We start from the raw sequence: 41656 nt of genomic DNA, 5'->3' as shown, positions 1-41656 counted from the left end.
TTAATTTAGGTTAGTCTACATTGTTCCGGGCTTTTTCTATGGGTTACTTTTTCCTTACAAATAACAGATAGACACCGATGCCGATGATGATAATCGGCCAGAATTCCCATGCCGTTCCTACACTTCCCTCAATGAAGCCCAACCAACGCACCACCTTATCATAGAAAAGGAGAATGATAGAAAGTGTCAAGAATAGCACTCCTTGAAATAACCCTGCCCTTGTCTTCTGGTATCTGAGAAGAAAACCGAGGGCGATGATGAGAATGAATGTCCCCATATGATCCGGCCATATATCGAGTTTATTGACAACGTGAAAATGTAAACCGAATCCAACCAGGATCGTACCCGGGAGGATGGCTTCATAATCCCTGGCTCCATATCCCTGACCGAGAAAGGCAAGTCCGACGATGATCAGCAGGGTCGGCCACGTAAAGAACTCCTGAAATAATACAATATTTGCTTGCTGTAAATAAAAATAAGCTCCAAAACCAATTAAGATGATTCCAGGGAATATTCGCTGCTGTTTCATACTTTTCCTCCTGATAATAGTGAAATGAAGGATTGAATCCTATTTTTTAAGGGAAAAAGACACATAATATTAAAGATGAATCCCTATATGACGACAAATAGTGAGAAACCTTTCCATCACTTGATTCTTTAGGCTTGTTTTGGTACCCTACATTAGTAGGTAATGTCGAAATATATGTAATTTCTCAAGAAATGAAAATGCTTACAAGCATTTTTCTTTCTCTTTCTTAAATGTAATGATGAAATGAATGTTTAGCAAGTCCCGTAAGAAGCAGTCGTTTCTACCCTTTTAATGTATCATACTTAGGTTTCAATTTCTGTTCACATTTCAAGGTCAGGCTCTTATTCGGACATGTTATAATAAAAGTAATGATTTTACTTGGGGGTGTAGTGCATAGCATGTATACAATAGTCGTTGGTTTAAATTACAAAACGGCCCCTGTAGAGATTCGCGAACGTTTATCTTTCAATGAAACTGATCTTCCTTCAGCTATGAAAACATTAAAGGAAAAGAAAAGCATCCTTGAAAATGTGATTGTTTCTACATGTAATCGAACGGAAGTTTATGCGGTAGTAGATCAGCTTCATACAGGTCGTTATTATATTAAAGATTTCTTATCTCAATGGTTTGATATAGACAAAGAGGAGTTCACGCCTTATCTGTTCATTTATGAACAAGAAGGAGCCGTCGAACACCTTTTTAAGGTTGCCTGTGGATTGAACTCCATGGTCCTTGGGGAAACCCAGATCCTTGGCCAGATTCGTTCAAGCTTCCTGAATGCCCAGGAGTCGGGAGCGACCGGTACAGTATTTAACCACCTGTTTAAGCAGGCGGTGACCGTTGCCAAAAAGGGTCATTCAGAAACAGAGATTGGCTCGAATGCTGTATCAGTCAGCTACGCGGCCGTTGAGTTGGCTAAAAAAGTCTTCGGCAGCCTGGAGAAAAAGCATGTCCTCATTCTTGGAGCGGGTAAAATGGGTGAACTTGCGATCCAAAACCTCCATGGCAGCGGAGCCACGAAGGTGACCGTGATCAATCGCACCTATGAGAAGGCTCAAACACTGGCTGAGCGTTTCAGCGGAAATGCGAAAACGATGCAGGAGCTTCAATGTGCCCTTGTAGAGGCTGATATTATGATCAGTTCTACAGGTGCAAAGGATTTTGTCATCACAAAAGAAATGATGTCCCATGTGGAAAGCATGAGAAAAGGCCGTCCGCTCTTCATGGTGGACATTGCCGTACCGAGGGATTTAGATCCGGCCATCGGACAGCTCGAAAGTGTATTCCTTTATGATATCGATGACTTAGAAGGAATCGTCCAGGCGAACCTTGCTGAGCGTAAGAAAGCAGCTGAGCAGATCGAAATCATGATCGAAGCTGAAATAGTGGCGTTCAAAGAATGGTTGAACATGCTCGGGGTGGTGCCGGTCATTTCCGCACTCAGACAAAAAGCATTATCCATTCAGGCAGATACGATGGAGAGCATCGAGCGGAAAATGCCTGACTTGACCGACCGCGAACGCAAGGTGTTGAATAAACATACGAAGAGCATCATCAATCAGCTGTTAAAAGATCCGATCCTGCAGGCAAAGGAATTGGCAGGAATGCCGGACGCAGAAGATAAATTGGATTTATTCATCAACATTTTTAACATTGAACAACAAGTGCTAGAGCAGAAACAAGTGAAAGCAGCCAACGAAAAGACTGAGAGCGATCTTAAGCTTACACCACAACCCTCTTTTCAACCATAAGTGAGGTTATTGTCGATGTTTGAACAAACGATGACTAGGCTGCATGAACTTATGATTGTTCTGTATGCTATTAGTATTCTCTTTTATTTTATAGATTTCTTAAACAAAAACCGGAAGGCAAACCTGTTTGCCTTCTGGTTACTTGCGATTGTTTGGGTCCTTCAAACAATCTTTTTATTTCTATACATGATGAATACAGGCAGGTTCCCGGTCCTCACCATCTTTGAGGGACTTTATTTTTATGCCTGGGTCCTGATCACCCTGTCCCTGGTCATCAATCGACTGTTAAGAGTGGACTTCACCGTGTTCTTTACAAATGTACTCGGTTTCATCATCATGGCGATCCACACCTTCGCGCCTGTCCAGGTGGAGTCCCAGGCGATGGCAGAACAAATGGTATCCGAGTTATTGTTAATCCACATTACGATGGCGATCCTGTCCTACGGGGCCTTCAGTTTATCCTTTGTGTTTTCCCTTTTGTATCTCCTGCAGTTTAAATTATTGAAGGAGAAGAAATGGGGGCAGAGGTTATGGAGGATCAGTGATCTGTCCAAGCTTGAGAAGATATCCTATATCTCGAATTCCATCGGTGTGGCGATGCTCTTGCTGAGCCTGATACTGGGGCTGCAATGGGCGTATATCAAACTGCCGGAATTTCTGTGGTACGACCCGAAAATAGTAGGATCATTCATTCTATTAATTTTATATAGCAGCTATCTTTACCTTCGCATCAAAAAGAATGTCTTTGGTAAATCATTAGCTTATCTGAATGTTGCAGCCTTCTTGATTATATTGATCAACTTTTTCTTAGGAAGTCGGTTGTCTTCATTTCATTTCTGGTATTCATAAGTTTTCAGGAGGTCATTATGAGAAAAATTATTGTAGGATCTAGACGAAGTAAATTAGCCCTTACCCAAACCAATTGGGTGATCGATCAGCTGAAGGCCCTTGACCCTTCGTATGATTTCGAAGTGAAGGAAATTGTGACGAAAGGGGATCAGATCCTTGATGTCACCCTGTCCAAAGTGGGCGGTAAAGGCTTATTCGTAAAAGAAATCGAGCAGGCGATGCTGGATAAAGAAATCGACATGGCGGTTCACAGCATGAAGGACATGCCGGCGGTTTTACCAGAAGGATTGACCATTGGAAGCATACCAGTACGTGAGGATCACCGTGACGCGTTTATCAGTAAGAACCATGTGGCCCTTAAAGATCTGCCGGGGGGAGCGATCGTCGGTACGAGCAGTCTGCGGAGAGGGGCTCAAATCCTTTCCGTCCGTCCCGACCTTGAAATCAAGTGGATCCGCGGTAACATCGATACGCGCCTTGCCAAGCTTCAGAATGAGGATTATGATGCCATCATCCTGGCAGCCGCAGGGTTGTCGCGTATGGGATGGACGTCGGATGTCGTGACGGAATTCCTGGATCCCGACCTGTGCCTGCCTGCTGTAGGTCAAGGGGCCTTATCAATCGAGTGCAGGGACGATGACCATGAGGTCCTTGAACTTCTTGAGAAATTCGCATGCGAAGAAACGACGAGCACGGTTACAGCAGAAAGAGCATTCCTTCATAAAATGGAAGGGGGCTGCCAGGTGCCGATCGCAGGCTTTGCCGAGCTTATGGACAACGGGGACATTGCCTTGACGGGGCTTGTCGCTTCACCAAACGGAGAAACGATCTACAAGGAATACATGACAGGTCCGGATCCAAAAGAAGTGGGAGAAAAAGTCGCTGAAAGTTTAACGAAACAAGGGGCAAAAGCCTTGATCGATCAGGTGAAAGAGGAGCTCGATCAATAATGAAGGGGAAGAGGCCTTTAGAACATGTAAAGGTTTTGATCACTCGTGGCAATGAGGGATCCAGTGAAACAGGTTCCCTCATTGAAAACGAGGGAGGGGTACCCATTCTGGTGCCGCTCCTTCATTTTCAATCCCATGAAGACCCATGGGAGAAGACGCTCCACACCGCCATACATACGTACGAATGGATTATTTTCACCAGCAAGAATGGGGTCAAGTTCTTTCTGCAGGCATTGAAGAGACAGGGGATCCCATTGACCTTATATACAGGGAAATTCGCTGCCGTGGGAAGTAAAACAGAGCAGTACTGCCGAAAATACGGAATACCGGTTTCCTTTGTGCCCGAAAATTTCACCGGCGATGACTTTGCCGCTGAGTTCATTTCAAAAGTGAAGCCTTCCGGGCACGTCCTGATTCCAAAAGGCAATCTTGCAAGGAACGTCATTGCCTCAGAACTGGCTTCCGCCGGAGTGACATGTCAGGAATGGATCGTATATGAAACGGTCCTTCCTGCAAGCAGCACCCTGCAGTTAAAGCGCATCATTGAAAAAGAACAAGTGGACATCATTACGTTCACGAGTTCCTCGACGGTGCATCATTTTATGAAGGTGATGGAGGAGTATGCGCTTCATGATCATATCCGGGACATCCCGATCGCGTGCATCGGCCCGATCACAAAAAATACCGCTGAACAATACGGATTGCATGTAAAAATCTGTCCGAGCGTTTATACTGTAAATGAAATGGTGAATGAGATGAAAGATTTCATCTCTTCCCGCTAGTCATATAACATTAGGAGGCTTTTACTATGAAAGACCTGCAATTTAATCGTCACCGCCGCTTGCGTCAAACGGAAACGATGCGTTCGCTGGTTAGGGAGACTCATCTGCGAAAAGAAGATTTAATTTACCCTTTGTTTGTCGTGGAAGGGGAAAACATCAAGAACGTCGTCCCGTCCATGCCGGGTGTTTATCATATTTCACTGGATAATTTAAAGGCGGAAATGGATGAAGTGGTTTCTCTCGGAATCAAATCAATCATCCTTTTCGGTGTCCCTGCTGAAAAAGACGAACTGGGGAAACAGGCCTACCATGATCACGGGATCGTCCAGGAGGCGACACGCTTCGTCAAGAAACATTATCCTGACCTTGTTGTCGTAGCGGATACGTGTCTTTGCCAATATACAAGTCACGGCCATTGTGGAATCGTCAAAGACGGTAAAGTACTGAATGACCAGACGCTGGATCTGTTGGCGAAAACAGCTGTGAGCCAGGCTGAAGCTGGTGCAGACATCATCGCCCCTTCCAATATGATGGATGGATTTGTCGCAGCCATCCGCCACGGTCTTGATGAGGCAGGCTACCACGATGTGCCGATCATGTCCTATGCGGTTAAGTATTCATCAAGCTTCTACGGTCCGTTCCGTGATGCCGCCCACTCCACACCGCAATTCGGAGATCGCAGAACGTATCAAATGGACCCGGCAAACCGCTTGGAAGCATTGAGAGAAGCACAATCTGATATGGAAGAGGGTGCCGATTTCCTTATCGTGAAGCCAGCCCTATCGTATCTCGACATCATGCGTGAAGTGAAAGACCGTTTTAATGCACCGGTTGTCGCTTATAACGTAAGTGGCGAATACAGCATGGTGAAAGCAGCGGCCCAAAACGGCTGGGTGAATGAACAGGAAATCGTCATGGAGAAGCTGACCAGCATGAAACGTGCCGGGGCAGACCTCATCATTACGTATTTCGCAAAAGATGTAGCGAATTGGTTATCCTAATTGGTGGAAAGTTCCTGTAAGGATGACTGAAAAGATCACTAAAGGAGGAAACCATATTGCGATCATATGAGAAATCGAAGCAAGCGTTCAAAGAAGCAGTAAACCTGATGCCCGGCGGGGTGAACAGTCCCGTCCGGGCATTCAAATCCGTCAAAATGGATCCGATCTTCATGGAAAGAGGGAAAGGATCGAAAATTTACGATATTGATGGAAATGAATACATTGATTATGTCCTGTCATGGGGACCTCTCATTCTTGGTCACAGCAATGACCGCGTCGTGGAGAGCATTAAAAAAGTAGCCGAAAACGGGACGAGCTTCGGTGCCCCGACAGAAATCGAAAACAAATTGGCCAAGCTTGTGATTGAGCGGGTGCCAAGCATTGAAGTCGTCCGCATGGTGTCTTCGGGTACGGAAGCGACGATGAGCGCGCTCCGTTTGGCCCGTGGATATACGGGACGAAATAAAATCATCAAGTTCGAAGGCTGTTACCACGGACATGGGGATTCTTTATTGATCAAAGCCGGTTCCGGTGTCGCGACCCTTGGTTTACCTGATAGTCCGGGGGTTCCTGAAGGGGTCGCCAAGAACACGATCACCGTTCCTTATAATGATCTTGAAAGCATCCGCTATGCGTTCGAGCAGTTCGGTGATGACATCGCAGGTGTTATCGTCGAGCCTGTTGCCGGAAATATGGGTGTCGTACCTCCGCAACCCGGCTTCCTGGAAGGCCTGCGTGAGGTAACGGAAAACCATGGTGCACTTCTGATCTTCGATGAAGTCATGACCGGCTTCCGTGTCGGCTATGGCTGTGCTCAGGGATATTACAATGTCACACCTGACTTAACCTGCTTAGGGAAAGTGATCGGTGGGGGACTTCCTGTCGGTGCATACGGCGGTAAAGCGGAAATCATGGAAAGAATCGCTCCAAGCGGCCCAATCTATCAAGCAGGGACTCTTTCTGGAAATCCTTTGGCGATGACGGCCGGGTACGAGACACTCAGTCAGCTGACTCCGGAAACCTATACTGAGTTTTCCCGGAAAGCAGATCTATTGGAGGAAGGCTTGAAGAAAGCCGCTGAAAAGCACAATATTCCTCATACAATCAATCGTGCAGGCTCCATGATCGGGATTTTCTTCACCAATGAAGAGGTAACGAACTACGAAGGTGCCAAGTCTTCGGACCTGGAGATGTTTGCTGAATATTACCGTGAAATGGCCAATGAAGGGGTATTCCTGCCACCTTCTCAATTCGAAGGGCTTTTCTTATCAACAGCCCATACGGATGATGATATCGAAAAGACCCTTCAGGCAGCCGAAAAAGCGTTTGAAAAGATTAGTAAGAAGTAATGGGGCAGCCGATCCTTTTGGGGGATCGGCTGTTTTTTATTTGTTTTCCTATCATATTCCTCCTTTTCGTTTCATAAAGTGATAATGGCATTGTTTACTATTTCTTTGTTTAGAACTGGAAGGAGGAATTTCTTTGTCACAAGAACAACAATCGTGTCTACGATTTTCTTTGGAAGAATCAATTTGGTTCAAAAAAGGACAGGAAGTTGAAGAATTGCTATCTATCTCCTTAGATCCTCATATAACGATTCAAGAGCAAGAGCAGTACGTACTTATTAGAGGGAGCCTTGATTTGTCAGGTGAATATTTACCGACATCACCGAGAGAAGAAGAGGAAGATGAGTTTGAAGCAAGCGGGAAGTTTGTGCAAACTGTGGAAAAGCGGGAAAGAGGAGAATATGAATTTGTCCATCGTTTCCCGGTGGATGTGACCATCCCAAAAAATCGAATCGCTAATTTAGGCGATATTGACGTGTATGTCGAGTCCTTCGATTATGTCGTGCCTGAAAATGCCTGTTTGAAACTGAATGCCGATTTGACGATCACGGGCATCTATGGTGAACAGCAGGCCCATACTCCCCTTGAGGCCGAATATGAGAGAGAACAGGAATTCGAGCCCCTTTACCGGTCAAGTGCCGCCCTGGAACTGGAAGAAGAAGTGGAAACAGAAGAAGAGGAAGAAAGAGAAGAAGTGTATGGGTACGATCAAGATGAGGAAGACGATCTGACGGCTTATGTTGAAGAGGACGATGCAGAAGAAGACTACAGTGACGATGAGTATCAGCCGTTTCATCTCGAAGGAAGGACGCCTCCAGGAGAACAGGAGGATGAGATTCCCGTACAGATCCAATATGATGCAAATCCGGCTCTTTCTTATCAGGAAGCGGACTACCGGAAAGAGAATGTATTCGAGCTTCCACAGCATGAGCTGAGTGAGTCGTCGGAGGAGCAGCACGCTGAACCGAAGGCGGCCTACACGCCTCCGCCTGCCCCTAAGTACAAAGCGCATGAGATGGAAGAAGAAGAGTCTTCCTCCTCATCCTCTGCCGTTGAAGCAGAGATGGAAGAGAGTGGGGAAGAAAAGGAAGAAAAGAAAAAGACGAAGGGCAAAAAGAAGTACGAATCCATTTCCTTGACGGATTTCTTTGCCCGTAAAGAAGAGGAAAAGGGTGCGACTCTCCGGGTATGCATCGTCCAGGAAGGAGAGAACCTGGATTATATTGCCGAGAAATATGATCTCACCATCCCGCAGCTTTTAAGGGTGAATCAGCTTGAAGCCAATCAGGATGTGTATGCAGGGCAGGTTCTTTATATCCCGAACAGCGAGTTTGTTTTCAAGGGGTAAAGGAAAATAGCAGGGTTACTCCCATCAGAGGGCCAATGAAGAGAGTCATTGTACTATAGAAGAAACGACGGGGCTGACACCAAATTCATTGGAGTTGGTCCGTTTTTTTTAGAAAAGTAATCTTAGAAGGTGAGAGGAATGGTACAAACGCTGGAGGGATTGAAGCCTGTCTTGCAGCCTTATGGGGTCGAACCCCATTTTGTTGAAAACTACGGAAAGATTTCAAAGGTATTCTCCAATAAGGGGACTCTTGCCGTGAAACAGCTTCCAGCACAAAACGGAGTGGACTTCGTCCGGAATGTGCAATTGCTGTTTCAAAGGGGCTATAACCGGATCGTCCCGATATATCCTACCCTTGATGGGCGCTATGCGGTGTGGAATCAAGGGGATTTATACTATGTCATGCCCTGGCTCCTGAATCAGGAGAGGGAAGACCAATTCGAAAAGCATCAAAAGATGTTCAGGGAACTGGCAAGGCTCCATACTCTTTCTTCCCAGGAAGTGAAAATTGATAAAGAAGAAAGGGAATCCCATTACGAGCAATTGACGTCAAGATGGGACAAAGAGCAGCAATTCCTTGATGAGTATGTGGAAACGTGTGAAAAGACGACGTACATGTCCCCTTTTCAATTTCATTTCTGCATGTACTATAAGGACGCCTCTCAAGCGTTGAAATTCTCCCGTAAAATGCTGGATGAGTGGTACGAGGAGACGAAGGAGCTCGAAAAGGTAAGGACCGTGATCACTCATGGAAAGGTGTCGACGGAGCACTTTTTATTCGATGAAAGGGGTTTGGGGTATTTCCACAATTTCGAGAATTCCAGGATGGCGTCCCCGTTTCATGATCTTCTGCCATTCTTGTCGAGAACACTCAAAACCTATCCTAAATATTATGAGGAATGCATCGAGTGGCTCACCACCTATTTCCAGCACTTTACCGTGCGGAATGAAGAACGGCTCCTGTTCATGAGCTACCTTGCTTATCCAAGCTCCGTCATTGCCGTTGTGGAGAAATATTTTCATACCCCGAAGGATAAGCGGAATGAACGGAAGTCCCTAAAGAAGCTGCAGCGGCACTACTGGTTACTTAAAAATACCGAATACGTCGTCATGCGCCTGGATGAAATGGAGAAAAAGAAGCAGGAGCAGGCAGAGGAAGCGGAATAAAAAAAGAACTGACGAATCCACCATTCGTCAGTTCTTTAAATCCAATCGAAGTAAATGGCAAGGCCGATACCGATGAACAGGGTCAGCAGAAGGACATCAAAAGTGGTTGGAAGCAGGATGGTGCGGACCCCTTGAAAAATGGTAAATGGTATGATGAATTGCTTACATATTAACCGGGCATTGCCCATCCATTTCTGCAGGGTGTACTGGTTGATTTTTTTCATAATCGTCCACTCACTTTCCTGGGTATATTCATTACTTTATCTTATGAATACAGGGTGGAATGGTGCCTATATATAGGCGAAATGAATATTTTTAAACGAAATGGCCAATAATGATTGACGAAACTTAATCTTATCCTATACTATAATGAGTAAATAAATAATCACGAAAAGCAATGAACAGGAAGAGTACATTGATCCTTACTTTCAGAGAGGAAAATCGTTTGCTGAGAGATTTTCTACGTTAAGACAATGGAAGGTCGCCTGGAGAGCTGTTTCTATGAAATGAGAGTAGTAGAAGCCGGTTAAAAGCCGTTATATCCGTCGAGCGTTCAGGAGGCCTATTTCTCCTGAGAAAAAAGGTGGTACCGCGAATGGAATCCTTCGTCCTTTTCACAGGACGGGGGATTTTTTTATTTTTTTAGAAAAGTGTGCTTAATACGATGTAGGAGGAAATCACATGGAAACACAAGATCAACAATTATCAATGCCGACGAAATATGATCCGAATGCCATTGAACAGGGCAGATACAAATGGTGGCTCGAAGGAAAGTACTTCGAAGCGACGAATGACAAGGAGAAGGAGCCGTACACCATCGTCATCCCTCCTCCGAACGTAACAGGGAAACTTCATCTCGGTCACGCCTGGGATACAGCATTACAGGACATCCTGACAAGAATGAAACGCATGCAGGGCTACGATGTCCTCTGGCTCCCCGGGATGGACCATGCTGGAATCGCGACACAGGCAAAAGTGGATGAAAAACTGCGCAATCAGGGAATTTCACGCTATGACCTCGGCCGTGAGAAATTCGTGGAAGAAACGTGGAAATGGAAAGAAGAATATGCCGAGCATATCCGTCAGCAATGGGCGAAAGTCGGACTTGGACTCGATTACAGCCGCGAACGCTTCACCCTTGATGAAGGGTTGTCGGATGCAGTTCAGAAAGTATTCATCGATCTTTACAACAAAGGTTTGATCTACCGCGGGGAATATATCATCAACTGGGATCCTGCGACAAAGACGGCACTATCCGATATCGAGGTTATCCATAAAGATGTACAGGGTGCATTCTATCATATGAGATATCCATTGGCAGACGGAAGCGGCCACATCGAAATCGCGACAACGCGTCCGGAAACGATGCTGGGTGATACGGCGGTTGCGGTACATCCTGAAGACGACCGTTACAAGCACCTGATCGGGAAAAAGGTTACCCTTCCAATTGTAGGACGTGAAATCCCGATTGTCGGTGACGATTATGTAGATATGGAATTCGGTTCCGGAGCCGTGAAAATCACACCGGCCCATGACCCTAATGACTTTGAAATCGGGAATCGTCATAATCTTGAACGCATCCTGGTGATGAATGAAGATGGCACGATGAACGAGAGAGCCGACAAGTATAACGGCATGGATCGTTTTGACTGCCGTAAGCAAATCGTGAAGGATCTTCAGGAATCCGGTGTATTGTTCAAGATTGAAGAGTATATGCATTCGGTTGGGCATTCGGAGCGAAGCGGGGCAGTGGTTGAACCTTACCTTTCCACTCAGTGGTTCGTTAAGATGGATACATTAGCAGAAGAAGCGGTTAAACTTCAGGAAGGTGAAAACAAAATTAACTTTGTTCCTGATCGTTTCGAAACGTCTTACCTTCGCTGGATGGAAAACACGCGTGACTGGTGTATTTCCCGTCAGCTATGGTGGGGTCACAGAATACCGGCTTGGTACCATAACGAAACGGGTGAAATGTATGTAGGGAAAGAAGCGCCAGAAGACATTGAAAACTGGACGCAAGAAGAAGACGTGTTGGACACTTGGTTCAGTTCAGCGCTGTGGCCGTTCTCAACAATGGGCTGGCCGGACTTGAATGCAGAAGACTTTAAGCGTTACTATCCAACCAACACACTTGTAACAGGATATGATATTATCGGATTCTGGGTATCACGTATGATCTTCCAAGGACTCGAATTTACGGGAGAACGCCCATTCAAAGATGTGTTGATTCACGGTTTGGTTCGTGACGCTGAAGGACGTAAGATGAGTAAGTCATTAGGAAACGGTGTAGACCCGATGGATGTCATCGAAAAATACGGTTCCGATTCCCTTCGTTACTTCCTGACGACTGGAAGCTCACCGGGACAGGATCTTCGCTTCTCATTTGAAAAGGTTGAGTCTGTTTGGAACTTTGCCAATAAAATCTGGAATGCCTCCCGTTTTGCCCTGATGAACATGGATGGCATGACATACGACGAAATCGATTTATCAGGTGAGAAATCCGTTGCGGATAAATGGATCCTGACACGCTTGAATGAAACGATCGAAACGGTGACACGTCTGGCGGATCGTTATGAATTCGGTGAAGTGGGACGCATGCTATACAACTTCATCTGGGATGACTTCTGTGACTGGTACATTGAAATGGCGAAGCTGCCTTTATACGGTGAAGACGAAGCGGCGAAGAAGACGACCCGTTCGATCCTGGCTTATGTACTCGACAACACAATGAGACTTCTACACCCATTCATGCCGTTTATTACCGAGGAAATATGGCAGAACTTGCCGCATCAAGGCGAATCCATCACGGTTGCGGCATGGCCGACGGTTGATGATAAGCTGACTGATAAAGGTGCAGCAGAAGAAATGAAGCTTCTCGTTGACATCATCCGCGCCGTACGAAATGTTCGTGCAGAAGTGAATACGCCAATGAGCAAGCAGATCAACCTGATGCTGAAAGCGAAAGATGCACATACGCTTTCGATCATCGAGAAGAATCAATCGTATATCGAAAAATTCTGTAATCCTGAGAAGCTTGAGATGGGCACAGACTTAGAAGCACCGGAAAAAGCGATGACGGCAGTCGTGACGGGCGTGGATCTGTACCTTCCATTAGAAGGGCTGATCAACATCGAGGAAGAAATCGCGCGACTTCAAAAAGAGCTGGAGAAATGGACGAAGGAAGTTTCCCGTGTTCAAGGCAAGCTGAACAATGAAAAGTTTGTTAGTAAAGCCCCTCAGAAAGTAGTCGATGAGGAAAAAGAGAAAGAAAAAGATTATCTGGAGAAACAAGCGACTGTTAAAGCGAGAATCGAAGAGCTTAAATCGGTTTAATGTTACTCCGTAAATAAAGGACAGGAAGAGGGCTTTGGAATCAGGTCTGATCGAGAGGGAGGTCATCCTCCCGGTCAGAGCCGATTGGGGCCCTTTTTCTAATGAAACCTAAGCGGGAGTGAAAAAAATGAACTATGAAAAATCCGTCGAATGGATACACTCAAGGCTGAGACTTGGAATCAAGCCAGGTCTGATGCGGATGGACCGCCTGTTGGAGGAGCTCGGGAATCCGCATCAAAAGCTCCAAACGGTCCACATCGGTGGGACGAATGGAAAAGGCTCCACCGTTACCTATTTGAGACATGTGTTACAGGAATCAGGTTATAAAGTCGGAACCTTCACCTCTCCTTACTTTGAACGCTTTAATGAACGAATCAGCATCGACGGAGCGCCGTTGTGCGATGAGGAGCTGGTCCTGCTTGTAGAAAAGATCAAGCCCATTGCAGAAAAAATGGAACATTCGGAATGGGGGGCACCCTCTGAATTCGAAGTCATTACGGCCATGAGCTTTTATTATTTTGCCGAACTGAATCCCGTCGACCTCGTTCTCTATGAGGTGGGGCTTGGGGGAAGGCTTGATTCGACGAATGTCATCACCCCCATGGTATCAGTCATCACGAGTATCGGAATGGATCATATGCAGTTTCTCGGGAACAGAATCGAGGATATCGCTTTTGAAAAAGCGGGGATCATCAAGAAAAGCGTACCTGTCGTATCCGGTGTGCATCAGCAGGATGCAGTCAAGGTCATTGAAGAAAAGGCCGTCGATATGGGGAGTGAATTATTTCAACTTGGACAGGATTTCTCAGCCAAGCGTCTCGACATATTGGAAAAAGGGGAGAGGTTCGAGTATCGATCTCCTTTTCAGCATGAATCGTTCGAGCTTTCCATGATCGGAACCCATCAGATCAATAATGCAGCCATCGCCATTAAGGTCCTTGAGCTTCTTACACTGGAGGAGAAGTTTATAACAAATACAACACATCTGAAGGCTGGATTGAAGAAGGCAACCTGGCCAGGCAGAATGGAAGCTTTATCAGATAACGTTTACATTGATGGTGCCCATAATCCGGAAGGTGTCGCTGCCCTGGTAAAAACGATTCAGGAGCGCTTCCATCATAAAAGAGTAACCGTCCTTTTCTCGGCCCTTCATGATAAAGAGTTGAGACCGATGATTTCACACCTGGAGGAAGCCGTGGATTACATCGGTTTTACGACCTTTGACTTTCCAAGGGTGGCATCCGTAGAAGAGCTTTACGATGCATCTTCACACCCTGATAAGGTAAAAGTTCATGATTGGAAGAAGTACCTCAAGGAGAAAATCAAGGTGACACAAGAGGATGAAATCCTGCTCATCACGGGCTCTCTCTATTTTTTATCGGAAGTAAAACCGTATTTTCTTCCTTTACTGGAAAATTACAGAAAAAAGTAAGTGACTTTGTTTGGATGCTTTGATAAAATATTCTTAAACTTGTGACTATTTAACTAGTATAGTATGATCAGACTATAGTAAATCGAATGTAAACCTATGGGGGATAGATATGACGTTATCAGTAAAGAAAAAGCTGTACATATTGCTGTCATGGCTGGCCGTCGTACCGGCGGGTATGTATTTTACATATCAATATTATCCCCCTGAAAATATTAAAGGAAATGAGTTAGAGTTGTTCACATTGGTGGCCTTTGCTACTTTTATCCCGCTCATGCCCATCGTGATCAACGGGGCGACCATTTTCTTCATTCAATGGGTCACCCTTGTAGGGTTCATCAAGTACGGATTATTTGTGGAAATCGTATTGATGCAATTCTCCATCATCCCATTGCTGATCCGGCTTCGACTGACGAAAACCGATTGGCACAGGCTTCCCTTGAATTCAGTGATGTTCTTCATTGTTTCATTCATAAGCGGTTTAATCTATTTCTTGCTTGGCGGGGAAATCGCCGAAAGGGAGCTCAGTCAGCTGATTTTCCCGATCCTATGCTATCAGGTCGTATCGATCATGATCAATCAAATCCTGCTTCTTGCCTATCACCGCTATGTCGCCAACAATGATGTCCGTTTTTACAGTAAGGATTTCGTGTGGGATTTTACCGCGAACATGATCATGTTCCCCCTTTCTCTATCACTCTATTATTTAACGCTTGAACTGGGGGCCTTTGCCTCATTACTGATCGGGGTTCCTTTTGTCAGTCTGTCGATCATCTTAAAGCTCTATAATTCTTCCGAAAAGATCAATGAATACCTCCAAAAAGCAGGGGAAATCGGTCATCAATTAACGGAAAGCCTCAAAGTCAATGAAGTCCTCGATATTTTCATCGAAAAGATCATCGAGACCCTGCCTGTCGAATATGCGTATATACTCGATTGCCATGAGGAAGAGCTGGTTCTTCTGAGGCGTGTTGAAAATGGGGAAATGAAATCGAATAATCTTCGCCCGCTCAAGAAAAACCAGGGAATCAGCGGTGTGGTGTGGGAAACGGGACAGTCAGTCCTGTACACTTCCCGGTCTGAATGGACAGATGTCGCGGAAGGCTATATGCCTGAAGGTGTGGAAAGTGTGTTATGCGTGCCCATCGTCAGGAGCCAGAAGGTCAGGGGCATTCTGCTGCTCGCTTCCTCCAAAAAGAAGGCCTATGAGAAATTCCAATTAATGATCGTCGATATCCTATGCTCCTATTTCGGGGTGGCGATCGCCAATGCAAGGCACCATGAACGGACGAAGAAGAATAGTGAACGGTGTGCCCTGACCGGCCTCTACAATTACCGATACTTCGAAGATCTCCTGTCGATGGAATACAATCATCTTGAGCTTGGGAAAAGGAAGAACCTGTCATTGATCATGCTCGACCTGGATCACTTTAAGGTCATCAACGACAACTACGGTCATCAGAGCGGTAACGAGATCCTCATCGAGCTTGCAGACCGCCTTCGAATGCTGATCGACTCTAAAGGGACCGTCGCAAGATACGGCGGCGAGGAATTCGTGATCCTCCTTCCCGACACTGAACGGAACGAGGCCCTCCAAATCGCCGAGTATGTGAGGAGCACGATTGCCGATCAGCCATTCACCCTCCATGACAGTCTGGACGAGTCCAACAAACAGATGATGGTCCGGATCACGGCGAGCATCGGGGTATCGACCGCCCCGGAAGATGCAGATGATACCCTGGCACTGATCCGCCATGCCGACCGGGCCCTTTATACGGGAGCCAAGCAGGCCGGGAGGAACCGGGTGGCACAGTATGTGAAATGAACTATGTAAACACCTTCCTTTATGTGAAGGTGTTTTTTTAAATTGATGATATGATACCTATGATTTTCATCCTATTTTTTACTAGCTTTAGCAGATAATAGCTTTTCATTTCCCACTGTATATACTAAAATAGTAGTAGTCGAATATTGTTATTTTTCATCGAAACAACCATGAATTGGAGGGATGAGTGTGAGTGATGTAGTATCTGCTGTCGTGGCCTTTCTATTGTTGCTGCCTATACTCATATTGGTTCCTATGAAACTGTCATATAAGCAGAAAGTCCTGATTTCTACTGGAGCTCTTTTGCTTACTCTCTTGTGTGTACTGGCCGGCCGCGTTATTCCCCTCTATCAGGTCTTGATCATTTTCGTTTTATTACTCCTTCTAAGTACCTACTTCCTGGAGACGAGGGTAAGACCTTTATTCCTTCAATCCACGAATACATCTGACATTTATTTCACATCCGAAATCAAGGAAACGAGCCAACAAGAATTTGAGGAAAGCCCCGCTTTGGATACCGTTCCCACTACTAAAGGGAAAAGGGTTCCGGAGAAAGAAGGGTACATAGAGGAGATCCCATTAAAATCCATATCATCCGTACATATCCTGGAAGAAGAAATAGAAGACAACGTATATAAAGACGAAGACTTCCCATCCCACTCCCCGTTTTCGGTGGATGAAGAAAGGGACCGGCTTGATGAGCAATTAGAAGACTGGAATCCTCTTTCACCACAAACGGATTCCTTACGGTATGATACGATTCCTTCTTCGTCCCTTTCACAGGAAGAAGAGGAAGAGTACAATCGCTTATTTTTTGAAACAAAGAGGTAAATGAAATCAGTCTAAAAGGGGCCTCAAGTGATGAGCAAAACGTTTCCAATTACGAAACTATCTGTTTTTTTTGTGTTATGCAGCCTTTATTTGTTCAGTTTTGCTCATCTTGGAGCTTATGCATATGATCGTTTCATTTCGCCGAATGAGGCTTTTTCTGAAGGGACCAGGATTGGAAATATTGATGTTTCCACCCTTTCTTATCAAGAAGCAGAAGCCCAATTGAATACGGAAATAGATGGGTGGAAAGGCAATCATTCATTAACCGTTTCCTATATGGAGACATTCATCCCTGTAGATTCGAAGCTGTTTCATTTTGACCTTGCCGGTTCGCTGCAGGCTGCAGCTCAAGGAGGGGACTCGCCTCTGTTGGTGAGCATCAAGGGACTCCCCTCTTTTTTAGCTTCTCATGAAGTGGATACCGGCATGATCGACATGGAGGCATTGAATCAAGAAATGACTCAGGCAGCATCGAATTTAGACACAATCGACAGAAACCTGCCAATAGAAGATTTTTTCATTCAATCCGATTCGATTGAACTCATCTCTGAGGTCAATATGGAAGGGGTGCCCATCACTCCGGGACTTCAAAATCTGCTTGAGGCATATCCGAAAATCGAAATAGGAAAAACCTCGCCGTTCTCCCTATTGGAATTTATGGATGACGAAGCTTTTACGGGATTGTCCAACCAGGAATTGAGTCACTTTGCATCATCCTTATACCGGTTGATCCTGCCGACGAATTTTGAAGTGATCGAAAGACACCAGGGAAGGGTTCTTCCAGACGATATTGATCTGGGATATGAGGCGTATGTCAATCAGGAACAGGGCGACGATTTTATTTTCACCAATCCAAATAACACTGCCTATACCATCACGTTCAGTCGACAGGGAGATACACTTACCCTGACCCTCACTGGCGTAGAGATGCCCTATGAGATTACTGTAGAAGAGCGGAACGAACAAACCTTCAAGCCGAAGCTGATCAAACAGTACAGTCCCTATGTAAATAAAGGGGAAGTAAAGGTGAAAGAAGAAGGACGTGACGGCATGAAGATTGAAGTGTGGCGTAGTTTCGAGACGAAGAACGGTGAAGTTCTCAAGGAAGAGAGGGTGTCTGAGGACTTTTATCTTCCGGTGTATAAAGAAGAGATCCATAGTATGAAAGACTATGTGGTAAGTGAACCACAGGCCCCCGTTGAAACGGATGACAATGGTACGGGTGCTTCGAGTGATGAGACTGCCATTCCGGGAAGTTCTGGAGGAACGGAAAACACTGTTCCTTCTGAACCGATTGACACAGGGGAAAGTGAATTACCTGAAAACGCAGGGGATGAGAATCTCCCGCCGGAAGCGGAAGGTCCATTGTCGGATATGAAATAAAAGAAGTCAGGTGGATGATCATGGCCCAGGAGAGGAAACGTCTAGGAGACTTATTAGTTGAATCAGGTTTGTTAACGGAAGAAAAGCTTCAAGCGGCACTGAGGGAAAAAGGGAAAGATCAGAAGCTTGGGGATGCTATCTTACAAAAAGGATACATAACGGAGCAGCAGTTGATCGAAGTGCTCGAATTTCAGCTGGGTATCCCACATGTCAGTTTGTTTCGATACCCATTCGATCCCAAACTGTTCCATTTGATTCCGAAAGAATTGGCCAAGGGGAATCTAATGATCCCCCTGAAAAAAGAAGGGGATAAGCTCTTTGTCGCCATGGCGGACCCAATGGATTTCTATACGATAGAGGATTTACGGCTGTCCACGGGGTTCTATATTGAAACGGCCATTGCCACAAAGGATGATATCCTCCGGTCGATCAGTAAGTACTATGATATGGATGAAAGCTATGAAGAGTTGAAAGGGATGGAAAATGACCGTCCCGCTTTAGAGGATGAAACATTAACGGATCAGGATTCCCCCATCGCCAAGCTGGTGAATCAGTTGTTATCAAATGCCATGACTCAAAAGGCAAGCGATATTCACATTGATCCACAAGAGACAAAGGTGCTCATACGCTATCGGGTGGATGGCATCCTGCGGACGGACAGGGCTCTTCCGAAGCATATGCACAGTATGCTGACGGCCCGGCTCAAAATCATGTCACAATTGGACATCACTGAACACAGGGTCCCGCAGGATGGACGGATCAAAACAAACATCGATTTCCGTCCCATCGACCTAAGGGTATCGACTCTTCCCACCGTGTATGGGGAAAAAATCGTCCTGCGTATACTGGACCTAAGTTCATCATTGAATGACCTGGGTCAGCTTGGATTCAACAGCTTGAACTTGAAGCGGTTTCAGGAACTGATTGACCGGCCGACCGGAATTGTCCTGATTACAGGTCCGACTGGTTCAGGTAAGTCCTCGACTCTTTATGCTGCACTGAATAAGCTGAATAGCGAAGAGGTCAATATTATCACGGTTGAAGACCCGGTAGAGTATCAATTGGAGGGGGTCAACCAGATTCAGGTCAACGCAAATGTCGGTCTTACATTCGCCACCGGTCTCCGCTCCATCCTCAGACAGGACCCGAATATAATCATGGTGGGGGAAATTCGCGACCGGGAAACGGCCGAGGTGGCGATACGGGCCTCTTTGACGGGGCATCTCGTACTCAGTACCATTCATACGAACGACTCGTTAAGTACGGTGACCCGACTAATCGATATGGGGGTCGAACCCTTTTTGGTGGCCACATCCGTCAGTGGGATCGTGGCTCAAAGACTGGTGAGGAAAGTATGCAGGGATTGTGCACGGGAAGAAGTACCCTCCACCAGGGAAACAGAAATCTTCGAACGCAGAGGCATGTCGATCGAAAGGATCATCAGGGGCAGGGGGTGTGCCTCGTGCAACATGACAGGTTATAAAGGCAGAATGGCGATCCATGAAGTGCTGGTCGTGAACGATGAAATGAAAAGGATCATCATGAACAATGAATCCCTCAGTACGTTAAGGGAAGTAGCGATGAAAAATAAAACCATCTTTCTTCTGGATGATGGGTTGTTCAAGGTAAAGCAAGGGTTGACCACGACGGAAGAAATTCTGCGCGTAGCAATAGAGTAAAGAAGGTGTATGGCATGAAGGAACGAATCGATCGGCTATTACAGGCAGCATTTGAATTAAGAGCCTCAGATATACATTTAACGATAGGGTCGGCCCCGGTATTCCGCATTCATGGGGACTTAAAAAGGTACGGACAGGAACCATTGAAGCCTGAAGATACAGAGATGATGGCAAAAGCCATCATCCCGGAGCATTTATGGATGGATTTCAAGGAAAGGGGAGAGCTGGACTTTTCCTATGCTCTCCCGGGTGTTTCGCGTTTCAGGGTGAACGCTTATTTTCAACGCTCCTGCATTTCCATTGCACTGCGGGTGGTGCCAAGGAACATCCCGACCCTCGAAGAGCTCAAGCTTCCTCCCGTCTTAATGAAAATAGCGGAAAAACATCAGGGATTGGTACTGGTGACGGGTCCTACAGGAAGCGGGAAATCGACGACCCTTGCCTCCATGATTCACTATATGAACCAGACGATGAGGAAGCATATCATCACCCTTGAGGATCCGATCGAATATTTACATAAGCACGGCTCTTCCATTATCGATCAACGGGAAGTCGGATTTGATACCAAGTCCTTTGCCTATGGCCTCAGAAGCGCCCTAAGGCAGGATCCCGATGTCATTCTTGTGGGGGAAATGCGGGATCTTGAAACCATTCAAACCGCCATCACGGCAGCGGAAACCGGTCATTTAGTATTGGGTACGCTGCACACCTCCAGCGCGGTTTCAACGATTGAACGAATCATTGATGTCTTTCCGGCAGCGCAGCAATCACAGGTTCGCGTCCAACTTGCATCCGTTCTTCAGGGGGTCATCGCCCAACGCCTTCTGCCGACGGTTGATAAGGAAGGAAGGATCGCGGTTTCAGAAATCCTGCTGAATAATTCAGCAGTGGCCAATCTCATACGTTCAGAGAAGATCCATCAAATCCCGACGGTTATGCAAACCTCCAAGGCACTGGGGATGGAATTATTTGAATCGAATGTCAGCAGATTTCTGCACGCCGGCATCATATCCAAGGAAACCGCCTCTCCGTTTCTTCAGGAGAACAGTTAATCATGGCCAGATTCAAGTACGAAGGACGGGATAAAAAGGGTAAGAAAAAAGGTCATATAACGGCCCCCTCCAAAAAAGAGGCCATGCTCCGCCTGAAGAATCAAGGCGTTCGCATCATTTCCGTCCAGGAAATCCCGGAAACGCTCTTAACAAAAGAAATAACCTTTGGGAATCCCGTTAAGCTTCAGCATTTGGTGATTTTTCTAAGGCAGTTTTCCACCCTTTTGAAAGCGGGGGTCACCGTCGTCGACGCTACCCGTATCCTGGGGAGCCAAACGGACAGCAAAGCGTTGACGAAAATCCTCATGGATGTCGAAATAGAGCTGAAGGAAGGACGTCCCCTTTCTGAGGCATTCGGAAAGCACAGTAAAGTGTTCGAGCCTCTCTTCATCAATATGCTGAAAGCCGGGGAAGCGACGGGAAGCCTGGATGAAACCCTGGAAAGACTGGGAGATCATTATGAGAAGCAACACGGTACACGACAAAAAGTAATCGCAGCCCTTTCTTACCCTGCCGTCGTAGGGGTCATTGCCATCGGCGTTGTCATCTTTTTACTCGCTGCCGTTGTGCCGACCTTCGTGGATATGTTTGACGATTTCGGGGGAGAATTACCGTTAATCACCCGATTCGTCCTCGGGGCAAGTGAAACCGTCCAGCGGTTCTGGTATGTACTCTTGCTGCTTGTGATTCTTTTTATCACAGGGATCGGGATGGTGAGGCAGAGGAAAGAAACGAAATACTACCTGGATTACTTCATCTTAAGGATCCCTGTCTTCGGTAAGCTGATCCAAAAAACGGTTCTGGCCCGTATGACGAGAACGTTAAGCTCCCTTTTCTCAAGCTCCGTCCCCATCCTGCAGTCCCTGGCGATAGTGGAACGGGTGGTGGAAAATGAAGTGATGGCCACCGTTCTCAGGGAGTCCCGGGCGTCATTGGAAAAAGGCGGGACGTTGACGGAGCCCATGAAGAAGCATTGGGCCTTTCCTCCCCTGGTTTCCCAAATGATTTCGATTGGGGAAGAGACGGGTTCACTCGACAGCATGCTTTCGAAAGTGGCGGATTTTTATGAAAAAGAAGTCGAAAACTCGACGGATCAATTAAAAGCCCTCATCGAACCCCTGATGATCGTCCTTTTGGCGAGTCTTGTGGGGACGATTGTCACGGCCATCATGGTCCCGATGTTTGAAATATTTAACAATGTACAAAATTTCTAGCAATTTTGATAATATTTTACACATTAAGACTTATATTTTATTCTTCGTGATGTATAATATAGGTAGATTAAAAGAGTACTAAAGTACTACATATGATGTTGAGGAGGAAATGAAGCATGTTGAAGAAAATGAAGAAAATGTTGAAGAATGAAAGAGGTTTGACGCTGGTCGAGCTACTGGCTGTCATCGTGATCTTGGGGATTATTGCGGCGATTGCGGTGCCGAGTATTGGGAATATTATTGAAAAATCACGGACTGATGCAGTTAAAGCTGAGGGGATTCAGGTTTTAAATGCAGCTAAATTATATGTTTCTTCAGAAAGTGTTCCGGATGATAGAACGTTAGAAGCTTCTGATTTAGAAGACTATCTTGAAGAAAATGATGATATTATGGAGTCAGGATATACGGTAACAGTTAAGGATGATAATACATTAACTTTAAGTGGGACAGGTGCTAAAGGGAGTGTTACTATAGATTTTGCAAATGCTTCTGTAAAAGATATTAATAATGCAAAGAAAGATGCAAAAACTATCCCAGCTCCTGCACCTAAAGAAGGAGAGTAATTTCAAAGCGTGATAATCCTAATTACTCTCTACGCACTCCTCCTAGGCTCCTTCTACAACGTAGTCGGCCTGCGGGTGCCTTTAAAGAAATCCATCGTTAAGCCCAGGTCGAGCTGTCCGTATTGTGGTCATCAATTGACTGCGGTGGAGCTGCTCCCTGTCTTTTCCTATCTCATTCAAAAGGGGAAATGCCGCCAGTGTCATGGGCGCATTTCTCCTTTATATCCGTTTATGGAGGCTTTGAATGCCAGTCTTTTTGTCCTGGCATATCTTGAGTTTGGACTTGATTGGGAGCTGCTTGTCGCGTGGACGCTCATTTCATTGTTCATCATCATCACGGTTTCTGATTTGAAATATATGGTCATCCCTGATAAAGTTCTTTTATTTTTTTCTGGACTTTTTTTATTGGAACGTCTGTTCATTCCGTTGAATCCCTGGTGGGACAGCCTGATCGGAGCAGCAGCCGGTTTTGGACTGCTCCTCCTTATCGCCATTGTGAGTAAAGGCGGCATGGGTGGGGGGGACATCAAGTTATATGCCGTGATCGGCTTTGTTGTGGGATTAAAGGTCATGGTCTTATCCTTTATGCTGGCAACATTTTTTGGCGCCATCTTCGGTTTGGTCGCTTTGGCCTTCAAGGTGATAGAAAGAGGGAAGCCGATTCCCTTTGGTCCGTTTATCGCCCTTGGCACCATACTTGCTTATTTGTATGGTGATGTCCTTCTATCAGCTTATCTGTCATTTGTCTATTAACATAAAGGAAGGGTTCGTTTTATGGGATTTTTATCGTTTCTCTCTGCTAGCAAAAAAACATCCAATATTGTATTCACAGACAACTCCATCCGCTATCTAGAGTTGAAGCACACGTCACCCCTGCTTGTGCAGGCATACGGTGAACGCTTACTTCCCGACAACGTCATCAAAGGCGGGAAAATCATCGATGACCAAACGTTATCCTTTATTTTGGAAGAATGTGTAGAGGAATGGGGGATAAAAGGCAAATCTGTCCGATTTATCGTTCCTGATCCGTTTGTCGTTTTGAGAAAAGTGACGATTCCCGGAGATCTTAAACAGGATGAGATAGATGGATATCTGTTCCTCGAGATAGGCACAAGCATCCATTTACCTTTTGAAGATCCTGTCTTTGACTTTGCCCTATTGGACGAATCGGAAAACGGCAGGGAGGTTTTATTGATCGCATCCCATCAGGAAGTGGTTGATCGTTACAAAGATGTGTTGGAGCAGGCAAAATTGAAGCCGACTGTGGCTGACATTTCCCCACTGGCTCTGTATCGATTATCTATAGAGAAGGGAATCGTTTCCCATAAGGAGCACACGATGTTCCTTCACTTCGACGAAAGATTGCTGACGGTCTCGATCTTTCTTGGGCATAAACCCATCTTTACACGTCCCATCGTGTTGGAAGAGGAAAATACCAACGTATTGGTGGAAGATCATCTCTCTTGGAGGAATGTTGAAGATGCCTTGAGTGAAATTGAAAAAGTCATGAATTTCTACCAGTATTCCCTGCATAAAGGAGAGTACTTTGTCGAGCGCGCCCTCATAAGCGGGGATCACCCAAGTATCCGGGAAATTGAATCATACATGAGGGAAAGATTGAGTGTTCCTGTCGGCTTCCTTGGTCTGGAAGGTATACAGACTGTCGAAGACGGAAGGATCTCGGGTAAGTTTGCCATCGCCCTAGGTCTTGCGTTAAAAGAGGTGCAATATGTTGAAGCTCATTGATATAAACTTATTGCCGGAAAAGGAGAAAAAGAGCTCCCTCTTCATTTATTCTTTGGCATTCATTCTTGTATTATTTTTTATTGGCAGTCTCTTTTTCTTTTTCTCCCTCCGAAATATGCAAGCGGAAACAGAAAGGACCCAGGATACCATCTCTCAAACCAGACTGCTCATGGAAGTTCAACAAACGAAGCTGCTTGACGCTGAATCTACTCAAGGAATGAAAGAGCTCGAAAAAACGATCGCCTGGATGACAGACTATCCTGTCGATACCGTTCCCGTCCTGAATGAGCTGATTTCCCTGCTTCCTTCCCGTGGTTTCATCCAAACCCTGGAATACAGTGGGAGGCAATCCATTATCGCTTCTATACAATTTGATTCATCCCGGGAGGCAGCCTACTACTTGCATCATCTAAAGGACCAGGAGTGGATCACGGAAGGAGAAATCCTTGAAATCACAACTGACAGTCTGACGGGTGAAGAGACGGATGCACTAGAAAGTGGAGTGGTTCCCAGATATCTCGCAGAGTTTTCCCTTACTCTTGATGCGCAGATACTTCAGGAAATCAATGAAGCGGAAGATCCCTCTATAGAAGAGGAGGCTGAAGAATGATCTCATCACTCACCAGGAAAGAAAGGCTGATTCTGATTGGAATCACTTTCGCATGCGTTTTTACTCTGTTTCTACTCTATCTCTTTGTCTATTCCCCGCAGCAGGACAGGCTTGTCATAAAACGGGAGGAATTAAAGACGGAACAAAAGCTCTTAACGGCTGTCGAAGCGAAAGCGGTACAGATCGAGAGTCATTCATACAAAGATACCAAAACCCTGCAGAATCAAATTCCTGTCGAACCGTTAACGGAGCAGCTCATCCTGCAGCTGGAGAAAGCAGAAGTAGTATCTCAGAGCGTGATTCAGTCCATCAGTTTTTCGAAGGAAGACTTTGCCTTTGAAATTGAAGAAAAGGAAGATTCGGTTCCTGGTAATGAAGAGGTTTCTTCAGATGAACAGGAATCCGGAAAGGACAGCTCAATGGTTAAGAGATTACAAATGACCATGACCATTCAATCCGGGAACTATTTCGCCATGGAGACATTCATCCATGAATTAGAGAATCTCCCGAGGATTGTGGAAGTCAATCAACTTGTGATGGAGGGAAGGGAGGAAATGAGCCCCGTCTTGACGGATGAGGAGCCACAACCCCTCACCTTTCAACTGGTCGCCTCGGCCTTTTATATACCCGGACTCTCTGATTTAAATGATAGTCTACCAACCATTGATAGTCCGCCCCCTTCATTGAAGAAAAATCCTTTTATCCAATATACGGATCCTGCTGTGAAAGAAGAATCTGCCGAAACGACCGACATACGCGAAAACTGAAAAATTTGACGAAAACCTATTAGGACAAGACGACAAAAGTCTTGTTCTTTTTTTTATGGGATGTGATAGCATGGAAAAAAATAGATGAAGGAGGGTGGCGATGATGGATAAACGAGGGAAAAAAGACAATAAGATTTCTATTAAAATTAATGGGGAAAAAACAACATTCGATGAAGACCTTCTTGTGTACGATTGGAAGCTGGGGGAGTCGGAGACAGCTGCCGGTGAAGAGGCGAAGGACGATGCGTTTGATTGGATCCTTCCCGATGAGGAGGCCGAGCCCCCGCAGGAATATAAAAAGATCCATTATGTGAAGGAAGGTAAGAAACGGAAGTCTTTCAAAAACCCTTTCCAGGATTCTGTCAATCTATTAATGTCATTGATTGGCGCGATTGTGGTCGGGGCGGTCCTCGGGTTCGGCACGCTTAAGGTCATTACGACAACGGATGGTCCGGCTGCACCGGCGGCGACGCTTCAGGATAACACGACGACAGGGAAAGCTGACGGTCAACAGGCGGTTTCGGCTGTCGAATTGAAGGATTTCTCCACTTCGATCCTTCAGGGCGGCGTGTTTTCGACAGAGGAATCACTCAATGCCATGAAAGACACGTTAGCCGGGAAGGGTCTGCCCACTGCGAGCGTGGAGAAAGACGGGCAGTTCTTTTTACTCCTCGGCGTTTCAGGAGACCTGGAATCAGCCAAAACCCTTGGGGGAAAACTGAAGGATCAAGGGGTGGATGTGTACGCGAAGGACTTTGTGCTCGGCTCCAAGGGGATCAACGCGTCGAAAGAAGAAAAAGCCTTCCTGGAGAAAGGGAATGCCTTATTCGGTTCGATCGCCGGTGTCAGCAGCTCTGGTATGGCCGGGGGGAAGACGGATGAGGCCACGGTCAAAACGATTCAATCCGGTGTGAAGGAACTGGAAGGAATCAAAGTCGGCCAGGAGTCCATCGCCTCCATGAAGAAATCCTTAGTGGACGCAGGCAACCTCGCTGCAGCGATGAACACTCCCGAGGATGCACAAAAAGTCCAAGAAGAGCTATTATCCTATCTTCAGCTTTATAGCGGGCTATAATTTCGACTGATTTAGACTATTTTCTAGGAAATAATGTAGAGAGAGGATTTTTTGAGCCTGCCTTGTTAAGGCTCGGAGGATGCTCTCTTTTCACTTGTTTACCGTGACGGACTTTGGTAGTATATTCTTGTATCTCCCATTTTTTACTCTGAAAGGATTGGTATGGTGTGTCCAACCTCATACTCGCTTCACAATCTCCCCGACGAAAAGAACTACTCGAACAAATCCAACTCTCTTTTTCTGTAATGAGCTCCAATGTCGATGAAACGTTTTCTGCCGAATTAAAGCCTCATGAAGTTGTCATGTATCTCGCGAAGAAAAAAGCCAAAGAAATATCGAATCAACAGCCTGCTCACTATGTGATCGGTTCAGACACGGTCGTGACTAAGGAAGGAAAGATTCTTGGGAAGCCGAGTTCCAAAGAAGAAGCGAAAGAGATGCTTCGTATGCTTTCCGGTTCCTCCCATGAAGTATACACGGGTGTCGCTATCGTTCACGGTGAGGCGGAGAAACTCTTTTATGAAAAAACGGATGTTACGTTTTGGGAGTTGACCCCTAAAGAGATTGATGACTATATTGCATCTGAGGAACCCTTCGATAAAGCGGGTTCATATGGGATCCAGGGAATCGGGGCGAAATTCGTCAAGGGAATCAAGGGCGATTATTTCTCCGTCGTCGGTCTCCCGATCTCCCGCGTGAACCGTGCACTACTTGAAATGGGTTATCTTCAATCAGAATGACTCCTTTACGTAAGAACAGGAGGAATCAATGGTTAAAACAATGCCCCATCAGGAAGAAAACAGGCTGATGATCCGGGATTTCCCCCAGGATGAAAGACCGAGGGAAAGACTGATCCAATGCGGTGCTGCGAGTCTGTCCAATCAGGAGCTGCTCGCCATCCTGCTCCGGACAGGGACAAAGTCCGAGTCTGTTCTTCAATTATCCAACCGCCTTTTAAATCAATTTGACGGATTGAATCTACTAAAGGATGCGTCCCTGGAAGAAATAACGAAAACGAAAGGGATCGGTCTTGCCAAGGCGGTCCAGATCATGGCTGCCGTCGAATTCGGCCGGCGCATCAGCAACCTTGCCTTTGATGACCGATACTCCATCCGTTCCCCCGAAGACGGAGCCAATTATGTCATGAACGATATGAGGTTCTTGGCGCAGGAGCATTTCGTCTGCTTATACCTCAACACAAAGAATCAAGTTCTCCACAAGCAAACCATCTTTATCGGAAGCCTCAACGCCTCCATAGTACACCCCAGGGAAGTCTTTAAAGAAGCGTTTCGCCGCTCTGCAGCATCCATCATTTGCATCCATAACCATCCATCGGGGGATCCGACTCCGAGCAGGGAAGACATAGAAGTGACAAAAAGATTGGTGGAATGTGGTCGAATCATTGGTATTGATATTCTCGATCACCTTATAATAGGGGAGAAGAAGTTTATCAGTTTAAAGGAAAAAGGGTATTTATGACACTATGATTTTTTTCCTGGTTACGATATAATAAAGCTTATGATTTTTACAAACAATATGGTGATTCAATATAACGTGAGCTTACTGAAATAAGAGAGTCATTCTACAAGGAATGAGTCTTTTCGTTATGCGTGAACGAACAATTATTGTGACGAAAATTACGAGGATAGAGAGTGATTGGACAACTCTCCTATGAAAACACATAAAACTTTTTAAAAACCAGCCAATTTGTACCAGAAAGGGAGATACCATTCATGTTTGGAACGAAAGATTTAGGGATTGATTTAGGAACAGCCAACACATTGGTGTACGTGAAAGGCAAGGGGATTGTCGTTCGCGAACCTTCTGTCGTTGCACTTCAGACGGATAACAAGCAGATTGTTGCAGTGGGAAATGATGCAAAGAATATGATCGGCCGTACACCGGGGAATGTAGTGGCGCTCCGCCCGATGAAAGACGGAGTGATTGCCGACTACGAAACGACTGCCACGATGATGAAGTACTACATAAAGCAGGCGACCCGGAATAAGGGAGCATTTTCACGAAAGCCTTATGTTATGGTTTGTGTACCTTCAGGCATTACCGGGGTGGAAGAACGAGCGGTCATCGATGCCACTAGACAAGCCGGGGCACGTGATGCCTATACGATCGAAGAGCCTTTCGCAGCGGCGATCGGAGCCAATCTACCAGTTTGGGAACCGACGGGAAGCATGGTCGTCGATATCGGTGGAGGAACGACGGAAGTGGCGATCATCTCTTTAGGCGGGATCGTGACGAGTCAGTCGATCCGCGTTGCCGGGGATGAAATGGATGATGCGATCATCAACTATATCCGTAAGACGTATAACCTGATGATAGGGGACCGTACAGCGGAAACCATCAAGATGGAAGTCGGTTCTGCAGGGGATTCTGAAGGAATCGAAGCGATGGAAATCCGCGGGCGTGACCTTCTGACGGGACTTCCGAAAACGATTGAAGTGACGGCTGTGGAAATTGCATCCGCCCTTCATGACACGGTGTATACCATTGTCGATGCCGTGAAGAGTACGCTTGAAAAGACACCGCCGGAACTTGCAGCAGACATCATGGATAGAGGGATCGTGCTGACAGGCGGAGGCGCACTGCTTCGTAATCTCGACAAAGTGATCAGTGACGAAACAAAAATGCCGGTTCTCATTGCAGAAGAACCGCTGGATTGTGTGGCGATCGGGACCGGTAAGGCCCTTGATCACATTCACCTGTTCAAAACACGGGGAAAATAATAATCGATTGTAATGGGGGACGTTTCCTTAAGGATGCAGGCGCAGCCTTAAGGCCGGCCCCATCTTTTTTCGGAGAACCATGAATATTTTGACGAATGATATCAAAAATAACCGATTTTTGATATAGTATTTACTAGAATGAGAAAAGGTTGAGGTGTACATCATGCCACAATTCTTCCTGAATAAACGTTTGATCATTCTGCTCGTCAGTGTCATTGTCCTGGTGGGATTAATCGGATTTTCTTTGCGGGACCGGGATAGCATCAGCTGGCCTGAGCAGTTTGTGAAAGATATGGTAGGATTCGGACAATCATTGGTTTCAAAACCTGTCAATTATGTAGCCGGAGTTGTTGATAACGTTCAAGATCTTCAAAATACATACACAGAAAACGAAAAGCTGAAAACGCGTTTAGACGAGTTGATCAAGCTCGAAACACAAGTGAAAGACCTTAAGCAGGATAATGATGAATTACGTTCAGTCCTTGATATCAAGGAAAATCTCCGCTCATATGATACGATCCAGGCCACGGTCATTGCAAGAAATCCAGACCAATGGCAGGAGCTCATCACCATTGATAAGGGAGAGGTGAACGGCATTCAATCCGATATGGCCGTCATTTCCTCTACAGGATTGATCGGAAAGATCAAAAGCGTCAATAAATTTTCTTCTACGGTTGAATTGATTTCAACCAATAATACGAAAAACCGGATTTCCACTGTCATTCAAAGCAAAAATCAGGATATTAACGGATGGATCGAAGGGTACGACAGTAAAGAAGAGGAAATCTTAGTGAAGCGGATTTCGAACGATATGAAGGTGGAAAAAGGCTCGAAAGTGATGACATCTGGCCTCGGCGGCGTCTTCCCGAAAGGATTGATCATCGGTGAAGTGAATGAAGTCAAACCCGACCAGTATGGGTTGACGCAAACGGCTTATGTGAAGCCGGCTGCTGATTTTTATCATTTAGAGCACGTCATGGTCATCGATCGAGAGATTCAAGGTGTGACGGAAAAAGATGCGGTTGAGGAGGAAGAGCAATGATCAGCAGGCTCCTCCTTCCTTTTATGACCGTTCTTTTCTACTACGCCGAGAGCTTATTCGTACATCTTTTTCCGAGTGAAGAGTGGTTTGATCAGAAAATCATTGTTCCACATTTCCTGATCATTGTCCTCTTCTTTATTTGTGCATACTATCAGTACCGTACCGCACTAATTTACGGATTCATCTTTGGCTTCCTGTTTGATATTTATTACACTGAAATCAATGGTATTTATCTGGTGTTATTCCCGTTTGTCATCTTTTTATCCCATCAAATGATGAAAGTGTTACATAATAACCTCTTTGTGCTGGGGATCATCTCCATGGTGAATATTTCTGTTTTAGAGTACTTTGTCTATCAGATCAACCGGATCATCAAAAGGACAGATCTGACGTTCATGCAGTTTGTGGACTGGCGTTTATGGCCGACATTGGTCCTGAATGTCCTGTTTTATATTATTTTGGCATTTCCAATGAGAAACTATCTTCTGAAGAAACGGAAAGAGTGGTTGGATGAATAAATTCGATTAGTAATTTTTTCATAAAAAGAGGAAATGACACTGCTTATGTCGAATTTATAGACGACTGAGGTGAAAAATTGCGACATGAATAAGAAGCCAAATGTGATGATAAAAGGAACAAAAGAAGGACTGACTCTTCATCTCAATGATCAATGCTCGTTTCACGAGTTAAAGAAGGAATTGGACGATAAACTGTCTGCCCATTACCGTGAAACGGAGGGGACCCCTCTCTTAACGGTCAATATTCAAACGGGCAATCGTTATTTAGCGGAAGATCAAGTGGAAGAGTTGAAAGATATTGTAAGGCAGAAACGCAATTTAGTGGTAAACGAAGTATGGAGTAATGTCATAACAAAGAATGACGCAGAGAAACTCATAGATGAACGAAATATCGAAACCCTCACAGGGGTCATCCGTTCCGGGCAGGTCGTGGAAGTACCAGGCGACATCCTCGTGGTCGGGGATGTCAATCCCGGGGGAAAGATCCTCGCTGGAGGGAATATTTACATATTAGGTTCATTAAAAGGGATAGCCCATGCCGGCTGCAATGGAAATCAAAAGTCGGTCATCGTGGCATCGAAAATGGTCCCGTCACAGCTCCGGATCGCGGATTCCCTGAACCGGGCACCTGATCGGGTGGAGGAAGAGGATGACCGCGAAATGGAATGTGCGTATGTGGATGAAAGCGGGCAGATCGTTGTCGACCGATTACAAGTTTTGAAGCATCTTAGACCAAATATTACTAGTTTTAAAGGAGGAAGCTAATGTGGGTGAAGCCATAGTTGTTACTTCAGGTAAAGGTGGAGTGGGAAAGACGACTACTTCTGCCAATGTTGGTACAGCATTAGCTCTACAAGGCAAAAAGGTTTGTTTGATTGATACCGATATCGGTCTCAGAAATCTGGACGTGGTGATGGGACTTGAAAACCGGATCATTTATGACCTGGTGGACGTGGTAGAGGGCAGATGTAAAATTCATCAGGCCCTCGTGAAAGACAAGCGTTTCGAAGACAAGCTCTTTTTACTTCCGGCTGCACAGACGAGTGATAAATCCGCTGTGAATCCTGAACAGATGAAAAAGCTGGTTTCGGACTTAAAGCAAGACTATGATTATATCATTATCGATTGTCCTGCGGGGATCGAGCAGGGATATAAGAATGCGGTAGCAGGCGCCGATCGCGCCATTGTCGTCACCACTCCCGAAATTTCGGCTGTACGGGATGCGGACCGGATCATCGGTCTTCTGGAGAAGGAAAATATCGAGCCGCCGAAACTGGTGATCAACCGTATCCGGAATCATATGATGAAAAACGGTGAGATGCTGGATGTGGATGAAATCACAACGCATCTTTCCATCGATCTTCTTGGAATCGTCGCCGATGACGAAAATGTGATCAAATCGTCCAATAAAGGAGAGCCGATCGCACTGGATCCATCCAGTAAAGCTTCTATTTCTTACCGGAATATTGCGAGACGGATCCTGGGTGAATCAGTACCCCTTCAATCACTGGAAGAAGAAAGAACCGGAGTCTTTATGAAAATCAAAAAGTTATTCGGTGTGAAAGCCTAACGTTCATCCCTGTCCCGGCAGTACGCATCATGCGTCATGCCGGGACTTTTTTATATTCTCCATGAATATTTCCACGGGACAAGTCATACATTGTAGCAAATCATGTGTAATGGAATCTTGGTATGGATCTGACACCCGTTTGCCCATCAGCAGGAATAGAACCCGGCCAATCATTGGTTATGAAACAATACCTTATAAAAAGGAATGGTGTACATGGGGAATCGAGCGGATGAAATACGTAAGCGAATCGCAAAAAGAAAGAAAATGGGAAGTTCCGGACCGACGCAGAATGCTTCATACTTTCTTCCGACGGATGAGGAGCGCTATGGAATGGAGCGTCAGAGTAGCTTTGAAGGCGGGCCACCGCCCGAGGGCGTCCATCCCCTTTTTAAGAAAGAAACCTTTATGCTGAAGGTTCTCGGGGCCGGGATCATGGTATTGGTGACGGCGATCATGTTTAAAAGTCCGTCGCCTGCATTCGATGATGCCAAGTCCGTTGTCATGAAGACGATGGATACAGAGTTCCAGTTCGCCGCGATTTCCACCTGGTATGAAGATCAGTTCGGAAAACCTTTGGCCTTATTGCCTGCAAGTAACAAGGACAAGGAGTCGGCTTCCACACAAAGTGCTGAATATGCCCGGCCTGCTTCAGGGAAGGTCGTTGAGAATTTCAAGACCAATGGGCAGGGTATCATGGTTCAGACTGTCCTCGGGGAGGATGTGACGGCTATGAAGGGAGGGTTGATCATTTTTGCAGGTAAGAAGGAGGGGCTCGGCAATACCGTCGTCATTCAGCATGCGGATCAATCGGAATCCTGGTACGGCAATCTGGAATCGATTGAGGTGAAGCAGTATGAATCAATCGGAAAGGGCTCCCTCGTGGGGAAGGTTTCATCCAGCAGTCAGGATGAAGCGACTGGTGAGTTTTATTTCGCTATTAAAATGGGTGATGAATTCATCGACCCGATACAGGTGATGTCATTTGACTAATATCATTTCTCTTATGAAGAAGTTTTACGTCCATCCCTTGCTTTGGCTTGTGATCGGGATCGCCATCATGACGGCCCACTTTTTTGAACTGATCCTGCTGCTCGTCATCATTACGATCCATGAATTGGGCCACGGGATGATGGCGCAATCCTTTTCCTGGAGGGTAAAGAAGATCGCCCTGTTACCTTTTGGCGGGGTTGCGGAAATGGATGAACACGGCAATCGGTCATTGAAGGAGGAGTTCTGGGTGGTGGCGGCAGGGCCGCTCCAGCACATCTGGCTCGTTGCCCTGGGATGGGGGCTCCTCTCCCTCGGTGCAATCAGTCAGGATTCGTTTTCGCTTTTTTTTCAATTGAATATGATGGTGTTATTGTTTAACCTCCTTCCCATTTGGCCACTTGACGGGGGGAAAATGGTTTCTTTGCTGCTTGCCACGAAGTTTAATTATTTGAGAGCGTATAAATACACGCTCCTCTTTTCATTTGGTTTATTATTGCTGTTTCACATGGTTGTTCTTGTGACGGCTCCCCTGCATCTGAATTTGTGGATCGTCCTGTCGTTCCTGTATTTCTCCCTATGGGTGGACTGGAAACAGAGGCGTTATGCCTTCATGAAGTTTTTATTAGAGCGCTATTACGGGAAGAGTCATCAGTTCGTCCAACTACGTCCGTTACCGATTGAAAGCGAAGACTCCATCATTACCGTAGTGGAGAGATTTCAACGCGGAGTCAAGCATCCGCTGGTCGTGTTTGACAAGGGGGTCGAGGTGGGCAAGCTTGATGAAAACGAACTTCTCCACGCCTTCTTCGCGGAAAAGATGACATCGGCCAAAACGAAGGATCTGCTTTACCTTTATTGACGAATGAAGAAGAACTGTATAAAGTAAAAACATGCTGAGGGTTGAGTTCAACCCTTTTTTCTTGTGACTTTTTTGGTAGAAAAGGGGTTTTTCGTGGTGGAAGAAATCATTGTTCATGGTAAGGGCAGGGAAAAACGGTGGGTCTACCGTTCACATAATGAAATCATCGGTTTATTTACATATCAGCCTGGAGATGAAAGTCTAACAGGGAATGTTTACCTTGGGAGAGTCATCAAGGTCCAAAAGGGACTGGGTGCGGCGTTCATTGACTTTGGTCAAGGCAAGAATGGATATCTCCATGAAAAGGACTTTCCGCAAAATGTGGAAGCGTATCATACGGGGGGCAATCCGACCCCCATCGGGAAATGCGTGCATGAAGGACAAAAAATCCTCGTTCAGGTCATCAAGGATGAGATGGGGACGAAGGGTGCCAGGTTGACGGCGGTCATCGAGCTGAAGGGCGAACATATGGTATACATGCCGTATGGCTACTATGTGGCGGTCTCGAAGAAAGTGGATGAAGAAAATCGAAAGGTCTTACGGCGTTTGGGGAAAGAATGGAAACGGCCGGAAGAAGGAATCGTGATGCGCACCCATGCGTCCGGGGTGAAGGAAGCGGTGCTGGAAGAGGAGTTGATCGCTCTTCGTTCCCGCTATGAGGGTCTCGAGAGGGTGTCACTGAAAGCGGGGTGTCCGTCCCTCTTATCCCGGCAGGACAGCTTTTATGAGGATCTCCATGAGCATCTGAAAAAAGGTGGGGGAGGGACGATTGTCTTCGATGATTATGAGACCCTTCTTCAGGTGGAGGAAATGAGCGGGTCCGGTCTCCGGGAAAAGTGGAATGTTGAACTGTATCAGGGTCATGAAAACATTTTTAAATATCATGGCGTCTTCTCAGCGTGGGAAGAGGCATTGAAAACGAAGGTGTGGCTTCCAAGCGGGGCCTTTCTTGTCATCGATCAGACGGAAGCGATGACGGTGGTGGATGTCAATTCCGGAAAGTTCACTGGAAAAGAAGACTTAGAGCAGACCATCCTGGAGACGAATAAGCTCGCGGCAAGGGAAATGGCGAGACAGCTGCCGCTCCGTAATCTGAGCGGGATGATCCTGATCGATTTCATCGATATGAAGAAAGAAAGCCACCAACAGGAAGTGCTGGATGTCTTTTCAGACGCACTGGTCACCGACCGGCAGCGCACGACCATCGTGGGGTTCACGAAACTAGGGATCCTCGAATTGACACGGAAGAGGACACGTCAGCCCCTCGCAGCATCCCTGACACGGCCGTGCTCGGTATGTCATGGTACAGGGATGGAGATGAGTCCGGAAACGATGGCTTTCCAGCTCGAACGGGAGCTGTGGGAATGTGAGGGGATGGACGGGTCGCACATCGAGGTGGAAGCGACCCCGGACGTGCGCGGTGTGTTTGCAGGAAGGCAGAATATACACCTGGAGCGGCTCCAAAAAGTATTGAATAAAAAAATCAGCATACAGGAAATCTCCCACGTTCATCCCTTTTACCGTATCACGAAGATTATATGAATTTCATGAATGTTATTGACAGTGCATTAAATTATATGGTAGGATTCTAATGTTATTGATTGTAGCACCCGTGCTACAACCGCTCATTACAGGTACAAAAGTGTGGAGCGATCCAACACCTGTCATTGGCGAGTCTGAGTTTATAAGGAGGTGCGATTATGTACGCAATTATCGAAACAGGTGGTAAGCAAATCCGTGTAGAAGCTGGTCAAGCGATCTACATCGAAAAGCTAAACGCAGAGCAAGGCGATACGGTAACTTTTGACAAAGTTCTATTCGTTGGTGGTGACGATGTGAAAGTAGGAAGTCCTTTAGTGGATGGAGCTACTGTAACAGCGAAAGTTGAAAAACAAGGCCGCGCGAAAAAGCTTGTAGTATTCAAATACAAAGCGAAAAAGAACTACCGTCGTAAGCAAGGTCACCGTCAACCGTACACTAAAGTTGTCATTGACGAAATCAACGCGTAAGGCGTGATAGCATGATTAACGTTTACGTAGAGCGTTCCTCCGGGAAAAGGATCCGTTCTTTCTCCATGGATGGACATGCCGATTTTGCCGATAATGGGCAAGACATTGTTTGTGCAGGTGCTTCTGCTGTTTCATTCGGCAGTATTAATGCCATCATGGCGTTAACGGGTGTGGAACCTGCCATCGAGCAATCCGCTGATGGTGGATATCTTCGCTGCGTCATCCCTGATGACCTTCCGGAAGAAACGGGGAACAAGATTCAGCTGCTGCTTGACGGCATGCTTATCAGCCTCCAAACGATTGAAAGAGACTATAGTGATTTTATTAAAATAACCTTCAAAAAGTAGGAGGTGGAACAGATGTTAAGATTAGACCTTCAGTTTTTTGCATCCAAAAAAGGAGTAGGTTCGACTAAGAATGGTCGTGACTCTATCTCAAAGCGTCTTGGTGCTAAGCGTGCAGACGGTCAAATGGTTACTGGTGGATCCATTCTTTACCGTCAACGCGGTACGAAAATTTATCCAGGCCTAAACGTCGGCCGTGGCGGCGACGATACACTTTTCGCTAAAACCGACGGTGTTGTTCGTTTTGAACGCATGGGTCGTGACAAGAAAAAAGTGAGCGTATACCCAGTTGCGAATGAAGCTTAATCGCATATCTTTAACGAAAACTCTAACCGACTTTCGGTTAGAGTTTTATTTTTATCAAAGGTCATGAAAATTCTTATTCGAATTTCATTCACATACACCAATTTCACAGAAACGATATACGCACCGCTCCCATCTTTGATATACTTACAGGTAGCACTTAATGTATAGGAGTTAGATTATGAGCGAAAATTGGGGTGTAGTCGAGGCGTTGAGGCATGCCCGCCACGACTGGATGAACGATCTGCAATTAATTAAAGGGAACCTGGATCTTGACCGCGTGGAGCGTGCCAAGCAGGTGATCGAGGAAATGGTGCTTGTTGCACAAAATGAGTCAAAGCTTTCGAATGTAAAGCTTCCATTATTGGCAGAATGGATATTAACATATAATTGGTCAAGACATTTGATTAAGCTGGATTTTGAAGTCCTTCAATGTGAGTCCTCACACGGGCTTGAAGATATGAGGCTTTATAACTGGTGCAAGGAGTTCCTTGCATTCCTTGAATCAAATGTAATGAACAATGTAGAAAATCAACTATCCATCTTACTGGACATTACAAAAGAACAATCCCGTTTTATATTTGATTTCACTGGTATACTAAAGAGTACAAGCAAGGTTGAAGACTGGATTGAAAATCAGCGATCAAACGGACAAAATATAGAAATAGAACAACTTCAAGAAGAGGTTCTTGTCGTTCATGTAGTCGTTTCATAGGACGACTGCACGGATAAGTTAGGAGTGAAAGTATGTTTATAGATCAGGTCAAGGTTTATACAAAGGGCGGTGACGGCGGTAACGGTATGGTCGCCTTCCGTCGTGAGAAATATGTACCGAAAGGTGGTCCCGCAGGAGGAGATGGCGGTCACGGTGCTGACGTTATTTTCGAAGTGGATGAAGGGTTAAGGACCCTGATGGATTTCCGCTATCAGCGTCATTTCAAGGCCCCTCGTGGAGAGCACGGGATGAGTAAGAATCAGCATGGACGAAATGCGGAGGACATGGTTGTCAAGGTTCCGCCGGGTACCGTCGTAAAGGATGACGATACGGGTGAAACGATTGCCGACCTTGTGCAGCATGGCCAGCGTGCCGTGATCACGAAAGGCGGACGCGGCGGAAGAGGGAATTCCCGATTCGCAACCCCTGCCAACCCTGCACCTGAGCTTTCTGAGAAGGGTGAGCCGGGTCAAGAGCGCTATATCGTCATGGAACTGAAGCTTCTTGCTGATGTAGGATTGGTCGGATTCCCAAGCGTCGGGAAATCCACACTGCTTTCCGTTGTTTCAGCAGCGAAGCCTAAGATCGCTTCGTACCATTTCACCACGATCGTTCCGAATCTCGGTATGGTGGAAACGGGAGACGGAAGAAGCTTCGTCATGGCCGACCTGCCGGGACTCATTGAAGGGGCCCATGAAGGTGTCGGGCTCGGACATCAATTCCTCCGTCATATTGAACGTACGCGCGTCATCGTGCATGTCATTGATATGAGCGGGATGGAAGGAAGAGATCCGTACGAGGATTACCTGACGATCAATGAAGAGCTTAAGCAGTACAATCTTCGTTTAACCGAGCGTCCTCAAATTATCGTTGCGAATAAAATGGACATGCCGGATTCGGAAGAGAATCTGAAGATCTTCAAAGAGAAACTTCAGGAAGATTATCCTGTGTTCCCGATTTCAGCAGTTACTCGACAAGGTCTCTCTGAGCTGTTGTATGCCGTAGCGGATAAAGTGGAAACCACAGCTGAATTCCCGATCCATGAAGAAGAAGAGACGGGCATTCACCGCGTTCTTTACAAGCATGAAGAGGAAGAAAGAGAATTCGAGATCACCCGTGATCCTGATGGGACATTCGTGGTCGGAGGTGCGAAAATTGAACGCTTGTTCAAAATGACGGACTTCTCCCGTGAAGACTCGGCAAGACGTTTCGCGAGACAACTTCGTTCGTATGGTGTTGATGATGCCCTTCGTGAACGTGGTGCCAAAAATGGCGATACGATCCGCTTAATAAAATACGAGTTCGAATTTGTAGATTAAGTTCATCCTTCACCTATTTCAGACAGATGGCAGGTGGCGGCTGCCGCTGCCTGCTCTACAATAGAAAGCGAAAGCGGTTTTTAAAGGGGCATGCTGCCTCTGACCTCTACAGCTAGATAATTGGAGGAATAGTCATTGGGGAAAAAATTTCAAGAAGGCAAGTTTTACTTGGTACGTGAAGACGTGCTGCCGGAAGCGATGAAGAAAACCCTGGATGCAAAAGAATTGATTGAAAGGGGCAAGGCGGATTCAGTATGGGAAGCGGTCCACCGCGTCGATTTGAGCCGAAGCGCCTTTTACAAGTACCGTGATACAGTGTTTCCTTTCCACACCGTGGTGAAGGAACGGATCATCACGCTGTTCTTTCATTTGGAGGACCGGTCAGGGACATTGTCTCATCTATTAAGTGAAACAGCTAAGCATGGTTGTAATATATTAACGATCCATCAGACGATCCCGTTACAGGGAAGGGCGAATGTGACCCTTTCGTTAAATGTGACAGACCTCACGATCGGATTGGAAGATTTGCTCTCAAAGCTCAGGAGACTGGAATTTGTGGAGAAGGTAGAAGTGTTGGGTTCAGGAGCCTGACGCTTCTTTTTTATAGGCTGTTTTCCTAAACTTTGTTGTTTTAAAGGGAAAGTGCTGGTTGATTTCCGCTCCAAGTGCTCGCTTTCCGCGGGGCGTGAGTTGAGCCTCCTCGTGCTTTGCCCTGCGGGGTCTCAACTGTCTAGCTCCGGCGGCTAGCCCCTCGAGGTCATAAGCTAAACGGTCTAAGAAGGCAAATAGCGCCTTCTTAAGCCCATTCATCTTATGCTTGTCGGGGCTGTCCAAGCCGCCTGCGCTTTTCGTGCTTTCCCGCTATTCCCGCAGGAGTCGAGCACCTTCCGCTCCAATCAACTTTCCAAGCATGAGTTTCTTAAATTGACTTATATAATTATCTAGACGTTTAAACCTCCATAAATTCCTTTTAGTATAGAAGCTGTAGTACAGAGCCTTGTTAAATACTGATTTTTAAAACACCAATCTTTGCGAATAGAGCTTTTTATAAGAAAACCTTCCCCTTTTATTCTATACGTGTTAGAATGTTCAATAAATTTCTAGTGAGCGAGAGGAAGATCAGAGTGAAGATTGCATATTTAGGACCAGAGGCTTCCTTTACGGATTTAGCGGTCAAGAAGGCATTTCCGGAAGAGGAAACCGTATCATATGTGACGATTCCCGATTGCATCGAAGCGGTGATCGAGAATGAAGTGGATTATGCCGTCGTACCTTTGGAAAATGCCCTGGAAGGCTCGGTACATATAACGGTGGATTATTTGTTTCATGAAGCGGATTTGGCGATCGTAGCTGAATTGACGTCTGCCATTCAGCAGCATTTAATGATCCATCCGGAGTGGGGGGAGAGTGAGGAGTCAATCGAGAAGGTCCTTTCCCATTCCCACGCATTGGCGCAGTGTCATAAATTTTTACATAAACAGTTTCGGGGGGTTCCCCTGGAACAGACGACGAGTACGGCTGCAGCGGCCAAATTCGTGAGTGAGAATCCGGACTCGTTCCTCGGGGCGATCGGAAACGAGCTCGCAGCAGAAAAATACGGGTTGAACATCCTGCATGAGAACATCCATGACTTTGCCTATAACCATACAAGATTCATCGTCTTACATAAATCCGCGGATCCATTATCCCTTTCCCAGGAAAAAAGCAGGGAGAAGACGACCTTGATGGTGACTCTCCCGAAAGATCGATCGGGAGCGCTCCATCAGGTATTATCGACCTTTGCCTGGAGACAATTGAACTTGAGCAAAATCGAATCAAGACCGCTGAAAACAGGGCTCGGTGATTATTTCTTTTTGATCGATGTCGCTCATGGTATGGATGATGTCCTTCTTCCCGGGGCGATCAGTGAAATGGAAGCCCTCGGATGCAAGGTGAAAATGATTGGGACTTATTCTTCTTATTTATTGGATACTTGAACAGTGAAAAGGCAGATTCCGAAGTCGGAATCTGCCTTTT

41 protein-coding genes and 2 other annotated features are annotated in these 41656 nt (G+C 46.0%); of the genes, 39 read left to right on the top strand and 2 right to left on the bottom strand.

Annotation, left to right across the window (positions count from 1 at the left end; genetic code table 11):
- Positions 1-43 precede the first annotated feature (43 nt).
- Complete coding sequence (locus CN378_RS15510) at positions 44-529, bottom strand: LiaI-LiaF-like domain-containing protein (protein ID WP_098353339.1); 486 nt, start codon at positions 527-529, stop codon at positions 44-46.
- A 398-nt stretch (positions 530-927) separates the two neighbouring features.
- On the opposite strand from CN378_RS15510, the gene hemA reads away from it, so the two are divergent.
- The 8 genes from hemA (at position 928) to ysxE (ending at position 9723) form a co-directional block, all read left to right on the top strand.
- Positions 928-2280, top strand: coding sequence for a glutamyl-tRNA reductase (gene hemA, locus CN378_RS15505; RefSeq protein ID WP_098353337.1), 1353 nt, complete (start codon positions 928-930; stop codon positions 2278-2280).
- A gap of 15 nt (positions 2281-2295) precedes the next feature.
- A complete protein-coding gene (locus CN378_RS15500; RefSeq protein ID WP_098353335.1) occupies positions 2296-3129 on the top strand; it encodes a cytochrome C assembly family protein in 834 nt (277 codons plus the stop codon).
- Between the two features lie 17 nt (positions 3130-3146).
- Positions 3147-4079 carry a hydroxymethylbilane synthase gene (hemC, locus tag CN378_RS15495; RefSeq protein ID WP_098353333.1) on the top strand — a complete coding sequence of 311 codons (933 nt, stop codon included), beginning with the start codon at positions 3147-3149 and terminating at the stop codon, positions 4077-4079.
- Positions 4079-4861, top strand: coding sequence for a uroporphyrinogen-III synthase (locus CN378_RS15490; protein ID WP_098353332.1), 783 nt, complete (start codon positions 4079-4081; stop codon positions 4859-4861). The genes hemC and CN378_RS15490 overlap by 1 nt, the downstream gene beginning before the upstream one ends.
- 26 nt (positions 4862-4887) lie before the next feature.
- Complete coding sequence (hemB, locus tag CN378_RS15485; RefSeq protein ID WP_098353331.1) at positions 4888-5862, top strand: porphobilinogen synthase; 975 nt, start codon at positions 4888-4890, stop codon at positions 5860-5862.
- Between the two features lie 56 nt (positions 5863-5918).
- Entirely contained in the window at positions 5919-7211 is a 1293-nt protein-coding gene (gene hemL, locus CN378_RS15480; protein WP_098353329.1) for a glutamate-1-semialdehyde 2,1-aminomutase, read from the top strand.
- Between the two features lie 133 nt (positions 7212-7344).
- Entirely contained in the window at positions 7345-8556 is a 1212-nt protein-coding gene (gene spoVID, locus CN378_RS15475) for a stage VI sporulation protein D (protein WP_098353327.1), read from the top strand.
- A gap of 138 nt (positions 8557-8694) precedes the next feature.
- Positions 8695-9723 carry a spore coat protein YsxE gene (ysxE, locus tag CN378_RS15470; RefSeq protein WP_098353326.1) on the top strand — a complete coding sequence of 343 codons (1029 nt, stop codon included), beginning with the start codon at positions 8695-8697 and terminating at the stop codon, positions 9721-9723.
- Positions 9724-9758: 35 nt separating this feature from the next.
- On the opposite strand, the gene CN378_RS15465 is transcribed toward ysxE, so the two are convergent.
- Positions 9759-9947 (bottom strand): hypothetical protein, encoded by a 189-nt coding sequence (locus CN378_RS15465; protein WP_098353324.1) that lies wholly within the window; start codon positions 9945-9947, stop codon positions 9759-9761.
- 164 nt (positions 9948-10111) lie between these two features.
- Positions 10112-10339, top strand: a binding site (T-box leader).
- A 65-nt stretch (positions 10340-10404) separates the two neighbouring features.
- Here CN378_RS15465 and CN378_RS15460 point away from each other — a divergent pair.
- The 31 genes from CN378_RS15460 (at position 10405) to pheA (ending at position 41616) form a co-directional block, all read left to right on the top strand.
- Entirely contained in the window at positions 10405-13056 is a 2652-nt protein-coding gene (locus CN378_RS15460) for a valine--tRNA ligase (protein WP_098353323.1), read from the top strand.
- Between the two features lie 127 nt (positions 13057-13183).
- Positions 13184-14488, top strand: coding sequence for a bifunctional folylpolyglutamate synthase/dihydrofolate synthase (locus CN378_RS15455; protein ID WP_098353321.1), 1305 nt, complete (start codon positions 13184-13186; stop codon positions 14486-14488).
- Positions 14489-14597: 109 nt separating this feature from the next.
- Positions 14598-16310 (top strand): sensor domain-containing diguanylate cyclase, encoded by a 1713-nt coding sequence (locus tag CN378_RS15450; RefSeq protein ID WP_098353320.1) that lies wholly within the window; start codon positions 14598-14600, stop codon positions 16308-16310.
- Between the two features lie 189 nt (positions 16311-16499).
- A complete protein-coding gene (locus CN378_RS15445; RefSeq protein ID WP_098353318.1) occupies positions 16500-17141 on the top strand; it encodes a hypothetical protein in 642 nt (213 codons plus the stop codon).
- Between the two features lie 30 nt (positions 17142-17171).
- Positions 17172-18524: a VanW family protein gene (locus CN378_RS15440; RefSeq protein ID WP_098353317.1), complete on the top strand. Its 1353-nt coding sequence runs from the start codon at positions 17172-17174 to the stop codon at positions 18522-18524.
- A 20-nt stretch (positions 18525-18544) separates the two neighbouring features.
- A complete protein-coding gene (locus tag CN378_RS15435) occupies positions 18545-20203 on the top strand; it encodes a GspE/PulE family protein (RefSeq protein ID WP_098353315.1) in 1659 nt (552 codons plus the stop codon).
- A gap of 14 nt (positions 20204-20217) precedes the next feature.
- Positions 20218-21255: a type IV pilus twitching motility protein PilT gene (locus CN378_RS15430; protein WP_098353313.1), complete on the top strand. Its 1038-nt coding sequence runs from the start codon at positions 20218-20220 to the stop codon at positions 21253-21255.
- A 2-nt stretch (positions 21256-21257) separates the two neighbouring features.
- Positions 21258-22469, top strand: coding sequence for a type II secretion system F family protein (locus CN378_RS15425; protein ID WP_098353312.1), 1212 nt, complete (start codon positions 21258-21260; stop codon positions 22467-22469).
- 116 nt (positions 22470-22585) lie between these two features.
- Positions 22586-23032: a type IV pilin protein gene (locus CN378_RS15420; RefSeq protein WP_098353310.1), complete on the top strand. Its 447-nt coding sequence runs from the start codon at positions 22586-22588 to the stop codon at positions 23030-23032.
- 9 nt (positions 23033-23041) lie between these two features.
- Positions 23042-23785, top strand: coding sequence for a prepilin peptidase (locus tag CN378_RS15415; RefSeq protein ID WP_098353308.1), 744 nt, complete (start codon positions 23042-23044; stop codon positions 23783-23785).
- 21 nt (positions 23786-23806) lie between these two features.
- The gene (gene pilM / locus CN378_RS15410) at positions 23807-24778 is read left to right on the top strand and encodes a type IV pilus biogenesis protein PilM (protein WP_098353306.1); all 972 of its coding nucleotides are present in this window, start codon (positions 23807-23809) and stop codon (positions 24776-24778) included.
- Positions 24762-25388, top strand: coding sequence for a hypothetical protein (locus tag CN378_RS15405; protein ID WP_098353304.1), 627 nt, complete (start codon positions 24762-24764; stop codon positions 25386-25388). Before pilM ends, CN378_RS15405 begins: the two co-directional genes overlap by 17 nt.
- The gene (locus CN378_RS15400) at positions 25385-26155 is read left to right on the top strand and encodes a hypothetical protein (RefSeq protein WP_098353303.1); all 771 of its coding nucleotides are present in this window, start codon (positions 25385-25387) and stop codon (positions 26153-26155) included. Before CN378_RS15405 ends, CN378_RS15400 begins: the two co-directional genes overlap by 4 nt.
- A gap of 100 nt (positions 26156-26255) precedes the next feature.
- Complete coding sequence (locus CN378_RS15395; protein ID WP_098353301.1) at positions 26256-27230, top strand: SPOR domain-containing protein; 975 nt, start codon at positions 26256-26258, stop codon at positions 27228-27230.
- Positions 27231-27397: 167 nt separating this feature from the next.
- The gene (locus CN378_RS15390; RefSeq protein ID WP_098353299.1) at positions 27398-27970 is read left to right on the top strand and encodes a Maf family protein; all 573 of its coding nucleotides are present in this window, start codon (positions 27398-27400) and stop codon (positions 27968-27970) included.
- 28 nt (positions 27971-27998) lie between these two features.
- The gene (radC, locus tag CN378_RS15385; RefSeq protein WP_306471880.1) at positions 27999-28709 is read left to right on the top strand and encodes a RadC family protein; all 711 of its coding nucleotides are present in this window, start codon (positions 27999-28001) and stop codon (positions 28707-28709) included.
- Between the two features lie 254 nt (positions 28710-28963).
- The gene (locus CN378_RS15380) at positions 28964-29971 is read left to right on the top strand and encodes a rod shape-determining protein (protein ID WP_061810195.1); all 1008 of its coding nucleotides are present in this window, start codon (positions 28964-28966) and stop codon (positions 29969-29971) included.
- 163 nt (positions 29972-30134) lie between these two features.
- The gene (gene mreC / locus CN378_RS15375; RefSeq protein WP_098353297.1) at positions 30135-31013 is read left to right on the top strand and encodes a rod shape-determining protein MreC; all 879 of its coding nucleotides are present in this window, start codon (positions 30135-30137) and stop codon (positions 31011-31013) included.
- Positions 31010-31531: a rod shape-determining protein MreD gene (gene mreD / locus CN378_RS15370; RefSeq protein ID WP_098353295.1), complete on the top strand. Its 522-nt coding sequence runs from the start codon at positions 31010-31012 to the stop codon at positions 31529-31531. Before mreC ends, mreD begins: the two co-directional genes overlap by 4 nt.
- 84 nt (positions 31532-31615) lie before the next feature.
- Positions 31616-32296: a septum site-determining protein MinC gene (minC, locus tag CN378_RS15365; protein WP_098353293.1), complete on the top strand. Its 681-nt coding sequence runs from the start codon at positions 31616-31618 to the stop codon at positions 32294-32296.
- Between the two features lies 1 nt (position 32297).
- Positions 32298-33101 carry a septum site-determining protein MinD gene (gene minD, locus CN378_RS15360; protein WP_098353291.1) on the top strand — a complete coding sequence of 268 codons (804 nt, stop codon included), beginning with the start codon at positions 32298-32300 and terminating at the stop codon, positions 33099-33101.
- Positions 33102-33314: 213 nt separating this feature from the next.
- The gene (locus CN378_RS15355; RefSeq protein ID WP_098353289.1) at positions 33315-34091 is read left to right on the top strand and encodes a M23 family metallopeptidase; all 777 of its coding nucleotides are present in this window, start codon (positions 33315-33317) and stop codon (positions 34089-34091) included.
- Complete coding sequence (locus CN378_RS15350) at positions 34084-34950, top strand: M50 family metallopeptidase (protein ID WP_179884944.1); 867 nt, start codon at positions 34084-34086, stop codon at positions 34948-34950. The genes CN378_RS15355 and CN378_RS15350 overlap by 8 nt, the downstream gene beginning before the upstream one ends.
- A 96-nt stretch (positions 34951-35046) precedes the next feature.
- Entirely contained in the window at positions 35047-36492 is a 1446-nt protein-coding gene (locus CN378_RS15345; protein ID WP_179884943.1) for an Rne/Rng family ribonuclease, read from the top strand.
- 67 nt (positions 36493-36559) lie between these two features.
- Positions 36560-36638, top strand: a sequence feature (ribosomal protein L21 leader region).
- A gap of 12 nt (positions 36639-36650) precedes the next feature.
- Entirely contained in the window at positions 36651-36959 is a 309-nt protein-coding gene (gene rplU, locus CN378_RS15340; RefSeq protein ID WP_034757222.1) for a 50S ribosomal protein L21, read from the top strand.
- A gap of 11 nt (positions 36960-36970) precedes the next feature.
- Positions 36971-37306 (top strand): ribosomal-processing cysteine protease Prp, encoded by a 336-nt coding sequence (locus CN378_RS15335; RefSeq protein ID WP_098353286.1) that lies wholly within the window; start codon positions 36971-36973, stop codon positions 37304-37306.
- A gap of 12 nt (positions 37307-37318) precedes the next feature.
- Positions 37319-37609 carry a 50S ribosomal protein L27 gene (rpmA, locus tag CN378_RS15330; RefSeq protein ID WP_044339518.1) on the top strand — a complete coding sequence of 97 codons (291 nt, stop codon included), beginning with the start codon at positions 37319-37321 and terminating at the stop codon, positions 37607-37609.
- A gap of 178 nt (positions 37610-37787) precedes the next feature.
- A complete protein-coding gene (locus CN378_RS15325; protein WP_098353284.1) occupies positions 37788-38321 on the top strand; it encodes a Spo0B C-terminal domain-containing protein in 534 nt (177 codons plus the stop codon).
- A 32-nt stretch (positions 38322-38353) separates the two neighbouring features.
- Positions 38354-39640: a GTPase ObgE gene (gene obgE / locus CN378_RS15320; protein ID WP_098353282.1), complete on the top strand. Its 1287-nt coding sequence runs from the start codon at positions 38354-38356 to the stop codon at positions 39638-39640.
- A gap of 135 nt (positions 39641-39775) precedes the next feature.
- Positions 39776-40231, top strand: coding sequence for an ACT domain-containing protein (locus tag CN378_RS15315; protein WP_044339521.1), 456 nt, complete (start codon positions 39776-39778; stop codon positions 40229-40231).
- A gap of 533 nt (positions 40232-40764) precedes the next feature.
- A complete protein-coding gene (gene pheA / locus CN378_RS15305; RefSeq protein WP_483295089.1) occupies positions 40765-41616 on the top strand; it encodes a prephenate dehydratase in 852 nt (283 codons plus the stop codon).
- Positions 41617-41656: the final 40 nt, after the last annotated feature.

The organism is Bacillus sp. AFS015802, from assembly GCF_002561455.1.
Taxonomy (GTDB): domain Bacteria; phylum Bacillota; class Bacilli; order Bacillales; family Bacillaceae_B; genus Rossellomorea.
The sequence above is the reverse complement of the archived record's forward strand: the minus strand, read 5'-3'. Positions and strand labels throughout refer to the sequence as shown.

What these genes read in the sequence shown, in the direction of transcription:
- CN378_RS15510 (WP_098353339.1), bottom strand. Translation starts at nt 529, where the DNA reads ATGAAACAGCAGCGAATATTCCCTGGAATCATCTTAATTGGTTTTGGA.
- hemA (WP_098353337.1), top strand. Translation starts at nt 928, where the DNA reads ATGTATACAATAGTCGTTGGTTTAAATTACAAAACGGCCCCTGTAGAG.
- CN378_RS15500 (WP_098353335.1), top strand. Translation starts at nt 2,296, where the DNA reads ATGTTTGAACAAACGATGACTAGGCTGCATGAACTTATGATTGTTCTG.
- hemC (WP_098353333.1), top strand. Translation starts at nt 3,147, where the DNA reads ATGAGAAAAATTATTGTAGGATCTAGACGAAGTAAATTAGCCCTTACC.
- CN378_RS15490 (WP_098353332.1), top strand. Translation starts at nt 4,079, where the DNA reads ATGAAGGGGAAGAGGCCTTTAGAACATGTAAAGGTTTTGATCACTCGT.
- hemB (WP_098353331.1), top strand. Translation starts at nt 4,888, where the DNA reads ATGAAAGACCTGCAATTTAATCGTCACCGCCGCTTGCGTCAAACGGAA.
- ysxE (WP_098353326.1), top strand. Translation starts at nt 8,695, where the DNA reads ATGGTACAAACGCTGGAGGGATTGAAGCCTGTCTTGCAGCCTTATGGG.
- CN378_RS15465 (WP_098353324.1), bottom strand. Translation starts at nt 9,947, where the DNA reads ATGAAAAAAATCAACCAGTACACCCTGCAGAAATGGATGGGCAATGCC.
- CN378_RS15460 (WP_098353323.1), top strand. Translation starts at nt 10,405, where the DNA reads ATGGAAACACAAGATCAACAATTATCAATGCCGACGAAATATGATCCG.
- CN378_RS15455 (WP_098353321.1), top strand. Translation starts at nt 13,184, where the DNA reads ATGAACTATGAAAAATCCGTCGAATGGATACACTCAAGGCTGAGACTT.
- CN378_RS15450 (WP_098353320.1), top strand. Translation starts at nt 14,598, where the DNA reads ATGACGTTATCAGTAAAGAAAAAGCTGTACATATTGCTGTCATGGCTG.
- CN378_RS15440 (WP_098353317.1), top strand. Translation starts at nt 17,172, where the DNA reads ATGAGCAAAACGTTTCCAATTACGAAACTATCTGTTTTTTTTGTGTTA.
- CN378_RS15435 (WP_098353315.1), top strand. Translation starts at nt 18,545, where the DNA reads ATGGCCCAGGAGAGGAAACGTCTAGGAGACTTATTAGTTGAATCAGGT.
- CN378_RS15430 (WP_098353313.1), top strand. Translation starts at nt 20,218, where the DNA reads ATGAAGGAACGAATCGATCGGCTATTACAGGCAGCATTTGAATTAAGA.
- CN378_RS15425 (WP_098353312.1), top strand. Translation starts at nt 21,258, where the DNA reads ATGGCCAGATTCAAGTACGAAGGACGGGATAAAAAGGGTAAGAAAAAA.
- CN378_RS15420 (WP_098353310.1), top strand. Translation starts at nt 22,586, where the DNA reads ATGTTGAAGAAAATGAAGAAAATGTTGAAGAATGAAAGAGGTTTGACG.
- pilM (WP_098353306.1), top strand. Translation starts at nt 23,807, where the DNA reads ATGGGATTTTTATCGTTTCTCTCTGCTAGCAAAAAAACATCCAATATT.
- CN378_RS15405 (WP_098353304.1), top strand. Translation starts at nt 24,762, where the DNA reads ATGTTGAAGCTCATTGATATAAACTTATTGCCGGAAAAGGAGAAAAAG.
- CN378_RS15400 (WP_098353303.1), top strand. Translation starts at nt 25,385, where the DNA reads ATGATCTCATCACTCACCAGGAAAGAAAGGCTGATTCTGATTGGAATC.
- CN378_RS15395 (WP_098353301.1), top strand. Translation starts at nt 26,256, where the DNA reads ATGATGGATAAACGAGGGAAAAAAGACAATAAGATTTCTATTAAAATT.
- radC (WP_306471880.1), top strand. Translation starts at nt 27,999, where the DNA reads ATGGTTAAAACAATGCCCCATCAGGAAGAAAACAGGCTGATGATCCGG.
- CN378_RS15380 (WP_061810195.1), top strand. Translation starts at nt 28,964, where the DNA reads ATGTTTGGAACGAAAGATTTAGGGATTGATTTAGGAACAGCCAACACA.
- mreC (WP_098353297.1), top strand. Translation starts at nt 30,135, where the DNA reads ATGCCACAATTCTTCCTGAATAAACGTTTGATCATTCTGCTCGTCAGT.
- mreD (WP_098353295.1), top strand. Translation starts at nt 31,010, where the DNA reads ATGATCAGCAGGCTCCTCCTTCCTTTTATGACCGTTCTTTTCTACTAC.
- minC (WP_098353293.1), top strand. Translation starts at nt 31,616, where the DNA reads ATGAATAAGAAGCCAAATGTGATGATAAAAGGAACAAAAGAAGGACTG.
- CN378_RS15355 (WP_098353289.1), top strand. Translation starts at nt 33,315, where the DNA reads ATGGGGAATCGAGCGGATGAAATACGTAAGCGAATCGCAAAAAGAAAG.
- rplU (WP_034757222.1), top strand. Translation starts at nt 36,651, where the DNA reads ATGTACGCAATTATCGAAACAGGTGGTAAGCAAATCCGTGTAGAAGCT.
- CN378_RS15335 (WP_098353286.1), top strand. Translation starts at nt 36,971, where the DNA reads ATGATTAACGTTTACGTAGAGCGTTCCTCCGGGAAAAGGATCCGTTCT.
- rpmA (WP_044339518.1), top strand. Translation starts at nt 37,319, where the DNA reads ATGTTAAGATTAGACCTTCAGTTTTTTGCATCCAAAAAAGGAGTAGGT.
- CN378_RS15325 (WP_098353284.1), top strand. Translation starts at nt 37,788, where the DNA reads ATGAGCGAAAATTGGGGTGTAGTCGAGGCGTTGAGGCATGCCCGCCAC.
- obgE (WP_098353282.1), top strand. Translation starts at nt 38,354, where the DNA reads ATGTTTATAGATCAGGTCAAGGTTTATACAAAGGGCGGTGACGGCGGT.